This is a genomic window from Anaerovibrio sp. (assembly GCF_045637405.1).
In the GTDB taxonomy this organism is placed as follows: domain Bacteria; phylum Bacillota; class Negativicutes; order Selenomonadales; family Selenomonadaceae; genus Anaerovibrio.
Genome location: NZ_JAZTZI010000057.1, coordinates 1 through 45,151, shown reverse-complemented (window position 1 = coordinate 45,151; position 45,151 = coordinate 1). Strand labels below are relative to the sequence as shown.

Genomic DNA, 45,151 nt, shown 5'->3' with positions numbered 1-45,151 from the left:
AGCATGGCCATAGCCATGGCTTCATAGGTCAGGGTTTCATCCAATGAAGCGCCATAGTTATTTATTTCCTTTTTCATCATGGCAAGGGCCAATGGGGCTGCTCCGGCTATCTGCCTGGCTACAGCCAGGGTTCTTTCACGTAATTCCTCCGGAGGAAATACATCATTGACCAGTCCCAATGAATGGGCTTCATCAGCCAACAACGGACGCGCTGTAAACATCAATTCCTTTGCCTTGGCCAGTCCTACAGTTTTTGCCAGAAAATAATAGCCGCCGCAATCCGGTGCCAATCCAATATTGGCAAAGCTCTGGATAAATTTTACCCCCTGCGCCGCATAACACAAATCACAGGAAATGGCAATATTGAATCCAGCCCCTGCAGCTACACCGTTCACCATGGCAATAACAGGCTTCGACATACTGCTGATGAGCTTAACCACCATTCCCACATGAGCCATCCCTGTTGGGGCAGGTATAACTTTTTGTTACCCCATTTTCATCAGTATATGTGGGATTTAGAGCTATTGGCAATTTATATGTTTTTCCCATAACGGTTTAATTCTGCGTTTGAACGTACAGTTTCCAATATTATTACAAAGAAACGGAATGTAAACTAAAGGAACGAAACTGATTATAATTTAGCTCCGTTCTTTTTTGAACTATTACTCGCCTAATATATCTGTTACTTTTTTTGAAAGCTCCGCCACCTTATCAGAAATAGATTTATTGGTATCATTGATTTTCTCTTTAGGTGCTACAAGTCTTATTCCCTTCAATCTTTTAAGGATAGCCATTCTTCCATAGAAAAATCTCCACCTTTGCATATTAATCTGTCCCGCAAACCAAACTAGCTCAGAAAAAGTCATCTTGTATTTAGGGATCAATACCCTAACTGAACTTCCTCCATTTCCTCGAGCCATAAAACGCCATGGCTGAACACTTGCTCTACCAAAACACGTAACTGTAATAGCACCATCTTCAAATACTTCTCCATCTACATCTCCCACTAATCTGATAATGCTATTTAATGGGTCTCCCGATGAAACATATGGACATGAACCATCATTATAGTTGCTTTCTCCACTTGATTTTCCGACCTTAACATAGAAAAATTTCTCAATGCTATATTCTTTTCCATAAGGTAATTCTGGTAATTCTAGCAATTCTGGAAAATTTGGTATTACTTCATCTGCAATGTCATCAATGCTGACCGCTGTTCTTAGAATGCTTTTTACTACATCTTCTCGATATCTTTCCTGTTCTTCTTCTGGAAAGTCCGGTTGTGGAAGATATTGCTCTGGGCAAAACTCTGCCCCCACTTTCATAATGTCTTCAGCTTTGATGACTGTTACCAATCTAGATGAGGTCTTTTTTCCCGCTCTAAACTTCTTAAATTCTGCCAAGACCTCCGATAACTGAGAACCTGAAGCTTCAACACGTTTCCCCTTAAGCTTTTTATATCCATCATTCCATATTTTTGCCATAAACACTTTATCTGTTGATTCTTGCGGTCTTTTAGCCTGCGCTATCATTATTGTTGTATCTACAGCCGTTGGATAAAACAAATCTCCTGGCAAGCTTATCATTCCCAATAAAGTATGATTTTTTAGAAAAGTATTTCGCCATAAAGAATTATCATCATCCGCAAATATGCCTGATTTAACTACTACAGCCATCAATCCCAATGTTTGAAGGGTATCCATTGCTGCATCTATAAAATCTCTTTCTGGTTCATCTTCTTGAGAAAATGGTGGATTCAATAATGCCTTGGTAAATCTGTCAGATACCAATTTTCTACTACTTTCGTCAAAACAACTTGCGTTTTCTATATTGCTTTTTCCATCACCTCTAAAAAACATATTCAATGCCGCGAGTGCCCATACAGTAGGATTTGTATCAAATCCATATAAAGATTCTCTAATTACATTATGAGGTATTCCCATTTCTTTATAGGTAGACAGCATCCTATCAAAAGAAGCTACTAGGAACCCACCCGAACCACAAGCAATATCAATAACCTTGTCTTTCGCCGTTACATCTATCAAATCAGCACAATACTTAGTAATATGTCTAGGTGTAAAAACAATTCCTAATGAGTTATTATCATAGCCATATCTAATAAATGCCTCATACAATAATCCTAGAAAATCTGTATCCGTTTGAAGGATTGATTTAATATTAAGCATTTTTAATATATATATGATTTTCCCCATTTTAGGTGCCAATCTTGAGTAATCGGCCTCCGTCATTTTCAGGGTTTCAATCAACTGTTGTTTTTTTGCCTCTTCAAAATGGTCTGTCGAGTTAATAGCAGCTGCAACTAACTGATTTATTGAAGCTAATTCCTGCCCCTCTGTTAAATCTATTTCCCCTTGATACATGGCTGTAATTACAGAACCTAACACCTTTGGTCGCAAAGAAGCCTCAATTTTCGCTGATCTTAGAATAGATGAAAGGTCAATAGCAGTAACAATATAGTCTGATACATTCGGGATAGATACTTCTGTTGTTCCATTATTAGTTTGAATAGCATTTTCCACTTCTGCAACACTTGGAAAACTAGTAAGTACAAAGCCACGCGCAGTTAAGTCTATCCACTTCTTACCATCAAAAAACTTAGTAACAAATAAATATCCGTTATCTTCTTCTCCAGCTACCCCTACCGCTATATTAACATGATATTTTCCATGAGTATTAATAGCATCTGCATAATCGATAGCTTCATTAATAGCATTTTCAATTTTACTTTTTTCATTTTTGGCTTCTACAACCACAATCGGCTGAAAATTTTTACAAACCAAAAAATCGGGTTTCGTTTTCCCTAAACCGGAATTCTTAAAATAATCTTCAATTTCTTGTTCTTCCAGAAACTGGCCACCATTCTGAGGATGTCTAACATCCCATCCTTTTTTAGTAGCTACCGATCTCACAAGATATCTGCATCGAGCTTCTGCCCTTTTACTCTTTGCCATTTTGATTATCTCCTTTGTTATTATTTTCTATAAATCTAGAAGCTTCTAACAAAGCTGTTCTTCTAACGAATTCACTGTATTAAGCATACGCTTCTAGCTTTGCCGCTTATTTTAATTAATTTAATTCTTTTTCAGTTACATGAATACTCATAAAATAATTCTTATTCATTCCAAAGCCTTCCTACGTGATTATAACAATAACGTAAGATGATGTATAGCATTTATTACACGCAGATTTTAAAAAACAGAGTTATTATATGAAACTCCTGACTCTCTAAATGTGTTCTCCTATTTGGGGGATTAAATTGGTCGTAAATTCTGACCTTGTTAGGCTATAACTATTGATTTAGCCAATCATATTGACTGGAACTTTTGAGTGTTGTAAAGACATTTACCATAAAAACTTTTAAACACATACCTAGCCGCTTTTTAAACCAATGAAAATCTCACTCTCTCCTTTGTAATCGAACATCAATTCTACTATTATTATAACAAAACGCACATTCTAAATACAACCCTACAGGAAGGATATTTTCATCATGGTTCTCTACCGCCCCCTGGCTAAGGTTTATGCCCTAGCTATGCGTAATTTAAAGATCTACTTTTGTTGCCATTGCAATTACTCTCCTTTTGTTGCTTCTAATTTAATTGAGTTTCTTTGACTGTTCAATGAACAAATTGAGTGTATTAATTACTCATTTTGAATTTTTTAATACAAGTTAAACGATAAAATGTGTAAAAAGAGGTCAGCCGAATTGGGCTAACCTCTTTCAAATTGATTTTAGAACTATCTTTTATTCAGTTGAATCCTCTTTTATTTCCCCTTAAACACCGGAGCCCGTTTTTCCGAGAAGGCCTTTACGCCCTCCTGGAAATCCTCTGTTCCCAACAGCATGGCCATAGCCATGGCTTCATAGGTCAGGGTTTCATCCAATGAAGCGCCATAGTTATTTATTTCCTTTTTCATCATGGCAAGGGCCAATGGGGCTGCTCCGGCTATCTGCCTGGCTACAACCATGGTTTTTTCACGTAATTCCTCCGGAGAAAATACATCATTGACCAGTCCCAAAGAATGGGCTTCATCAGCCAACAACGGACGGGCTGTAAACATCAATTCCTTTGCCTTGGCCAGTCCTACGGTTTTTGCCAGAAAATAATACCCGCCGCAATCCGGTGCCAATCCAATATTGGCAAAGCTCTGGATAAATTTTACCCCCTGAGCCGCATAACACAAATCACAGGAAATGGCAATATTGAATCCAGCCCCTGCAGCTACACCGTTCACCATGGCAATAACAGGCTTGGACATACTGCTGATAAGCTTAACCACCATTCCTGCCTGAGCCACAAAATTACGCCGCTCCTCAGTGGTCTTTAAATTATCAAGGGAAGGCAAATCACCACCAGCACAGAAGCCTCGCCCTTCACCTGTAATTACCACCACCCGCACATCAGGATCATGCTCAGCAAAATGCAGCTTCGCCAACCAGCCGTTAATCAGTTCCAAGCTCATGGAGTTTAGGCTTTTGGGGCGATTTAAGGTTAAAATGGCAACCCCCTCACTCTTTTCATATTTTACAACTTCCTCTGACACAGATACCCCTCCCATTAAAAATTCCTCAATGCCGCGCCGTTGAGATAATCACAGCAATCTCCCTGCCTAAAGCCCTGCTCCTCCATTTGACGGATGATGCCGTCACGGATTTTGAACCAACCCGTGGACCAGTTGCTGAACAGGGTATTTTCTGCCGGTGCACGGCCTATTACACGCTGTAATACAATATTCGGGGATAGGTGGCGTAAAAAGAGAATCACCCGTTTTTGGTATTCATCCCTGCCAATAAGCTCAAGCTCACCTTTTTCGTACTGCTCCGCCATTACTGTACACTTTACAATATAAAGGGCATGGAGCTTCACCTGATCCACCTGTAGGGCTGACATTATATGTGCCGCCTCGATGGCATCCCGGTCCGTATCCCAGGGCAAATTTAATATTAAATGGGCACAGGTCTGTAGCCCATATTTTTTTACCCGTAAAATAGCGTCAATAAATTCCGCCAGACTGTGGCCCCGATTGATTTTATCCAAAGTATGATAATTCACTGTCTGAAGCCCCAGCTCCACACATATATCTATACTATATTTGCGGCTTATTTCCTGCATAATTTCCAAATAATCATCCCGCACGCAATCCGGTCTGGTGGCAATATATACCGCCACAACGCCTTCTGCACTGGCCGCTTCCACCAAAAAAGACCTGAAAGCTTCAATAGGCATATAAGTATTGGTGAAATTTTGCAGATAGGGAATAAATTTTGTAGCCTTGTATTTGGGCACAATATGGGCCTTGTTGGCCGCTATCTGCTCTGTAATGCTCATTTCCGCCGGGAGGTTTTCGTAGCCGGTACCAATTTCCCCGCAAAAAGTACAGCCCTTCACCCCACACGTTCCATCCCTGTTGGGGCAGGTATAACTTTTCGTTGCCCCATTTTCATCAGTATATGTGGGATTTAGAGCTATTGGCAATTTATATGTTTTTTCCCCATAACGGTTTATTAGATATTCTGAAAATGTGTTATAAACTGAGTCACTCATTATTTTCTCTCCAATGGGATTTTATATATAACCTCTGTGCCCTCACCCTTTTGAGAGTGAAGCTCCAAACAGCCCTGGCCGGCATAGAGGTTGGCTATACGTTGGCGGACATTGGACAAACCAATACCACCAGTCTTCTCCTGCATTAGCCTTTCACATTCATCTGCTGTCATACCGATACCATTATCAGCCACCCGTACCACCAGCTTATTTCCCTCTGCCTTAATGCTGATATCCAGCTGACAATCTGCCGGTTTGGAAAACAGACCATGAAGCAGGGCATTCTCCACTATTGGTTGCAGGGAAAAGGTTGGCAACAAATACGAGTCGAGGGCTGGATTCACGTCAAGATTTACCGATAAACGCGAGCCAAAACGAACCTTTAAAATTTCAATATAAGCGGCCACACTGGAAAATTCCTCCTCCACCGTCACCTTATCCTCATGCTTGGCAAAGCTGAAATGGAGCATTTCCGACAACTCCTCCAGAAGCATTCTGGCCGTATCTGGTGCAGTGCGGCAAAAAGACATAATATTGGACAAGGTATTAAACAAAAAATGAGGATTTATCTGGGCCCGCAAAGCCTTTAATTCAGCCCGCTCCGCCAGGGTCTGCTGCTGATCCAGCTCGTGAATGGCCAATTGACGTGACAGAAGCTGGGCCAGATCCTGTACCAGCTGTACCTCAGAAACTGACAGGCTTTTTTTGTGACTCCTATACAGTTTTAAGGTACCCACAGCCTTATCTTTTGGCATCAACGGTGCCACCACGCCACACACCAACGGGCAATGTGGCTCCGGGCATTGGGCCCCATCCTGAAATACTACAATTTCCCCTGTAGCAAGGGCTTCCGTGGTAGCCGGTGATAAAATTTCCCCTCCAGGCAGATGATGGTCACTGCCAGCACCTATAAAGGCCAAAATCTTCTTGTCATCTGTTATGGAAACTGCATCCACCTTGGTCAGCCGATATATCAGCTCCACCACTCTTTGGGCACTGTCAGTGGAAAGTCCCTTCCGCAACCACTTCAAGGTCTGTCCTGCTATGGACAGGGCCAAATGGGCTGAACGGGCTCCGCTTAATTCGGATTGAAGCTGCATATCCTTTAGAATCATCACAAACAAGGTAGTACCCACAATAGTTACTAAGGTGGTTGGAACCGCAGCAGTTTGTTCAAAGGCCAGAGCCGCCTCAAAGGGCTTGGCAAAGGCCAGGGTCAGTCCCTTTTGAATAAGCTCTGCTGTCAGAGCCATCCCCGCTGCCATACGCCAATCCAGCCGATGAAATCCTACCTTACGGCGCAGCAGTCCAGCCAGAATCCCCACCATAAAAGTAGCTACCGCACATGACGAAGCCGTAAAGCCCCCCAAGCTGTACCGATGCAGGGCACCAACCAGCCCCACACTGGCCCCTACCCATGGGCCACCGATAATTCCCCCCATAAGAGTTCCCACTATTCTGGTGCTGGCCAGAGCCCCTTCCAGACGGGTACCGTAATATGATGAAATAATGGATAACAGAGAAAACACTGTTGTGAACACAGCCCAGGACTTCCACGTCGCTAGCTCCATGGCCATGGTCATGGCCTTACGATTACGTCCCAACAAATAGGCAACTACCGTGGAAATGCACACATCACCCAGCAAGTCAAATAATAACTCCATTATATCACTTCCAATCCCCGGGTATTGCAAACTCACTTGATTCCCAATACCTGTCGTACCTCCGGTATATGCTTGCGGCTCACTGGTATTTCTGTACCAGCTTCATCCTTCATTTTCAAAACATAAGCGCCGTGAAACCACGGAATCACCTTGGCTATGGCCTCAGTATTAACTATATATTGCCGATGCACCCGCAAAAAAAGCTCCGGATCAAGTAGCTCCTCCAATTCCACCAAGGTCATGGACAGCTGAAAATCCCCTTCCTTGGTACGCAGAAAAACCAGCTTTTCTTTCACATAGGCCAATATAATATCCCGTTGCTGAACAGGAACCAATGCTTCACCCTTTTGTACACTTATTGGATGATAATGATGTATCTCGACCGTTGGCGCAGTCGGCACTATTGTTTCATTCCCTTCCACCAAAGAAAACAGTGAACGCACCTTTTTTAGAGCCTTTGTCAGTCTAGCCTGCCCCAGTGGCTTGGTAAGATAGGCCACTGCAGAGGTTTCAAAGGCCGGCAGGGCATATTCCTCATAAGCTGTAACAAAAATAATCATGATATTTAATTTTAAGGTGCTTAAACACTCGGCGAATTCAAGTCCGCTCATGCCCGGCATTTTTATATCCAAAAAAAGGAGATCACAGGGATTTTGCTGCAGATAGGCCAAGGCCTGCTGGCTTTGCTGAAAGGTGGCCACCACCTCCACATCGGGATGGGCCTCCAACAAATAGGCAATATCATCACAAATAGGCTGCTCGTCATCAACTATCACTGTACGTAGCATCTATCCTCACCCTTTCCTGTACAAAAAAACTACCTTCGTACCCACTTCCATTCTATCATTTGACACAGTGCAATTCAATTAACTAAAGGGAGAAAGCCTAGCTTCCTCCCCTTAATTGTTTCACTTATTTTTCTAATTTTTTGTTGTATAGCTGTCAGAAAATCCCCAAAACCTTCCAATAGGTCTGTGAGAATAACAGCAGCAACAGATAACCGATAATAGTAATTGGCAATCCTACCTTGATGCAATCCTTGGCCGTAAATGTCTCTGTAGCAAAGGCCAGAATACCCTGTGGCGAATTAACCGGCAAAATAAAGCCAAAGCTTACTACAAACTGCAAGATCATTGTAATGCCCACAATGTTCAGCAGAGGATTATCCAATCCCTGAAGCACTGCAATCATAATCGGAATCATGGAGGATGCTACGGCTGTGGCACTGGCAAAGCCTATATGTACAACAATAAGGAACAGGGCCAAAATAGCAAATACCATAAATACACTCATACCGGCCAGGCCAAAGCCCATAGATAGCTGATTGGCCAACCAGGAGGCCGCCTTAGTTGAAAGCAATGCAGATCCCATGCTGATACCAATACCGAACAATACCAATGTTCCCCAGGAAATACGGGACTGAGCTTCCTTCCAGGTCATAATACCGATTCCCGGCATAAACATCAATGTGATGGCTATTACTGTGGATGTGGTTGTATCCAAAGGATGAACAATCTTTTCTGTTACCCAGAGGAACAGCAAACCGATGGAAATCAGCATCAGCTTCTTCTCTGAGGTCTTCATTGGACCCAATTCTTTCCGTGCTTCCTTAACTGTGGCATCCCCGCCAGCCACCTCGTTCATCTCCGGTGGCAAAATCTTCCAGCAAAGGAAATACAGAACTACTGACATAATAGCAGCATAAGGAGCCGCTGCTATAAACCACTCAGTCCAGGTGATGTTGGCACCCAGCTGCTTATCAATAAAGCCAAGGGCTACCATGTTCTGGGCCGCTGCTGTCTTGATACCAATATTCCAGATACTGGCCGCATGCACCGTTGCAATCATCAAAAGAGCTGCAAAGCGACTGTTCCGCTCCATCTTAAATGCGGCAATAATACCAAGAACAATTGGTACTATGCAGCCTACACGAGCTGTGGTACTTGGAACAAAAAATGCCAGAACAAAGCCTACAAAAATCATGCCTGCCAAAATTCTGTTGGTTTTCGCTCCCACCTTGGACAAAACAAACAGGGCGATCCGCTTGTCAAGTCCCGTGTGCATCATACCAGCTGCCAAAAACAGGGCCGCACCTACCAGAACCGTTCCACTGGCACTAATTCCTGTAAAAGCTGTTTTGATCGCATTAGATGTACCCATAAGCGTTGCAGGATCCTGAGGATTTGGTGACAAACCCAGGCACAGGATCATTAAAGTGGCAATAATTGTAGCACTGACTGGATATGATACCGTTTCTGTAATCCAGATAATAACCGCAAAAACCAATATGCCCAGCATACGATGTCCTGCTGTGGTAAGATCCGCCGGGGTTGGCATCATAAATATACCGGCCATTGCCAGAAATCCAAGTAACAGACCATACTTTTTGAAAACTGATGACAGAGAAATCGGCTGAAATGCCATCCCTTTCATTTCATGGGATAATTCCATACTACACACCTCCTAAATAATAATTCATTGCTTCATTTCGTAAATAAATACACTTTCCTTATGGTTAGTATAATGTTCTGTTATAGCAGAAACGATAAATTTTCTCCCATTGGTGCAAATTAGCTCCTGAATGACAAAAAAGAGGTGCTGAATTTTCTTCAGCTACCTCTATAGATGTCGATGTCTTAAAGCTCGATATATATAGGAAGGTTATTATCCTGCAACAGCTGTCATTAAGTTTTGCTGTTAATAAAAAAGGATTAACATATAGATGTAAAATAATATTAATTAACTGTACTAATATTTGCAATAATTTAAATTATTATGTAGAATATTAATTGTCGTTTTACATTTAGGATGGATGTACCATCCATAGAAAGGTGGAGGAAGTATGGGTTTAAGACAAAAGTTCATAGCATTGTCAGGTGTTATGGGACTGTTAATGGCAGTAGTGGCCATTACAGGCTACATCGTGGCTAGCCGTGAACTTACTCAGAGTGTTGACAGTGAGCTTCGGGCGACTATTTCCCGAGAGGTTATGGAGCTTGATGGCTGGCTGCGGGAGAAAAAGGCTTTTGGCGTAGCAACAACCAACTACATGACCAGCCTTAATGGTAATTATGATATTATGCATAATAAGTCCACTCTGGGTACCACAATTTCCGATAAGGAAATTCTGGAGATGACCGGCGGTACAGAAGACGGCTGGTGGATGGGCTTTTACACTGGCGATAAAACAGGAAAGCGTGACCCGCGCCAGCGCCCATGGTATAAACAGGCCAAGGCACAGGACAAGGTGCTTTTCACCGAGGCTTACGTGGCTGCCAGCACTGGTAAGCTGGTAGTATCAGTAGCTGCCCCAGTAAAAGCTGATAACCAGTTTATAGGTGCTACCTGCGTAGATATCGCCCTGGATGCCATTACCGAGCAGGTGAACAAGATGAAATATCACGGTGAAGGTGCCGGAATTGTTATGGAGAAAAGCGGAAATATTCTTGCTACCTCCGGTGCTGGCGAACAGATGACCAACTTCACAGAAATTGATGGTCTGGGCAGTCATTTTGATGAAATGGTGAAAAATGGAGAAGGCTATTTCGAAGCCACCATTAACGGCGAGGACAAGGTCTTTGCTTACCAGACTGTACCTTCCACAGGCTGGATTATGGGTATTTCTGTACCTAGCTCCTTTGTATTTTCTGCTCTAAATCATTTAAAAATAATGTTTTCCCTGCTTACTGTTATAGGACTGGTTCTGACAGCTTTTGTTTGCCTCAACTTTGCCGGGCGCATTACAAAGCCTGTTTCTCTCCTGGAGGAGCATGCTACACAGCTGGCAAACGGTAATCTTACACTCAAAGCATTACCAGTGGAATCTACTGATGAAATTGGTGCCTTGACAGGGGCATTTAATACTATGAGTGCTAACCTGCGGAAGCTCATATCCAAGATGGCTTCTACCAGCGAACAGGTATCAGCTTCTTCAGAGGAGCTCACTGCCAACGCCCACCAGGCTGCTCAGGCTGCAACCAATGTAGCTGAAACTGTTACAGAGGTAGCTGAGGGCATGGAAAAGCAGCTGAAACACGTGGATGGTACCAGAGATAACGTTGATAACGTATCCACTGATATCGAGAACATGACCGCTGAGGCACAGGAGGTTGCTGCGGACACAGCTGCAACTGCCGATGCAGCACGTCAGGGTGAAGCACTTATGAAGACCGCTACTGAGCGTATGCAGGGGATTGAACAAGTGGTTCGTCAGCTAGAAAGCGTTGTCCGGAAGCTGGGGGATAATTCCCAGCAAATCGGCCAGATTGTAGAAACAATTGCAAGCATTGCAGACCAAACCAACCTATTGGCTCTTAATGCCGCTATCGAAGCAGCCCGGGCTGGTGATGCCGGACGTGGCTTCTCTGTAGTTGCAGAAGAGGTCAGAAAGCTGGCTGAACAGTCTTCTGTGGCTGCAGAAGAGATCAAAAACCGCATTGGCTCTGTGCAAGCAGACACCAATGCCGCCGTTAATGCAATGCAAAAGGGAACCATAGAGGTTCAGCAAGGTGCTGAGGCTGTAGAAAGCGTCGGTGTACAGTTTACCAATATCATGGAAATGGTAACCAGCATCGAGCAAAAGATGCACTCCATCAGCCAGTCTGCCAGCACTGTCGCCAGCGGAACCAGAAATATTGTAACGGCTGTAGATAATATTGATGATGTAAGCCGCGTTACCAGCGACCACACTCAGACCATCTCCGCCGCTGCTGAGGAACAGTCTGCTTCCAGTGAGGAAATAGCTGCAGCCTCCCAGGCCTTGGCTAATATGGCTACGGAAATGCAGAACGCTATTGGCAAATTTAAATTATAAATCGTTTTAGTAAATAAGGAGTAGCTCTTATAACCGAGCTACTCCTTTTAACTTTTAAAACTCATATTCAATTCCACTACCCGAGCAAACACCCCACTCTCATATATAAACAGCAGCGCCTGTTGATGACCTGAGAAGTTCATGCCGTTATCTACAGAGTCAACTACTATATCAAAGAACTCAATATGATATTTTCTATTAAGCTCACGCCAATTGGTGAATTTAAAGCCCTCGATGACAGCGGAGGCGCCTTGTCCTGATGGCAGTTTGTCCCGCCAGAAGGCCCCAGTGCGGTCCTGATACTTTTCTTTGTTCCAATTAAGAAACTCAGGTCTGTTCTGACCACTATCAGCAGTAAGGGCATCATAACGCATCAGATTATCCATAATAAGATGATGCTTCTCTGCCGACCTATCCACTACTTTAGTCCTTAGGTCATTGTCCAAATCGGCATTTAACACCATTCCAAAGTAATCCCACAAATATCCATAGAGTTTTTTGGCACTGATGGCCCGCCTGTGATTCCCCAGCTTCTCCCAATAATCAGTAAAGCTGGAATAAAACTCAAAGGCATTGCCACCAAAAAAGCTTTCTATCATATATTCCATGGACTTCAGACAGCGTCCTGCGTTGTGATAAAGCTCAAAAACCTGCTCAAAAATATGGAGACAGCGAATCTCGCCATAGTCCATCACATCATTGGACAATACCTCATAAGGGCCAATATCCATGTATTCATAATGATACTCCTCCACCATATCCATCATGGCAGAGCCTTTTAAAAACTTCAAAAAGCCCAGCTGCAGCATATCCGTATGGAGAGCGTACAAATCATTAAAGGACTGGCCAAAGGACGCCAAATCCTCTCCGGGGAGTCCGATAATCAGGTCCGTGTGAATATGCATATTATGATTTTTTTGTAGAGCCTTTATATTGCTGCAGATATCCTCCCAGTGATTTACCCGGGAAATTCGCTTCAAGACCTCTTTATTAGTAGTCTGAACCCCGATTTCCAGCTGAACCCTGCCCCTTGGCATGGATTGCAGTACCTTAATAGTTTCATCATCAAGATAATCCACTGCAACCTCAAAGTGGAAATTGGTGCGGCAAGTCGCTGGCAAATCCCTAATATATTCAATAATTGGCAAAAAATGGGACTTTTTTGCGTTAAATGTACGGTCCACGAATTTTACCTGCCGCACATCATGATAAACAAAGAAATCCAACTCCTTAAACACTTCCTCCAAGGGACGATAACGAACCCCGGCTGTAGCACAGGAAAGGCAATAAGCACAGGAAAAGGGACAGCCACGGGTGGTTTCATAATATAGAATCTTATCCTTAATTTCCGCCATTTCCTCATCTATATAAGGAAATGGCAGCTCCAATTTGGAAGGCACCAGCCTATCCATAACCGTTACAGCCTGACCTTCATGAATTATATCCTCAGCTGCAACCTCCGATCCGCCTTCCCGCCAGGCAATTCCAGGATTTATCGGCTTAACTGTGAGTTTTCTTTCATTATTAATCGCCCGCCGATTAATAATAAGGTCCAGAAGTTCCATAACGGCTTCCTCACCCTCACCCCGAACCACGAAATCCACAGCTGGATTGGCCCTCATAAAATCAGTCACCTCGTATGAAACCTCCGGGCCACCACAAATAATAAGGGTATCAGGCAAAACCTTCCTCACCAGTGGGAGAGTATGTTTTATTAACTCGATATTCCATATATAGCAGGAGACACCTATTATATCCGGTTTGTGCTCATATATTTCACTGAGAATATCCGGCACATAGTTATTTATAGTAAGCTCCAAAATATCCGACTTAATATTAAACCTGGCCACCGCCTGACGCAGATACCGAACTGTCAGGGATGTATGGGAAAATTTGGCATTAAATGCCAGCCAAAGAATTTTTTTCATAATCTTACTCCATTGGAAAAGCCCATCAGAAAAATTTTGCCTATAGCATATTTTCACCAGTTGGGTTATAATGTGAAAGGATGTGTACCGTTGTGAACGAATACATACGACGGAATATGATAAAAAGGAATGTGATTAATAATGATACCTGAAAAGTTTATGCAGATTGGCGCTGCAATTATGCAGAACCCTGATATGCTCCAGAAGCTCAGCGAAGCAAAGAGCCCTCAGGAGGCTTATGAAATTGTAAAGGGACTGTTGGACGGTATGACCATGGAAGAATTCATGGCTACCGCTGCTACTCTGGCTCCACTTATCCCTGCCGACCTCACCGATGAGCAACTGGCTGCTATGCCTGCCGGCAATATCATCAAGGCCTTCAAGGGCTGGGTAAAGGATCTGCCAACAGCATAATCAAGTTGTAATTTTACCTGTCTATACTAAAGGGACTGCCTAAGCAGTCCCTTTTACTTTTTATTCCTTACCAGTCCAGCAATAGGTGCAGACCTTGTCTTTATCAAAACCAATGGCTTCAAGGGTGCCATCCAGTGATTGATAGCCCAAAGAATCAAACTTGAACATTTCACAGATACGCTTCAGCATACACTGCCCCCGCTCTGTGTTGGCATCAGCATATTCATCAATGTGCTTAACACCCTCATCGCCCTCCAAATCCTGGATAACCCGGCGGGCCAGCAGCTCATGCTCCCCTTTACTGGAGGAGAAGTTCAGATACTTACAGCCGTACATAATTGGCGGACAGGCACTGCGCATGTGTACCTCCTTGGCTCCGCTCTTATATAGGAAATCTACAGTTTCCCGAAGCTGGGTTCCCCGCACAATGGAATCGTCCACAAAGAGCAGCTTCTTTCCTTTAATAAGCTCGGGAACAGGAATCTGCTTCATCTTGGCCACCTGATTGCGAATCTTCTGGGTGGTTGGCATAAAGGATCGGGACCAGGTAGGCGTGTACTTGATAAATGGACGGGCAAATTCATTGCCGCTTTCGTTGGCATAGCCAATGGCATGAGGAATACCGGAATCTGGAACGCCGGCCACATAATCAAGCTCCGGCAAGCTGCCCCGCTTTCTTTCCTCACGGGCCATAATTTTGCCGTTATTGACACGCATAACCTCAACATTCTTCCCCTCATAGGAGGAAGTAGGATAGCCATAATAAGTCCACAAAAAGGCGCAAACCTTCATATCCTTGGAGGCAGGAGAAATAGTACCAATACCGCAGGAATTCATGCGGACAATTTCCCGCGGGCCCAATTCATAGAACTTGTCATAACCCATTTTCTGGAAGGCAAAATCCTCAAAGGACACGCAATAGCCATCATTGTTCTTACCCAAAATAACCGGCAGACGTCCCACCTTGTCGCGGGCAGCAATAATCTCACCCTCCTCAGTGAGAATCAATATGGTTATTGAACCTTGAATAATATCCTGGGCGTGAAGAATACCTGATACAATATCATCCTTTTCGTTAATAAGGGCCGCCACCAGCTCAGTGGAATTAATCTTGCCGGAGCTCATGGCCATAAACTGATGCTTCTTGTCATTGAAATAATGCTTCAGAATATCGTCCGTATTATTAATAATACCCACCGTTGTAATGCCATAAAGGCCAATATGTGAGCGCACCAAAAGCGGCTGAGGATCCGTATCACTGATGCAGCCGATACCGCTGGTGCCATTAAAAGATGAAAGTTCCTTTTCAAATTTAGTTCTAAAAGGAGTCTTGTCAATGGAATGAATCTGACGCTGGAAGCCCTTAACGGCATCATGAATTACCATACCACCGCATTTTGTACCCAAATGTGAATGATAATCCAGACCAAAGAAAAGGTCCACCACACAATCCCTATGGGACACTACACCAAAAAATCCACCCATCGATAACTCTCCTTCCGATGTAAAAAGCTAGACTATTTAGCTCTGGTCAAAAACTTAATAAAAAATATCCAGAACCTGAGGTACAGTTTCTATTTTCAAAGGCAGCTTAGGCCCCACCTCTCCATCAATATCGCTGGTAAGCTCCTCAGAGCACTCCACCTCAAAGGTAGAGGCCTGACGATAAATAACCTCCTTGCGCTGGGAAATATCCTTTCCCGCCAAAAGCTCTGTGGTAACAATCATCAAATCCGCCACATTACACTGCTTCATAATGATAAGATCCAGCACACCATCCTGAACGCTGGCCTGTACAGCCGCATTTTTGAAGCTGGCCACCACGCTGGAATTAACCACCAAAAAGAGAAAAGCCTTCTCGCGAAATTCTTCCTTTTCCGTGCGTACAACAAGGTCAAATGCCCTAAACTGGGGCAGGGTTTTCAACCCATGTACGTAGTAGGCCATTTTTCCAAAGGCATTTTTTAGACGGGTATCCACCTCATGGGCAATGGAGGTAACCATACCCGCACTGGCTACATTAATAAAGTAAGTATCTCCAACCTTACCCAGATCTATTTTCATGGTCTTTCCGGAAGCAATACGGTCAAAGTATTCATCTGTGTCAAGGTGCAGGAATGTGGCAAAATCGTTGGAAGTACCTGTACCGATAATGCCCATAGGAATGTTCAGCTTTTCCCTCATTATGAGGTTCACAATCTCGTGAACAGTACCATCTCCGCCCGCAGCAATTATTCCATCTGGTGCCGCCAGCTTTATAAAATCAACCAAATCTGCATTTTCCGGGGTTGTTCTGTATGGTATCACCATGCAGTCACGACTCTGGAGCTTATATATTATTTCATCAAGGCGCTTCTTGAAAACGGCCTTGCCGGAAACCGGATTATATACCAAAACCAGTTTTTTCATTATCTTAAACTCGGCCTTTCTATTCAAAATAATAACTCAGCAAATTAATCAGCCCTTGTATACACCCAGCTTGTGCATAGCCTTAATACCAAAACGGCCAATCATAGGAATACGGGCCATATCCTCCTCCATCATACCGCCAATAAGGAGCAACACCGCCAAATAAACCACACATCCAAGCAAACAAGCGCCGAAGGTGGAAATCACATTGCTTCCCCAAGCCGCCAGAGTATAATCGTAGAAATACCAAACAGAACCCGCCATAACAACAGATGCTATAATGGTCTTTAAAAGCTGAGGAATTTCCATGCGATAGCCTATATATTTGTAAATAAAGAACAGATTAATAACAGCCGCCACACCCATGTCAGCAGCAGTTGCCCAGGCCGCACCCATAATTCCCAGCCAAGGCTTGGCAACCAGTGTCCAGTTTAGGATAACCTTGGCCACAGCCGCCACTATCATATTAACCATTGGGATAGATGGATGCCCCAGCCCCTGAAGCACAGCAGTGGAAACCTGATGAAGTCCCAACAAAACAATGCTTACAGCCGAAACCATAATGGCAGGTCCAGCATTTGGTGCATTGTATATTAATGAAGCAATTGGAGTAGCCAAAACAAATACCACCACAAAGGCAGGGAAACAAACCGCATTGGAAATACGAATACCAGATGCAGTCTGACTAAATACCAGCTTGGCATCCTGCAGGGCCCTTGCCTTGGAAATGGCCGGCACAAGACTTACTGCCAAGGATGCGGTAATAATAGTGGCTAAATTAACAAGGGGCACTGCCATACCCGTGAGATAACCAAACAGCTCCGTAGCCTCGTTAACACTGTAGCCTGCCACCTCAAGTCGCTGTGGCACAATGGCCAAATCCAGATTGGACACTACAGGCAGCATAATGCTGGCGGCAGATACTGGCAAGGACAGTGCGAAAATACGCTTGATGATACCCCAATTGGAGGTTTTTTCAGTATCCGGAAGAGGCTTCAGCTCATGGCCAAATTCATTTACAATATCTTTCTCCAGCTTCCAATGGAAATATACCAGCACGATAAGTCCCGTCACAGCACCAGCAAAGGCACCCAGGCTGGCACCAGCCGCTGCATAATCAAGACCGTAAGGCAGGAACAGGCTGGCAAACATTATCATGGTAACTACGCGGAATATCTGCTCCACAATCTGGGACACAGCTGTTGGCGTCATGCGCTGCCAACCCTGTAAATAACCGCGGGAGCTTGCCAACAGGGTTACGAAGAAAATAGCAGGCGCCAGTGCCACAACAGACCAGTAAGCACGGGCATCACGAATAAAATGGAAATCAATAAGCCACTGGGCACCAAAATACGTCAGCAACGAGAATAAAATACCCGTCACAAACATCAATGACATGGATACCTTAAATACACGCTTGGCTCCCAATATATCCTTTAGAGCCACCCGTTCAGCTGTAATAATTGAGATGGCCACCGGAACACCGGCGGTAGATACACTTAAGGCGAAAAAATAAATCGGGAAGGCCATCTGATAAAGTCCGATACCTTCACCACCCAAAATTCGGGAAACAAAAATCCAGTTAAGGGAGCCAATGATCTTTACCACAATACCGGCAACAGTCAAAATCAAGGTACCCTTAAGCAAGGATTCGCCTTTGCTGTTTTTATTATTTTCAGAAACTTCCTGATTACTAATCTTGCTCACACCCTCATAGGTTATAAAATAGTTGTATGCCACCCTAAAATTATGCTTTAATATTAGGTGTAGCTGTTTAATTCTTATGTTATGGCATAATAAGCCATGCTAAAAAATTATATCACTTACAGTCATAGACTGCAAGCACGCGAGGAATCTATAACATGGAGATAAACATAGTAAACTTCAACACAACCATAGGTGTTAAAAAACCGCGGACCATTCAGGGTATGGCCAACACCAGCGACTGCCCTTTTTGCGATGTAGAGCATCTGGTGGGTATTATCGAAACAGATGACAACATTATATTATTAAAGAATAAATACAATGTCATGGAACCATCAGACCAGCTGGTGCTTATTGAAACTGACCAATGTAAATCGGACATCCCTGATTACTCTAAGGAGCAGATGTACCGTGTAATCCATATGGGTGTAAAACACTGGATAAAAATGCTGAACTGTGGCAAATACCGCTCCGTCATCTTCTTTAAAAATTTTGGACCCATGTCGGGTGGCACAATTCAGCATCCCCACATGCAGCTGGTGGGTTATCCAGAGCTTGATCCGGACCTGATGTTTGACCCAGTGGAATTTGAGGGACTGAAAATCTTTGAATACAAGGGTGTGGAGCTGAACACCTCTACGAACCCGCGTATTGGCTTTTCAGAATACAATCTTGTGCTTCACGATGACGCCTACACCGATAAGGACACTGCCGATGCCGTGGCCCTTATGCCCAAGGATGACAGCCTTAATTTGTTAGCTGACTTAATAAAAGAAACCGTCACCTTTATGAAAGGATACTTTAACCGACCGAATTTCAGCTATAACCTTTTCTTTTATAATGTTGAAAAAAAGATGCGGGTTAAGATTATGCCAAGATTTGCCACCCCACCAACGTATGTGGGCTACAACATTCACCTACGTCCTACCTCTATTCCGGACTTTGCTGAAAACCTGAGAGCACATCTAGAGAGGCAAGGATACATGAAATAATTAAAGGCTAAATGTCTATCTGTATTAATCTAATGTCCACAATTCACAATATACATTAAGATGGAACATATACATTTTTGTTCCATCTTTTTTATTTTTTGCCTAACATAATTCATAAAAAGCTGATAAATACAAGCTCTTTTTAAATTGTTTGCTGTTTTAATTCATGTTACAAGTTTACACATTTTTATATCAAAATGTCTTTCCTTTTTATTTTTTATGTGTTATAATTACGCTCGTATACTAAAAAGAAAAGAGGTTTTCATTATGGAATCAAGAAAATCCTTTGGCGGATCCTTTGGTTTTGTTTTAGCCGCTGCCGGATCTGCTGTAGGCCTTGGAAATATCTGGAGATTCCCTTATCTCGCTGCCAAGGACGGTGGCGGACTGTTCTTGCTTATTTATCTTATTTTGCTGCTGACCTTCGGTTTTGCATTGCTGACCACAGAAATTGCCATTGGTCGTAAAACAAAGCAGGGGCCTCTCACAGCATACTCCCGTATCTGCAAGAAATGGCGCTGGCTTGGTCTCTTGGCCTGCTTAATTCCTGCCATCATCATGCCTTACTACAGCGCTATTGGTGGCTGGGTAATCAAGTATTTCCTGGCGTTTACCACCGGAAGCTACGTGGAAGCAGCTCAGGACGGTTATTTTGTAGGCTTCATTACAGCCCAGCATGAGCCACTGGTTTATATGTTCCTGTTTTTGATGGCTTGTACAGCAATTATTCTTTTAGGCGTAAACAAGGGTATTGAGGCATCCTCAAAGATTATTATGCCAGCCTTGATTATACTTATTATTGCCATCGCTATTTATTCTCTTACCATCACCCATACTGACGCCAACGGCGTTACCAGAAGCGGTATGGATGGTCTGCTAATCTATCTTATTCCAAACTTTGAAGGTCTCACCTTCAGTCACTTTATGAGTGTATTGGTGGATGCCATGGGCCAGCTGTTCTTCTCCCTGTCTGTTGCAATGGGTATTATGGTTGCTTATGGCTCCTACGTTAGTGATAAGGCTGATGCCGTTGCTTCCGTAAACCGCATTGAATTCTTTGATACATTGGTATCCTTCCTTGCAGGTCTGTTGATTATCCCTGCTGTATTCACCTTCATGGGTAGTGAAGGCTTATCTGCCTCCGGCCCAGGCCTCATGTTCATATCCCTTCCAAAGGTTTTTGAAAGCATGGGCACCGCCGGTATTATCGTGGGCATCATGTTCTTCCTGATGGTTCTTTTCGCTGCTGTAACCTCAGCCGTATCCATTATGGAAGCAGTTGTTTCGAGCTTTATGGACTACTTCCACATCACCCGTGTAAAGGCTGCACTTGCTGAATTCGCCATTGCATTGGTATTTGGTACCATCGTATGTCTGGGCTACAATGTATTCTACTTTGAGCTTCCATTGCCAACCGGCAGCACCGGTCAGGTTCTGGATGTTATGGATTACATTTCCAACAGCATCTTCATGCCAATAATTTCCATCGGAACCTGTATCATGATTGGTTGGGTTGTTGGTCCACAGGTTATTATTGACGAAATGGAAAAGAATGGTGAAACCTTCAGCCGTAAGTACATCTATATTGCAATGATTAAGTTCATCGCCCCTGTACTGCTGTTCATTCTGTTCCTGAAATCCTCCGGCATTATCAGCTTCTAAGCTAAATAATACCGCAAAGTAAAACACCGTCTGTCGCAAATGACAGGCGGTGTTTTTGCATTCACAGAATCCACATAGGCCGCTTATTATTCTTCCTTCAAAATTTCCGATACCTTCTCAAAATCAAAACTGTCTATAGCCTGGGCCAGAGCTGATAATTTCTCCTGTTCCTCATCAGGCAGCTGATAGTCTTTAATTTCTCCAAGGACTGCTTCAATGCCAAGGCTATCACAACCAATGGCATATTTCTCAATTTTTTCATAAGCCTCAGCAAGCACTGCCTCATCTATCATAGTTTTCTCCTCACCGACAGCCTCAGCGGTATCTTCCAGCAACGGACGAAGCTGATTCCCCAATTTTCTACAGCGTTCCAATAGCCCATCCACTTCTTTATCCAGCGTTTCCATATCTCCGGCCTTACCGGCAGTTTCCAGGGCCAACGCCTTTTCGCCAATGCTTTCCGCCCCAATAATACGGGAGGTACTCTTAAGGGCATGAATTTTGATAGTGGCATTTTCAATATCCCTGTCCTGCATATATTGGGTGATTTCATCTATATATGTGCCCACCATAGAGGCATATACCTTCAGAGCTTCCAGATAGGATTCCTCATCGCCATTATTCTTAATGCCGGCTTCCACATTAACCTCCGGTAATTCATAAATGAAAAGAGGCAGGTGAATATCGTCATCTGCAACAGCAGGTGCAGCTCTATCACCTATTTCGCCTATAGGTGCCCAGTCTATCACCTGTTGCTCCAGTGCAAAGTAGAAATTTGAGCCCAATTTATAGACACTTTCCACTTCAAGGTTTGAGCCCATTAGGCCCAGCAAACGCTGAGTAATGGTCACACCCAAGCCCGTGCCTCCAACAGTAGGACTCCTACCCTCCTCAATTCTTTCAAATTCCACAAAAAGCCGTGATTTATCCTCGTCCTTTATGCCCTGACCTGTATCCTTTACCGAAACATGCAGACCTATATGCTCATCATCCAGCTTCTCTGCACTTATTGCCAATATTACCCTTCCCTTTACAGTATATTTCACTGCATTTGTTAATAAGTTAATGAATATTTGCTTTATGCGGGTATCATCTCCCACCAGAATTTTAGGTATATTGCTATCAATATCCAACACCAATGACAGCTTTTTCTCCTCTGTCATCGGCCTTATCATTGCCACCAACTCATTCAGCAATTCGCGAAAATCGTAGTCCCTTGGTATTATTTCTATTTTTCCAGCTTCTATATTGGAAAAATCAAGTATATCGTTGATTCTTCCTAAAAGGTCAACACTGGCATCCCGTATGCTTTCTGAATAACGTACCGTTTGTGGTTCATGGGTTTCCGCCAAAATCATGGAGTTGATGCCCAGAACAGCATCAATCGGTGCCCGCAATTCATTGGAAATTGTGGATAAAAAGGCAGTTTTCGCATTGTTGGCCGCCGCCACTCTGTTGGAAACATCAATCAAAGCATCCCTTTGCTGTCTTTCCTCCGAAATATCCTCCAATATCCACAGGAATGTAGCTACCTTTCCCGCCGGAGTCTGCTGACACCGTACCACACGGGCCCGCAGCCACTTCCCCTGCTTGGTCATAAAGGTGGTAGTAGCAGCCACCCGATATTCCAGCATAAGCCCTAATATGGAAAAATCAACGAATTCCTTCATCTGAAGCGTGAAGTGTTCCTCCACCTCTTCATTTACATAATCCCAAAAATGCTGCTGGGCCTCAGCCCCATCATCAACCTTTAACTCCCCGTCATCATCCTCCCGGTCTATAACGGATCTGATGGTATTATTGATGATATCGACTTCCTTAAATTCATAGTATATCTGTGCCGCAGCCGCCATACGTTCATTGAGGCTTCGGGATTTCATCTCCTTTATTTCATACTTATCAAGTAGTTTTAATAATATAAAAAATATGAACATTATAATAAAAAAGCACAAAGCAAGGTTAAGGACAATTATCTTGGTATTATCCGTAAGTGCTGCATTTAAGCCAAATACAGAAATCAGGGCAACCAGCACAATACAAAGGATAGCCCCGGTAAATGATGTTCTGTTATTACCCATTAAATGCATAACAATCCCCTATCCCTTCGACCTTAATCTATTCGATGGATTTTTTCAGACGGGAGGTATTTCATCACCATTTGTTCCAGCTTTACAAAGTCTATAGGCTTTGTAAGGTAGTCATCAAAGCCTTCATTTTTATACAGGTCCCAAGCCCCTGATACTGCATTGGCTGTGAAGCAAATAACCGGTGTATCCCTGTTAATGCCCCTTTCCTGTTCTTTCATTTCATGGAGAGTTGCAATACCATCCTTTTTCGGCATCATGTGATCAAGAAAAATCAAATCGTACTTTTTCTTATCTGTCATAGCAAGAGCTTCATCCCCACTTTCAGCCGTATCAATCATTACCCTGGTTTTTTTTAGCAGATTCTTAAATACCACCAAATTCATGGCTGTATCATCCACCACCAGCACCTCAGCCTCCGGTGCCGTAAACTGTTCATGATACTGGTGCACAGCCGAAGTTTTGGCGACAAGCACGTCATCCATATTCCCCAACGGCTCCCAGGCCACGACTTCCTGCTCCAGGGTAAAGTAAAAGCGGGAACCCACGCCATAAATACTGCCAACCTCCAGCTTTGAGCCCATCATACCCAGCAGGCGGGTGGTGATAGAAAGGCCAAGGCCCGTACCCTCAATATGACGATTCTTCTCCTCACCGATTCTGTCAAACTTGGAAAAGAGCTTGTCCATGTCCTCCTTCTTTATACCGCTCCCCGTATCCTTGACAGCTACAGTAAGCAGGACATGCTTTTCATCCTTTTTTTCAAATTCAATACTAAATACCACACTACCCTCTTTGGTATATTTCACCGCATTGGTAAGCAAATTGGTAATAATCTGTTTTAAGCGAATATCATCCCCCCAGAGGCGTTTAGGTGTCTCCGGATCCACCTCCAATGAAAACTCCAGCCCCTTGCCTTCAGCACGATACGAAATCATGTGGACTAAATCATTTATCACTGAAGACAAATCATATTCTGCAGGAATAATTTCCATCTTTCCCGCCTCAATCTTGGAAAAATCCAAAATATCATTTACCAGAGCCAAAAGGGTATGACCTGCCGCATCAATATTTTCCGCATAGGAAAGAATCGGGCTATCCTTGCCGCATTCCCGCAAAATCATTTCATTCATTCCCAAAATGGCATTTATTGGCGTTCTTATCTCATGGGACATATTTGATAAAAAGGCAGACTTGGCCTCACTTGCCGCCATTGCCCTATCGGAAATATCCCGCAGTGCTTCTCTAGCTTTTCTTTCCTCGTCGATTTCCTCCACCAGCCACAAAACTCGGGAAACCTTCCCTAATGAAGTACGCTGGGAAACAATAAATCGGCAGCGGCACCAGATACCATCATTATTTAAAAATTCCATGGTGATGGCATTGCGATCCCCCAAACGTTCAGCCAGAGTGGAAAAATTCAAAAAATCCATTACCTGATTTTCCCAAGTTGGGTCCAGATGCTCCTTCATACGAAAAATCAGGGCTGCCTGGGCCCCACTATGCTCAGTGACCTTCGTGTCACTGGCATTTTCTTCATCCACTTCAATATCGATGTAGGTATCGTTGATAATATCAAATTCCTGCACGAAAACATACAGCTTGGTGGTGGCACTAAGCTGATGATATAGCTGTCTTGAAACCTGATCCTTGCGTTTACTATGCCTTATAGCTAAATAGGATACGGCAATTATAGCCGCAATAACCAGCAAATACACTGCAATGGTCAAATATGGCATAATATCACCCCATATCACGCCTGAGAAGGATTCGCCCTTAATACATCGTCAATTTTACTTATTAAAGCCTCTTTGGTGGCCGACTTCAGAATATATCCCTGAGGTTTAAGGGCAAGCACTTGGCTAATGGATTCCTTGTTGTCAATTCCGGTTAGGAAGGCCACTGGAATTTTTTTGGTTTCCTCATTGGAGCGCAGTGCCTTTAAAACCTCAGGCCCCGGCATCTCCGGCATATTATAATCCAACAGTACCAGATCCACTTTATTATGTTGCAAAAAAGTAATTGCCTGCTTTCCCGAGGTCACTACACTCACCTGGAATATTTCCATCAAATGGCTGCGAATCATCTTGCAAAATGCCGGGTCATCATCCACTACCAGTATTTTTTCCTTAATATTTTTTTGTTCTTCAAAGGTATCTACAACCCTTTCAAATTTATCCATATTAACCGGCTTATCAAACCATGGATAGAAGCCCAGCTCAGGCAGTAATTCCACCATGTCATGATGAAAGGTTATTTCACCTACAACAATAATTTTGCGTCGCTTCGCCCGCAGGTTTTTAACGATGTTTATCAATTCCTCCTGTTTACGTTCGCTGAACAGCACTCCCTCACCCAAATGGAGCACAAACACCGACGAGTCATTTATATACTGATACATATTCCAAGAGCCGGCTACTGCCGAATTTACAGTATAGCCCATATTCTCCAGCCCCTGAATAATGGCCTGCACAGTGATGGTTTGACCAAAATCGAATAATACTATTTCCTTTTTAACTGCAGGTTGTACTTTTTTCATCATACTACACCTCCCAATGGGACCACTGCGCCAAGGCCCCATATTATTCAGCTATTTATGGTAATATTCCACGTTTGCTGTGTCATTCCTGCTTTAAGAGAATAATTATGCCCAACTTAAAAGCTGCCCCCTGATAATAAAATCAGAGGACAGCTTCAATTCTTTTATGGCTCAATTATTGGGAAGAACGGTGTAAAGATAACCACCTTATCTGTCAGCTTGCCCAAAAGCTCCTTATTACCATCTTGGCGGAATTTCTGTTGCATTTCCTTGTTCTTTGACAGAATAGTAAACAGTCCTTCCTTGGGCATAGTCCATGTTGCGTCAGCCTCAGGGGATTGGACTCCCTTCTGATAAACCAGAATACCGGATTTTACTGTAAGGAGATACTTTTCACCGGTATCTGTCAAATTCAGATTTGCTGTGAAATTCAGATCCTGGGCCTCATCGCTGTTAAGGCTGATACCAATATAATCCAGCATAAGCTCAGAGCCCATCTTCTTACGAACATCCTCACCGCCACCACTGTTAATAAATGGAACGGAACCATTTCTCAGCTCCTTGGCAGCGCAAAGATATGCATTACGCCAGGTTCCGGATTCTGCCTGATATGCCAGCTGATCCATGGCATCTGCACAGAGATTACGGGCCTCCTGATTCTTAGGCTCAGCAAAGACAATCTGATTGGTAACCTCGGCTACCCACTGGTACTTGCCTGCTTCATAATCCTTCTTTGCCTTTTCTAAAATGGCCTTACTGCCTCCCATGTATTCTACAGTCTTCTTGGCAGTATCCTCAGGTGGCAATTTGTTCAGGTTGATAGGATTTGCATCATACCAGCCCATAAACTTTTCATATACAGCCTTGGAATTGTGTGACACGGTGCCATAATACTGACGGGTATACCATACCTTTTGCAAAGCATCCGGCAATTTAATTTTGTAGGCTATTTCATTCTGAGTCAGGCCCTGATTCATATAGAATAAAGTCTGGTCATTAATATACTTGTATGCCAATGCGGTATTAGTCATATATTCCTTGACAACCTTATTTCCCCAATGTGGCCAGTTATGGGCCTGGAAGGTTACTTCGGCATCCTTTCCATAACGGGACTGGGCCTCCATAATATAATATGCCCATTTGTTGCCGTCTCTTACCTGTGCTCCGCGCAGGGTATAAAGATTATGAAGGGTTCCGGTGCAGTTCTCAGCCACCCAAAGGGCTTTTTTATCTGGGAACCATGTGTTCATCTCCGATGGTGCCTCAGTGCCAGGCGTCATCTGGAATTCCATTGTCACACCATCAATAACACGTTTTTCACCAGTGGTGGTAATAATGTCTGTTGGTGAAATATAAGATGTATGGCCTGTGGACTGTCCCATACCAATACCGATGGAAAGACGTCCCTTCTCTCCTGGCTCCAACAATACACCGTACTGATAAGCCGCACGACGGGCCATAGCAGGACCTGCATACACATTTTCTGAAACTACATTTTCCTCAAAGCCCTCCGGGGCAATAACAGAAATGCCATTATCCTTTATAAACTGTTCAGGATTCTCCATGTCCAGAATACCACGAACACCGCCATAATGGTCAATATGAGAATGACTGTAAATTATAGCCTTAACCGGGAATACTCCCAGCTGCTCATCCACGAGCTGTTTAGCTGCCTTACTGCATTCCACTGACATCAATGGATCGAAGATAATCCATCCGGTGTTGCCCTTTACAAAGGTAATATTTGACATATCATAGCCACGAACCTGATAAATGTCATCAGTAACTTTGAAAAGTCCATAATAGTGATTCAGCTGGGCATTACGCCAAAGGCTTGGATTGGCGGTATCCGGAGCCTTCTTATCGAGAAAAGCATAGGCTGCTTGGCTCCATACAACCTTACCCTGGGCATTTTTTATTTCCAGCTTTTCAGGGGCAGCAATCAAGCCACGGGATGCAAATTCCCGTTCCTGCTCATCATTAAAATCCAGCTTGTTATAAACCTCATTATTCGCTTGAATCGTATAGCTGGATGCTTCCTTTGGTCCCTCAGCCGCCTCACCCACAACTGATGTCATGAAGGTTCCCGAAACAGCCAAGGCTACGGCCAAAGCCAAGGCACGACCATATTTTGCCCTTTTTTTCATAGACGCACTCCCTTTCACATTAATAATTTATTATCCTATTCATCACCACATATATGTGGAGTATATACGACAAATGCGCCTTTTTTTCCTGCCATACAAAAAAGTATACACAAAAAACTGCCGACCCTTCAGCCGACAGCTTTACTTACTCATCGTTTCCTGCTTCAAAAACATCTATACAATCATGATAATCACAGGCTGCTCCCTTCACGGACACGCGGTTGCCGTCCTCAAAAAAATGCTCCAGCCATACATAGAACATTTCTGTGGAGCCAAACTCCCAGGACTTTGATTCCAGCCATTCACGAAGTCTGTGATTGCTGGTAAAGCTCTTCTCTATGCGCATCCTCATCACCTCCAGATAAATGCTTCACTTTCGTTGTTTATGTTTTCTACCATTTTACCAAAAATCCTGCCTAAAATGCAAAAACTAATACCATTTCACGTTATTTTAATCCTTGCACTAAGGGCATCTGCTTGTTAATATTAGTTTATCTAATATTAAAGGAGTCACTATTTATGAATAAAGAAAGGGTTATCTCCATAGATGTTTTTCGTGGACTGACCATTTTTATAATGATTCTGGGAAATTTATCACCAGATTCCCAGTACACCTATCCAACCCTGCTTCACAGTGGCTGGACTGGGGTTAATATCATTGATTTTGCCTTCCCTGGCTTTATCTTTATCATGGGTGTATCCACTTTTTTCGCCCATTCTCTAAAATATACTGACTGGTTAGGAAAAGTTATAAAGCGCACCATTATTTTGTTTGTATTGGGGCTGCTGGTAAACCATCTGCCATTACTGTTTACTGCCTTTTTTTCTCCGGATTATACCTTTGCCCAGGCCGGCAATGACTTTATAACTTACTTCCGTCCCTTTGGAGTATTACAGCGCATTGCATTAGTATATTTGGTGGGAACAATTATTTTTCAGGGTATATCCCGGCCTTGGTCTCTTTTTATCCTTTCCTTGCTGCTTATGGGTATTTCTTCACTGGGATACCACCTTTATAACCCGGCGGAACCTTTTAGTGAGGTAAATAATATCAGCCTTTACATTGACCAGCATCTACAGGGAGCTTCCCACAATTATATGCAGGCACAATACGACCCAGATGGGCTTTATGGCACCATCAATGCCACCGCCACCATGCTGCTGGGCTGCTTTGCTGGAGTAATGCTTAAAACCCGTCAAGGATTCACTCTTACCACCAACAATAATACAAAAAAGCTGTTCTCCATGGGCATTGTACTGCTTCTTGCCGCCTGGGGCTGGTCCCAGTGGGAAATCATCAGCAAACCCCTTTGGACTGCCCCTTATGTTCTTTCCATGGTAGGTCTTGGTATGATATTGCTCTCCTTACTGGAAGGGCTGTCCCATAGTGTTTTTTTCCGATTTATCCTCCATCCATTAACAGCTCTGGGACGAAACCCTATTTTCGCCTATCTGTTATCAGAGTGGGGCCTTGCATTGCTATTTGCTATCCCCCATAACGGAGAGCCACTATATCTTTGGCTATACCACACCTATTTCTTCACCAGTGCTTCCCCATTTACCTCAACCTTTGCCTATACACTGCTATGGGACCTGACCTTTGTAATACTGGCAGAGGTAATGAATTGGAAGAATATTGTTATAAAGATATAAAATATTGGTCAATTAGGCGAAAAAATCCCCGCTAGAAATTTTCCATTGAATGCTTGATAGCCTGATTGAGTTCATTATAACTATCTCTGGCCTCTTTAGAAATTTTAGTTTTAGCATTATAACGCCATTATTCAAATTTTTCTTCTTTAGAAGAAAAATCTTCCAATTAGCGTTTCAACGAGCATGGAGATATGCTCACCAGCTGTTGTAGTTTGTTTTCCCCCACCTAAAGAGGTGGGGGACATCTTAAAGCTCGTTATAGTCAAATACTATGCGTAATGCGTCAAAAAGGACATCGACTATCTTTTGTGGTTCCAACCCGGTTTTATCCTCAAACTCAGCCTCTGTAATATTCATAATTACATTATGAGCTACAGTATTTCTCAGGTTATTTAATCGTTCAACACTCATTTTTTAAGTAGTTATGATGTTCTCAACACATAACGAAGATCTCCAAACTATAGCTTCGCACAATATCCATGGTGTTTTGATACCACAACCTCTGAGCGTACTCTCTCATAAGTTTCGCCTTATTCTCTTTGCGCTTCAGCTACGAAAAAATGTCAGTTGCGACAATACTCTTGCCAACACCAGCACCACCGTAAACATTTGGCACCTTTAGTTCGCTCCTAAAATTACACTTCAATATCATACTCCACTGATGAAGGCTTCTCTACCATTACCGAACAAAACATCCCCTTTAATGCCCCCAGTAATCGTTTAAAAGGGATATATCGTTAATAGAATATGCCTCAATGCCGCTCCCTCGCCCCATTTTTCCAAGAAAAACAAAAAACCACCATAGGCCGCCATCGTCCCCTCCATATACCAAGCGTTTTCGAGCCTGTTGACCTATCGCTAATTCATATCAATTCGTATTGTGAAACATCAAAAACATCGGTATTTGCAGGAACTTTCTACCTAAATATCGAAAATAAAGACTTGTTATAAAGAGTACAATACTCATTACTTATACATCATTTATCATTGGAGGCACAACGAATGAGCAGCACAAGCGCAAAATACGATGTAAGTCAATACTCTGTAGATACATTACTGGGATATATCAAGGGAGGTAGCATAGCCATCCCAGACATTCAGCGCCCTTTTGTATGGAAAGCAAAAAAAGTACGTGACCTTATCGATTCCCTCTATAACGGCTATCCTATTGGATATCTTATTATATGGCATAATGAAACGGTAAAGCTAAAAGATGGTTCCAGTGCCGTAGGAAAAAAAATTCTCATTGACGGCCAGCAACGTGTAACGGCCCTTATGACCGCTATTGTAGGACAAAAAATCCTCACTGAAAACTATGAAGAGAAGATTATCAGGATTGCATTTAATCCCATTGCTGAAAAGGATGATGAGCGTTTTGCCGTCCAAACACCTGCGCATGTAAATAGCCCCATGTGGATTTCAGATATTTCCGAGGTATTTAAGCCTGACTTTGACAGCTTTGAATTTGTGAACAAGTATGTTGAAAAGAATCCTTCAGTTTCTGCCAAAATTGTAAATCAGGCAATTACGCATTTATCTGGCATAGCCAACTGCCAAATAGGTGCTATCACCCTCGTACCACAGCTTGACATCAGCGAAGTCACTGAAATTTTCGTGCGCATCAATTCTCAGGGTAAACGGCTTAACGAAGCAGATTTTGCCATGTCGAAAATTGCCGCTGACGAAAGCTATGGTGGCAATCTGCTCCGTAAGGCCATTGATTATTTCTGCCATCTGGCGGTAGACCCAGCCTTTTATCATCATCTGGAACTAGTGGATAAGGATTTTATGCTCTCTCCCTATGGTACGAAAATGAAATGGCTGAAAGACATAAATGATGACATTTATGACCCGGAGTACAATGATATGCTCCGTGTTTCCTTCATGCACCAGTTCAGCCGAGACAAATTAGGTGATTTGGTAAGCCTACTCTCCGGCAGAGATTTTATCGAGCGCACCTACAAGGAAGAGATTATCGAGGACAGCTTCAAAAAACTGAACAGCGGCATCCTAAATTTCATGAATGAGTATAGCTTCAAACAATTTGTGCTGGCCATACAATCCGCTGGATTCATTTCCACTAAACTCATCAACTCCATGATGACCATGGATTTTGCTTATACTCTATTCCTAATTCTGCAAAACTCAGACCATGTGCCAAAAACCGAGATCAAGAGATATATACAGAAATGGTTTGTCCTGTCCACTCTGACAGGCCGATATATATCCTCACCAGAATCGCAGATGGACAGAGATCTGCGCAGCATCAATACCAAGGGCTTTTTAGAATTCTTCCTCGAAAACGAAGCAGCCCTGCTATCCGATACATTTTGGAGTGTGCGTCTAGTGCAAAACATGGAAACCTCATCCATCAACAGCCCCTATTTCAATACATATCTTGCAGCGCAGATTTTCTTTAGTGACCACTCTTTGCTATCCAATTCTTCCAAGGTAGAGCATTTGATTACAGTTGCTGGAGATGTTCACCATATCTTCCCAAAGGAATATCTGAAAAAGAATGGCTTTGACGATAAATCCTTGTATAATCAAGTGGCCAACTATACCTATCTGGACACCACAGTAAATATTGCCGTAGGCAAGAAAGCACCAAATGACTATTTCAATCAGGCATTAGCGGCGTGCAATTCCACCGGCCAAAGTGGCTGGATAATCAAGGACGAAACTTCTTTCTGGCAAAATTTAGGCGAAAATTGCCTTCCTAACCGTATTGTTACAATGACTGCAACAGATTATCCCGATTTCTTGAGGGAGCGGCGTATGCTGATGGCTAAGAAGATAAGAGCTTATTACGAAAAACTGTGAGTTAAAATCAGACTTGACATCACACATTGTGATGTCAAGTTTACCTGCAATACAAGCCCCTATGTGCTCTATTCTCCCACCTGCCCCGGCCTTTCGCCAGTTGAAACAGCCGACAATAATTGATAAAATGAGCACAGCAATGAAAAAATAAGATTCCAATTTATCACCCCATGAGAAAGGAACTATCATCTTTATGAAAGATATTCAGAGCCCCATTTCTACTGTTGACTTGGTAGAAACACCAAACATCAGTGGGCTTATATACACGGTAAGAGGCCAACAGATAATGCTGGCCAGCGATCTTGCTGCACTCTACCAGGTAGAAACACGTGTACTCAATCAGGCAGTAAAAAGAAATCAAAAACGCTTTCCTGAAAGATACTGCTTCCAGCTGACCAGGGATGAAGCGGAAAACTTGACATCACAACTTGTGATGTCAAGTTCTGGCCATGGTGGGCGTCGGGTTCCACCATACGCCTTTACCGAGCAGGGCATAGCCATGTTATCGGCTGTTCTCCGCAGTGATGTTGCCATAGAAGTCAGCATACGCATTATGGATGCCTTCGTGGAGATGAGGCGTTTTATCGCCAGCAATGCCCAGCTTTTCGAGCGAATTGAGCGTGTGGAGCTAAAGCAACTGACCTATCAAAAGGAAACCAATGAGAAACTAGAGCAGGTTTTCGATTTTATCAACGCCCATGCTGAATCCAACCAGAAGATATTCTTTGACGGGCAAATCTACGATGCTTTCAGCCTTTTGGCCAGTCTGATACAAAAGGCAACGCAGAACATCATCCTCATCGACGGCTATGTGGACATCGGCACGCTCAACCTGCTAGCAAAAAAGCAGAAAAATGTGTCGGTAGAAATCCATACATTCAGCAACACCAAATTGACAGCGACAGATATAAACAAGTTTAATAGCCAGTATCCTATGCTAACTGTCAAACACACCAGTGCTTTCCATGACCGCTTTCTTATCCTTGACCATAAGGAAGCCTACCATATCGGTGCCTCCCTTAAGGATGCGGGGAAGAAGTGCTTTGCCATCACACTATTGCAGGAGGACAGTTTACTGAAAGAGTTGCTGGGAAAACTACAATGAGCAATATGCAATGATTCACACTAGAAATCTTTACGCCATGAATTGCATCCCCCACTGAGTAGTCTCGTTTCAACTATGCAAAGTTTTAATTATTAATCCCAATTACCATCTTTACGAACTTTTAGATATCGATGTCCACAATTTCATATTCGGAATCAATAGAAAAATCCGTAGTTTTTAGTTCATCAGTACTGAAGCCAGTACACACCACAGCTTCGCGCAACATATCTACCTGTTGTATACCTATCTGCATAACATGAGCATATTCCCTATGCTTTGCCGATAACTTCAGCGAAATCGTTACATAATCCAGTGGAAACGAATTTACATACTTGATTTTGATATCCGGAAAGCTATCTACAAACTGGACGGTGAGGTCTTCTCCGCTTTTCATGAACTTCCACTCACCGATATCATCTGGGAATGAGTCAACCACCTTCACCCTGCCACATAGTTTGATGCCTTTATAGTAGCCATCCTGCACACCCTGCAAACGGTGCTCTGTCTAATAACCACACCCTACAAAAACGGGTCCTTTCAACCCTGCAACCCCCTCGGAGCGAAATGCGGTCAAATTCATCATCCCTAGCCATGACCTGAATTCGAGCCAAACTCCCACAACGCAAAACCACCTCGAAGCCCCCTATTACATAGGGTTTCGAGGTGTTTCGCTCTCTGTGTGCTTGTATCAATTCGGCTATGATTTTGTCTCATTCTTGTATTGGCTTCAATTACTAATAAAACCAATGACCATGATTTAGAAAATAAACCAGATTACAAAATCTCCACCAATTCTATCTGGAAATTCAGCTCCTTGCCGGCCAATTCGTGGTTGGCATCAAAGGTAATTTCCTTATCTGTCTTTTCAGTAACAGTTACCGGGAATGGCTGTCCCATTGGGTTGGTAAGATATACACGTTGGCCCTTTTCCAAATTCTCAGCCCCCGGAACCTGGTCAATTTCCACGGTCATAATGGCATTAGGGTCCAACTCCCCATAGGCATCCTTGGGCTCCATATGAGCGTCCTTTATCTCTCCCACCTTCATATCAGCCACGGCCACATCAAAGCCGCGAATCATCATACCGGCACCACATACGAATTCCAATGGTTCACCGCGATCATAGGAAGAATCAAACTGAGTACCATCATTAAGAGTACCCTTGTAATGAACCCGAACCTTCTTACCCACATTTGGGCCCTCAATCCCTGGAACAGTATGGGAACCACAGCCACCGCAACCCGCATGCGCACCACAACCGTCTTCCTCATGATGGCCGCAGTCATGGTCCCCACCGTGATGATGGTTACAATTAACCCCGGAGTTTACCAGCTCACCAGCCAGATATGCCTCCACAGCTGCATCAACGTCCCCGGAAGCTCCGGCACAAAGATCAATACCAGCATTGGCCAATGCCTGCTGGGCACCGCCACCAATACCACCACAAATAAGCACATCAATGGATTTATCTGCCAAAAGGCCAGCCAGAGCACCATGGCCGCTGCCATTTGACCCAATAATTTCACTGGATACTACCTTATTATCCTCAACCTCAAAAACCTTAAAATTCTCCGTTTTGCCAAAATGCTGGAAAACGTTGCCATTATCATATGTTACAGCAATTTTCATCTATTGCACCTCTCTCAAAATAGTAGTTTGAATCAATCACATCTTTTCCTATGATAATATAGCCTCTATAAAAAGTCAATAAGTCAAATTTCTGAGTATTCTGATAATAATTGTATCTACAGCCCCTCTTAAATTTAAGAAAAGAATTAACATTTTCTAACGCCATCATTCAATTTTTCAAGCATCCAATTGGAACAATATATATTCCATCCTTACGCCGATATGCGTAATCTCCCAATCCAACAACTATCGCCAAAAATGAGGCAGACTTCATCTTTGTTGTATCTATTTTGTCTGCCAATTTTTTTAGATTTTTGGCACCTTCTTCTATAAGCTTATCTCCGCCCAGCTTGATTTCCACCAAACCATAGCTGCCATTTCTCAAATGTATTACAGCATCGCACTCTAAACCGGTTTTATCCCTATAATGGTAAACACTTCCACCGAGGCTTTCAGCATAAACCCGCAAATCCCGTACACACATTGTTTCAAACAACAATCCCATTGTATTAAGATCATTAAGCAAATCTTTTGGCCCTATTCCCAAAGCAGCTACCGCTATAGATGGGTCTGTATAATATCTTGTATCTGATGTTCGAATTGCAGCCTTTGAACGCAAATTAGGATTCCAGGCTGGCATATCCTCCACTACGAATATTTTTTTTAATGCGTCAATATATGAAGCCACAGTATATTCATTTACAGTTTCTGTATCATTAGCAATTATGTCATTTTTAATCGTAGTATAGGCAAGTTGCGCCCCTTGATTCCTGGCAAAAGAACGCATCAACCTTTTTACTCTTTCAGAATTTTTACTAACGCCATCTGCCCGATTAATATCCGACTTAACTACAGCATCATAATAATCAAACGCCTGAGAAAGAGCAGCTTTTTCTTTCATTCTAATGGCAGCTGGCCACCCCCCTCGGCATATACAAAAGGCAAGTTTCTCAAGGTCCAATTTATTTATACCCTCTATATGGTTAGGAGAATCAAATAACTTTTCAAGGCTCACCGTTCCAGTGGATTCCCCCGATTCATAAAGAGACATCGGCCTCATTGTCAGCCAAGTAAATCTCCCGGTTCCAGAATGCTTTATCTCTTCTGATTCTACCGGCACAGCGGAGCCTGTCAAAATAAATTGTCCCTCCTCCCCTCTGATATCTACTTCATAACGAACCGCATCCCATAACTTTGGAGCAATTTGCCATTCATCAATAAGTCGAGGCGTATCACCACCCAAAAGCTGACTTGGTTCAATATCAGCCATTTGAATATTTGTATTTCTTTTATTAGGTTCATCCATTCGTAATATGCTCTTGGCAACCTGCGTAGCTGTTGTGGTCTTTCCACACCATTTAGGCCCCTCTATCACGACAGCACCTTTGGCTTCAAGTTTATCTGCAAGCAATAAATCGACTACACGAGCTCTATAATTGTCCATATTCTGCCACCTCTACTATGATGATATACATTTTATGGCGAGTTGGCAATAATTTTTATGGTGAATTGGCCAATTATTTTATGGCGAGTTGGCTGATTATTTTTTAGCGAGTTGGCAAGAAATTTTATGGCGAGTTGGCACTGTCCATATATCTTCTATAGCAATTTCCATTTTTTGAATCTCCTATTTCAACATTCTTCACCTTCATTCCACCGTCTTCACAACCACCATTTTTGCATATCCCTCGGCGCTGATAGTGCCATCCTCCAGAATAATCTCCGACTTCATTTCCACCACGTTGCGCTTGCGGTTTTCCACCCAGCCACGGATAGTGATAGGCATTCCCACGGGAGTAGGCTTGCGATAACGGACTTCCAGCTTTCCCGTAAAGGCCGGCTCACCAGTCCTAAAAAGATAACCACCCATGGCCTCATCCAGCATAGTGGAAATAATACCGCCATGGACTACCCCACCAAAGCTCTGGTAATTCTTATTCACCGTGGTTTTGGCAATATATTGATTGGAAATAATCTTAAAATCCAGCTTCAGCCCAATAGGGTTATTCTGGCCACAGGCAAAGCAGTTTCCTGTGTCCTCCATCTTTCTAAGTTCATCATCTGTTGGCATTATAGTACCTCCATAAATTTTAAATCGATTTTATCTCACTCCTATAAACTATAGAGTATACAAGACTTTGTCAACTTTTTTCAGAGAGTTGCATAACGAAAAAACCGACGGGCAAATGGAACCCGACGGTTTTTCGATGTGTGTATGAATGGGGAGTTATGTTTTTTTAAGGAGATTTACAGATGGGTAAACCTTGATGTATTAATAATGATTTAAACTGCAGCAAAGGCCTGCTCCAGGTCTGCAATGATATCATCAATATGCTCAGTACCAATGGAGAGGCGAATGGTGCTGCGGCTGATACCTACATCAGCCAGTTCCTCATCGGTGAGCTGGGAATGGGTGGTAGTAGCTGGGTGAATAACCAGTGATTTCACATCAGCCACATTGGCAAGAAGGGAGAAAATCTTCAGATTATCGATAAACTTGAAGGCTTCTTCCTGGCCGCCCTTAATCTCAAATGTAAAGATAGAGCCACCGCCATTAGGGAAATACTTCTGATAAAGAGCATGGTCTGAATGCTCTGGCAGACTTGGATGATTAACCTTAGTTACCTTAGGGTTCTTTACGAGGTAATCAATAACCTTCTTGGTATTTTCTGCATGACGCTCCAAGCGGAGGGACAGAGTCTCAGTGCCCTGCAACAGCAAGAATGCTGCAAAAGGAGAAATTGTTGCGCCCTGATCACGAAGCAAAATAGCGCGGATATAAATTGCAAACGCAGCCTTGCCGGCAGCCTCAGTAAACTTTACACCATGATAGCTAGGATTTGCCTCGGAAATCCAAGGATACTTGCCACTCTTTGCCCAGTCAAAGTTACCGCTGTCTACGATAACACCACCAAGAGTAGTACCATGACCGCCAATAAACTTAGTAGCAGAATGAACAACTATATCTGCACCGTGCTCAATAGGGCGGATGAGATATGGTGTACCAAAGGTGTTGTCAATTACCAGAGGCAGTCCATGCTTGTGAGCCAACTTGGCAATAGCATCAATATCCGGAATATCGGAGTTTGGATTGCCCAAAGTTTCAATGTAGATAGCCTTGGTGTTCTCCTGGATAGCCCCTTCAATTTCCTTCAAGTTGTGAGCATCCACAAAGGTGGTCTCAATACCGTACAGTGGCAAAGTGTGGGCCAACAGATTGGCAGACCCGCCATAAATGGTCTTCTGGGCCACAATATGCTCACCGGCCTTTGCCAGTGCCTGAATAGTATAAGTAATAGCTGCTGCGCCGGAGGCCAGAGCCAAGCCTGCTACACCACCCTCCAATGCAGCTATTCTTTCCTCAAAAACACCCTGGGTGGAGTTGGTGAGACGGCCATATATATTTCCTGCATCTGCAAGACCAAAGCGGTCAGCTGCATGCTGGGAATTGCGGAATACATACGAGGTAGTTGCGTAAATTGGCACTGCTCTTGCATCAGATGCTGGATCTGGGTTCTCCTGACCTACGTGAAGCTGAAGTGTCTCAAATTTGTAGTTGCTCATAATAATTTCTCCTTTTGCTATAAAATATTGAAATAATTTTTGTTTAATTTAATGAAGCGAAATCTGAGCCAGAAATAAAAAACCGGGGCTTTATCCAAGCTCCCGGGCAAATGGCAACACAATCAGCCGCAACTTAAAGAAGACGAATGCAGCTGGCCATAATTACATGCCCGGGAGTTACACATTCGACAAACCCATGCTGCTGTCTTACAAGTGTTGTTTTCTCCATACATAGCATTCATCTCCTTTCTTGAATCCTTAACTTTGTTTGCTCAATTTCGATGTCTATATATTAAACCTATATGCCTACTATGTCAATAGGCAAAATAAAAAATATATGTTTTTTATTTTAATATTTGATAATTCCATTTACCTTGGGGTAAAATAGGTTTAAAGGAGGTTATCTTATGATTTCGACAAAAGGAAGATATGCCGTTCGCTTTATGATAGACATGGCCCAACAGCCTGATGACAAACCGGTTACCCTTGATGATGTTGCCCAGCGCCAGGAGATTTCCAAGAAATATATGGAACGCGTGGTAAAAATGCTGGTCAGTGCCGGACTAGTGAAAGGAACCAGCGGCAAGGGTGGTGGTTATCGCCTTCTGCGCAAGCCCGAAGAATATAACGTAATGGAAATTCTTCAGGTCACCGAAGGCCGTCTCACCTCTGTGGCCTGCCTGCAGGAAGGAGCTGAGGAGTGCCCACGGGAAGCGAAATGTCTCACCTTGCCAATGTGGAAGCTCTTTGATGAAATGGTAAAGGACTTCTTCACCAACATCACCATTGCTGACCTTATCAAGGGTCACGAGCAAAACTCATAAGCAAAAGAAAAGCAGAAACCGCAATCAAGCGATTTCTGCTTTTTATATTTATACAAGATCAAAAGCTAGCTGTTTTCACGTCGGTGCCGGTGCTAAAACTTTTTATTTCTTTCATATAGTGAAAAAAATCATAACTCGCTTCGCTCAAACAAATGATTTTTTCCACTAATATTAAGGTATAGAAATAAAAATTTTCTTAACGCTCCGGACCTAAGTGTTCAACCAGCCAGCTTCTGACCTTCGTATAACAGTAACATCCTCGTTATTACTTTTTCTTTGAAGCCTGGTACTCTGGGATAATCCTGTTCTTGGCGATCTTGCCGGTGGAAGTTCTAGGCAGTGCCTCCACCTCATGGAACTCACGAGGAATCTTGTAAAGGGCCAGATTTTTCTGGAGGTACTTCTTTAATTCCCTCATATTAACATTTTCCCCTTCACCTACCGCATAGAAGCAAGCCCCCGCATTACCACGAAGCTTATCAGGAACACCTACTACTGCACATTCAGTGATACCGGGATAATGATAAACAAGCTCCTCTATCTCACGAGGGTAAACATTTTCACCCATGGAAATAATAATATCCTTTATGCGGTCCACTACATAGAGGAAGCCCTCCTTATCTTCACGGACCACATCACCGGTATGGAACCAGCCATCCTGCAGGGCAGCCTCAGTAGCCTCAGGAAGATTCCAATAGCCCAGCATTACGTTGTCGCCCTTGACCACCAGCTCCCCGGCTTCACCCTTGGCTACCTCCTGTTTTTCTCCGTTTATTATCTTATATTCAATGCCCTGAACCACAGGACCAATGGAGCCGATCTTGGCTGTTGCCGGAGAATTCATGGTTACCACTGGAGATGTTTCAGAAAGGCCATAACCCTCACAAAGGGTAATGCCAAAATTATTCTTGAAATCCTCGGCGATCTTTAATGGCAATGTGGTACCACCGCTGACCACCATACGCAGGGTCTTCATATCCTCAGGCTTGGCCAGCTTATTTAAAAGGGCACAAATACTTGGAACCACATGGGTATCAGTAATGCCATATTCACGAATGGTTTCAATGGTTTCCTTTGGTGTAAACTTATCCAGAATAACCATTTTGCCGCCCACATACAGCGGGTACATAACAGACAGGGTCCAGCCAAAGCAATGATACATAGGCAATACGCAAAGCTCCACCAACTCGCTGGTACCATGAGCTACCTCGTGGTACTGCTCATCATTGGCAATAATATTTCTGTGGCAAAGGACCGCCCCCTTTGGATTGCCCGTGGTACCGGAGGTGTAAATAATTACACAAGGTTCAGTATCCTTAAAGTCCTCAGGCAGCTTGGGAGCAGTCGGACAGCTCTGATTCTGATAGCAATATCTAAGATCATGCTGCTGCACATTTTCCTTAAAATGCAGTTCATCAAGAGCCTCTGCAATATCCAACTCCTTATATGTAAGTAAATGGATAATACCTGCATCCTTAACAATATAAGCTATTTCCCGATTGCTGAGCTGGAAGTTGATAGGCACCGCCAAGGCCCCTAAAGAAACAATAGCCATATAGGCAAGGAGGATATCTGAGTTATTCCGTGAAAAAATACCTACCCGGTCTCCCTGGCGAACACCTATATTATAAAGGTAGTTACGGTATTCATTTACAGAATTCTGCAAATCCTTATATGTAAACGTACGCTCTTTATCAATAACAGCAATTGCATCGTCTTTACCACGATAAACCAAATCATGTATTAACATATAGCTTTTACACGCATCCTTCTACTTTAATCTCTCTTTTTGTCTAACTGATTAAGTATAACAGAATTTCATCATATTGCCAATTAATTCATTCTAACCGCCTCGACAAGGATAACACAAATCCAATAATATAAAACTGTTTTGTGCATTTAAAAAAGGCCTGGCTCAATGAGAGCCAAAGCCTTTTAAGTATATCATTGTTATTTCTTTCTACAATCAGTCGCTGGCAACAGTATTTTCAATGGCCACATATTTCAGCATAATATGACCGCTGGTTCTGTTGGTAGCCAATGGTACATTGTGAACATCACAAAGTCTGAGCAGTGCATTAATATCAGGCTCGTGAGGCTGTGAGGTAAGTGGATCGCGAAGGAAGATTACATAATCAACCTCGCCAGTTGCAACCTTTGCACCAATCTGCTGATCACCGCCAAGAGGACCGGACATCATGGTTTCAACTTCTATACCAAACTTTTCCTTGATTCTGGTACCAGTAGTATTGGTAGCAATCAAGTGGCAGCCCTTCAACAAATCAATATGCTGCTCTACAAATTCCAGCATTTCTTCCTTCTTCTTATCATGAGCAATCAGCGCAATAGTCTGCATTAAAATCGACCTCTTTTCTTTTCCTATTATCGTACACGATGAAATATACCATCAACGAGTGAAAAAAACCTGTAAAAGTCAGATCTTATTCCCACCTTTGATTATACATCAGTTACAGCCTATTTAACACTGTTTTTTAACTTAATTCATCTTGAAATTCTCAACAGACTTTAACATATCCTTGGCCATTTCTGCCAATACACCACTGGAGCTTTCGATCTCGCTCATGGTAGCTGTCAACTCCTCACTGGCAGCAGATACGCTCTCTGCCTCGGAGGAAACCGAGGAGCTCTTAACAGCCACTGTCTGAATAGCTTCGCCAATAGTCTTGGTATTTTCATTCAGGGCATTAACGATATTGTTCATTTCCTGAGACTCTTCCACTACCTTACGAACCATTTCTGCAATATCATTAAAGCTGGTACCAGAATCCTGTACCACCTTGGTCCCAGATTCTACCCGTTTTACACCCTCCTGCATTACAGCAACAGCCTTCTGACTCTTATCCTGAATAGAGGTAATAAGGCCAGCAATTTCACCAGCGGACTCACTGGACTGCTCAGCCAGCTTTCTTACTTCATCAGCAACAACGGCAAAGCCACGGCCATGCTCCCCTGCACGGGCTGCCTCAATAGCCGCATTAAGTGCCAACAAATTTGTCTGAGCAGCAATAGAGGAAATAGTATCAACAATCTTACCAATACGATCAGATTCCTCACCCAATTCCGTGATTACATCTGCAGACTGCATTACAGAGGTCTGAATCAGCTTCATTTGCTCCACTGCCCCATCAACAGTCTTCGCCTCAGCTACAGCCTTGTCCTGGGTAACCTTGACTACTTCACTGGAATGCTGAATGGTATTTACAAAGTTCATCATATGTCTTCCCAAGGTCTCCACCTGGCCGTTGGCAGTCTCAATTTCAGTAAACTGCTCAGAACAGTTGCCTGCCACATTTACCATGGAATTGGCCACGGAATTGGAGACCTCTGCGGATTGGCTGGCATTGGTATTGAGTTGCCCGGCGGAATCAGTAACCTGCTGGGCAGTGTCCATAACCTTTTTCATCATATTGCTGATGTTAGACTGCAAAGTACGCATGGCCTGACGCATTTCGCCGATTTCGTCATTGGAATCATATCGCGCATCATCACTGCTATCAGTGCGGAAATCACCGGTCGCAAAAACCTTCAGCCGCTCAGTAACGTTAATGATAGGCTGAGTAATCTTATTTGCAAATACATAACCTATAAAGATGAACAAAATCTGCAATACAAGTACGAAGGCACCCATCTTAATAAGGCCGGACCATAATGCAGCATTGGCTTCTTCTTCCTGATGAGCCACCATGGAATCGATATAATCAATCCATACACCAGTACCCAAAACCCACTGATAAGGAGCAAAGGCTACAGTATAGTTACGCTTTGGAAGCGGAGTGTCCTCACCTGGCTTGGCAAACATCAGGTCAGTAAAGCCGCCGCCCTCCTTGCGACCATTTTTAATCATTTCCTCGATAAAGCGGGTACCATTTGGATCTACAGAATTTATGCGGCTCTTGCCTTCTGCCGGACGCCCCAAAAGAACAACATTAACGCCTTCATAGGTATCGATCCAGAAGTAGCCTGCACCATTATCATAGCGCATAGCTCTCACCCGATCAGCAGCCTCCTTTTTGGCCTGCTCTTCAGTAAGGGTACCGTTCTGCTGAAGACTATATACATAATTAATAACAGAAACTGCACTTTCAGTCTGATCCTTGAGCTGTTTCTCAATATCCTGAGTCAAGGTAGCCCTATAGTTTTCCACCTGTCGCTTGGATTCATCCACCATACTGTAGACCATCATAACGCCAATACATAAAGTAGTCAGCAATGATATGGCCACTACTACAAAAATCACCTTGTTTTTTAGTGAAAACCTCATAAGACTTCCCCCTCTTGCTTTTCCATAGGAATACTCATCCTACGCCACATAATAATTACGCTCATAATATAATGACTTATGATTTCTACATTGCACGTGAAAATCCTTCTTTTCCGTTTATAAATTCACACTTTTCTCATAATTAAAATTAATTACCCAATAATATCATATCCTGTCCGTTGTTTGACAAATTATCACAATTTTTTCTATTAGTCAAATAATCCATCAGAAACAGATACTTTGTATTAGCCTATAAAATCAGCAAATTGACGATAATATTTGCAAAATTGTGTAGATTTATTGTATCAAATTTTATATAATGGTCTTATAAATTTAACGAATTTTTGCAGACGACCAAATTTAACAGCAAGGAGAATTAGTGTTATGGATGATATAAAGGAGGACAGCGGAAAAACGCTGGTCGAACTCACAACGGACAAGATTATTGACTATATCACTTCCAGACAGCTGAAGCCTGGTGACAAGGTTCCCACCGAAGCAGAATTTCTTGACAGGTTTGCTGTGAGCCGTGGCACTTTGCGGGAAGCATTTAAGGTTTTGATTGCCCGCAATATTTTGGAAAGCCGTCAGGGTGCCGGCACCTTTATTTCCGAAAAGCAAGGTATTCCAGATGATCCACTGGGTCTCACCTTCATCTATGATGATCAGATGCTGGCGCTGGATATGATAGACCTCCGATTGATGATTGAGCCAAAAGCAGCTCAGCTGGCTGCCGTCAATGCTACCGAGGAGCAAAAGCAGGCTCTTATCGACATGATGACAGTTCTCGAGGACCGCATCAGCAAGGGTGAATCTTATGTGGCCGAGGATGGCAAATTTCACCAGCTTATTGCTGAATCCACTGGAAATCGGATTATTGGCAACCTTACCTATATTCTCTTTTCTTCCATTGAAAAGAATATTGCACTGACTCTTAATAATCTCAGTGTATCCAATACCCTCTATTATCATCGTCGCATTTTAAAGGCTATTCTGGAAGGTAAAATTTTTGACGCCTACAATGCCATGACCAACCACCTTAGCCTTATTCGTGAATATATGATAAAGGCTCACGAGGAATCACAAAACGAAACAGAGGAGCAGAGCTAGGCTCAATTTATATGACTTTTCAAATCCCATTTAATTTTAACAATGCTATATTTGCACAAAATATTATCACCGGCATAGGTTTTATGCCGGTGAATTTCCACTTTCCAGGAATAAATCCCCACACGGACAGTTGTATCAGCTTTGGTGTAAAAAAATTCAACAATTTCTCCGCCCTAGAAGAACAGGTTATCCTTTTCTATGACGATGGAGATATGAAAGCCCCTAACAAGGGTTTTCT

The 45,151-nt window shown here is 43.1% G+C and carries 35 protein-coding genes; 10 read left to right on the top strand and 25 right to left on the bottom strand.

All coding sequences use genetic code 11. The annotated features are described in order from the left end of the window. From ACKI5G_RS04265 to ACKI5G_RS04235, 7 genes are all read right to left on the bottom strand, one after another. On the bottom strand, positions 1-443 hold a 443-nt coding region (locus tag ACKI5G_RS04265; protein ID WP_407397967.1), incomplete at its 3' end, for an enoyl-CoA hydratase/isomerase family protein. Positions 444-662: 219 nt separating this feature from the next. Beyond that, positions 663-2,972: a class I SAM-dependent DNA methyltransferase gene (locus tag ACKI5G_RS04260; protein WP_039206129.1), complete on the bottom strand. Its 2,310-nt coding sequence runs from the start codon at positions 2,970-2,972 to the stop codon at positions 663-665. 814 nt (positions 2,973-3,786) lie between these two features. Beyond that, on the bottom strand, positions 3,787-4,566 hold the full coding sequence (locus ACKI5G_RS04255; RefSeq protein ID WP_407397965.1) for an enoyl-CoA hydratase/isomerase family protein: 780 nt from the start codon (positions 4,564-4,566) through the stop codon (positions 3,787-3,789). 14 nt (positions 4,567-4,580) lie between these two features. Beyond that, a complete protein-coding gene (locus tag ACKI5G_RS04250; protein ID WP_407397963.1) occupies positions 4,581-5,567 on the bottom strand; it encodes a TIGR01212 family radical SAM protein in 987 nt (328 codons plus the stop codon). Then, complete coding sequence (locus tag ACKI5G_RS04245) at positions 5,567-7,231, bottom strand: LytS/YhcK type 5TM receptor domain-containing protein (RefSeq protein ID WP_407397961.1); 1,665 nt, start codon at positions 7,229-7,231, stop codon at positions 5,567-5,569. Before ACKI5G_RS04245 ends, ACKI5G_RS04250 begins: the two co-directional genes overlap by 1 nt. Before the next feature lie 32 nt (positions 7,232-7,263). Further along, positions 7,264-8,019: a LytR/AlgR family response regulator transcription factor gene (locus ACKI5G_RS04240; RefSeq protein WP_407397959.1), complete on the bottom strand. Its 756-nt coding sequence runs from the start codon at positions 8,017-8,019 to the stop codon at positions 7,264-7,266. A gap of 154 nt (positions 8,020-8,173) precedes the next feature. After that, positions 8,174-9,682 carry a DASS family sodium-coupled anion symporter gene (locus ACKI5G_RS04235; protein ID WP_407397957.1) on the bottom strand — a complete coding sequence of 503 codons (1,509 nt, stop codon included), beginning with the start codon at positions 9,680-9,682 and terminating at the stop codon, positions 8,174-8,176. A gap of 391 nt (positions 9,683-10,073) precedes the next feature. Between ACKI5G_RS04235 and ACKI5G_RS04230 the strand changes: the two genes are divergently transcribed. Then, positions 10,074-12,044: a methyl-accepting chemotaxis protein gene (locus tag ACKI5G_RS04230; RefSeq protein ID WP_407397955.1), complete on the top strand. Its 1,971-nt coding sequence runs from the start codon at positions 10,074-10,076 to the stop codon at positions 12,042-12,044. A gap of 47 nt (positions 12,045-12,091) precedes the next feature. Here ACKI5G_RS04230 and ACKI5G_RS04225 read toward each other — a convergent pair whose 3' ends face one another. Continuing rightward, a complete protein-coding gene (locus tag ACKI5G_RS04225; protein ID WP_407397953.1) occupies positions 12,092-13,972 on the bottom strand; it encodes a DUF4080 domain-containing protein in 1,881 nt (626 codons plus the stop codon). A 141-nt stretch (positions 13,973-14,113) separates the two neighbouring features. Here ACKI5G_RS04225 and ACKI5G_RS04220 point away from each other — a divergent pair, with 141 nt between their 5' ends. Beyond that, complete coding sequence (locus ACKI5G_RS04220; protein WP_407397951.1) at positions 14,114-14,386, top strand: hypothetical protein; 273 nt, start codon at positions 14,114-14,116, stop codon at positions 14,384-14,386. 60 nt (positions 14,387-14,446) lie between these two features. Here the strand turns inward: ACKI5G_RS04220 and ACKI5G_RS04215 are convergent, their stop codons facing one another. From ACKI5G_RS04215 to ACKI5G_RS04205, 3 genes are read right to left on the bottom strand one after another with little or no spacing between them, the layout of a single operon-like run. Continuing rightward, positions 14,447-15,871: an amidophosphoribosyltransferase gene (locus tag ACKI5G_RS04215; protein WP_407397949.1), complete on the bottom strand. Its 1,425-nt coding sequence runs from the start codon at positions 15,869-15,871 to the stop codon at positions 14,447-14,449. A gap of 54 nt (positions 15,872-15,925) precedes the next feature. After that, positions 15,926-16,795 (bottom strand): diacylglycerol/lipid kinase family protein, encoded by an 870-nt coding sequence (locus tag ACKI5G_RS04210; protein ID WP_407397947.1) that lies wholly within the window; start codon positions 16,793-16,795, stop codon positions 15,926-15,928. A gap of 48 nt (positions 16,796-16,843) precedes the next feature. Next, entirely contained in the window at positions 16,844-18,502 is a 1,659-nt protein-coding gene (locus ACKI5G_RS04205; RefSeq protein ID WP_407397945.1) for an oligosaccharide flippase family protein, read from the bottom strand. 155 nt (positions 18,503-18,657) lie between these two features. Here ACKI5G_RS04205 and ACKI5G_RS04200 point away from each other — a divergent pair, with 155 nt between their 5' ends. Continuing rightward, positions 18,658-19,491: a DUF4931 domain-containing protein gene (locus ACKI5G_RS04200; RefSeq protein WP_407397943.1), complete on the top strand. Its 834-nt coding sequence runs from the start codon at positions 18,658-18,660 to the stop codon at positions 19,489-19,491. A gap of 267 nt (positions 19,492-19,758) precedes the next feature. After that, on the top strand, positions 19,759-21,153 hold the full coding sequence (locus ACKI5G_RS04195) for a sodium-dependent transporter (protein ID WP_407397941.1): 1,395 nt from the start codon (positions 19,759-19,761) through the stop codon (positions 21,151-21,153). 86 nt (positions 21,154-21,239) lie between these two features. Here the strand turns inward: ACKI5G_RS04195 and ACKI5G_RS04190 are convergent, their stop codons facing one another. The 5 genes from ACKI5G_RS04190 to ACKI5G_RS04170 all read right to left on the bottom strand — a co-directional run bounded on the left by ACKI5G_RS04190 (position 21,240) and on the right by ACKI5G_RS04170 (position 28,269). Next, a complete protein-coding gene (locus ACKI5G_RS04190) occupies positions 21,240-23,240 on the bottom strand; it encodes an ATP-binding protein (RefSeq protein ID WP_407397939.1) in 2,001 nt (666 codons plus the stop codon). A gap of 23 nt (positions 23,241-23,263) precedes the next feature. After that, positions 23,264-24,976 carry an ATP-binding protein gene (locus ACKI5G_RS04185; RefSeq protein WP_407397937.1) on the bottom strand — a complete coding sequence of 571 codons (1,713 nt, stop codon included), beginning with the start codon at positions 24,974-24,976 and terminating at the stop codon, positions 23,264-23,266. A gap of 14 nt (positions 24,977-24,990) precedes the next feature. Next, positions 24,991-25,779: a PleD family two-component system response regulator gene (locus ACKI5G_RS04180; RefSeq protein WP_407397935.1), complete on the bottom strand. Its 789-nt coding sequence runs from the start codon at positions 25,777-25,779 to the stop codon at positions 24,991-24,993. A gap of 161 nt (positions 25,780-25,940) precedes the next feature. Then, positions 25,941-27,923, bottom strand: a complete 1,983-nt coding sequence (locus tag ACKI5G_RS04175; protein WP_407397933.1) for an alkyl/aryl-sulfatase — start codon at positions 27,921-27,923, stop codon at positions 25,941-25,943. A 145-nt stretch (positions 27,924-28,068) separates the two neighbouring features. After that, positions 28,069-28,269, bottom strand: coding sequence for a hypothetical protein (locus tag ACKI5G_RS04170; protein WP_027396556.1), 201 nt, complete (start codon positions 28,267-28,269; stop codon positions 28,069-28,071). Positions 28,270-28,442: 173 nt separating this feature from the next. On the opposite strand from ACKI5G_RS04170, the gene ACKI5G_RS04165 reads away from it, so the two are divergent. After that, the gene (locus ACKI5G_RS04165; protein ID WP_407397931.1) at positions 28,443-29,576 is read left to right on the top strand and encodes an acyltransferase family protein; all 1,134 of its coding nucleotides are present in this window, start codon (positions 28,443-28,445) and stop codon (positions 29,574-29,576) included. 246 nt (positions 29,577-29,822) lie between these two features. On the opposite strand, the gene ACKI5G_RS04160 is transcribed toward ACKI5G_RS04165, so the two are convergent. Then, positions 29,823-29,987 (bottom strand): hypothetical protein, encoded by a 165-nt coding sequence (locus tag ACKI5G_RS04160; protein ID WP_407397929.1) that lies wholly within the window; start codon positions 29,985-29,987, stop codon positions 29,823-29,825. 591 nt (positions 29,988-30,578) lie between these two features. Between ACKI5G_RS04160 and ACKI5G_RS04155 the strand changes: the two genes are divergently transcribed. Together ACKI5G_RS04155 and ACKI5G_RS04150 are read left to right on the top strand one after the other, a co-directional pair. Continuing rightward, positions 30,579-32,399 (top strand): DUF262 domain-containing protein, encoded by a 1,821-nt coding sequence (locus ACKI5G_RS04155; protein WP_407397927.1) that lies wholly within the window; start codon positions 30,579-30,581, stop codon positions 32,397-32,399. A gap of 193 nt (positions 32,400-32,592) precedes the next feature. Continuing rightward, a complete protein-coding gene (locus tag ACKI5G_RS04150; RefSeq protein WP_407397925.1) occupies positions 32,593-33,504 on the top strand; it encodes an ORF6N domain-containing protein in 912 nt (303 codons plus the stop codon). A 121-nt stretch (positions 33,505-33,625) separates the two neighbouring features. Here the strand turns inward: ACKI5G_RS04150 and ACKI5G_RS04145 are convergent, their stop codons facing one another. The 5 genes from ACKI5G_RS04145 to ACKI5G_RS04125 all read right to left on the bottom strand — a co-directional run bounded on the left by ACKI5G_RS04145 (position 33,626) and on the right by ACKI5G_RS04125 (position 38,697). Further along, on the bottom strand, positions 33,626-33,997 hold the full coding sequence (locus tag ACKI5G_RS04145; protein ID WP_407397923.1) for a hypothetical protein: 372 nt from the start codon (positions 33,995-33,997) through the stop codon (positions 33,626-33,628). A gap of 281 nt (positions 33,998-34,278) precedes the next feature. After that, on the bottom strand, positions 34,279-35,133 hold the full coding sequence (locus ACKI5G_RS04140; protein ID WP_407397921.1) for an FKBP-type peptidyl-prolyl cis-trans isomerase: 855 nt from the start codon (positions 35,131-35,133) through the stop codon (positions 34,279-34,281). Positions 35,134-35,302: 169 nt separating this feature from the next. After that, entirely contained in the window at positions 35,303-36,577 is a 1,275-nt protein-coding gene (locus ACKI5G_RS04135; protein ID WP_407397919.1) for an ATP-binding protein, read from the bottom strand. A gap of 204 nt (positions 36,578-36,781) precedes the next feature. Continuing rightward, a complete protein-coding gene (locus ACKI5G_RS04130; RefSeq protein ID WP_407397917.1) occupies positions 36,782-37,204 on the bottom strand; it encodes a PaaI family thioesterase in 423 nt (140 codons plus the stop codon). Positions 37,205-37,416: 212 nt separating this feature from the next. Continuing rightward, complete coding sequence (locus tag ACKI5G_RS04125; RefSeq protein WP_407397915.1) at positions 37,417-38,697, bottom strand: O-acetylhomoserine aminocarboxypropyltransferase/cysteine synthase family protein; 1,281 nt, start codon at positions 38,695-38,697, stop codon at positions 37,417-37,419. Between the two features lie 407 nt (positions 38,698-39,104). Here ACKI5G_RS04125 and ACKI5G_RS04120 point away from each other — a divergent pair, with 407 nt between their 5' ends. After that, a complete protein-coding gene (locus ACKI5G_RS04120) occupies positions 39,105-39,521 on the top strand; it encodes an RrF2 family transcriptional regulator (RefSeq protein WP_407397913.1) in 417 nt (138 codons plus the stop codon). 265 nt (positions 39,522-39,786) lie between these two features. On the opposite strand, the gene ACKI5G_RS04115 is transcribed toward ACKI5G_RS04120, so the two are convergent. From ACKI5G_RS04115 to ACKI5G_RS04105, 3 genes are all read right to left on the bottom strand, one after another. Next, complete coding sequence (locus tag ACKI5G_RS04115; RefSeq protein ID WP_407397911.1) at positions 39,787-41,271, bottom strand: class I adenylate-forming enzyme family protein; 1,485 nt, start codon at positions 41,269-41,271, stop codon at positions 39,787-39,789. Between the two features lie 216 nt (positions 41,272-41,487). Then, complete coding sequence (locus tag ACKI5G_RS04110; protein ID WP_407397909.1) at positions 41,488-41,877, bottom strand: methylglyoxal synthase; 390 nt, start codon at positions 41,875-41,877, stop codon at positions 41,488-41,490. A gap of 141 nt (positions 41,878-42,018) precedes the next feature. Next, a complete protein-coding gene (locus ACKI5G_RS04105) occupies positions 42,019-43,803 on the bottom strand; it encodes a methyl-accepting chemotaxis protein (RefSeq protein WP_407397907.1) in 1,785 nt (594 codons plus the stop codon). 384 nt (positions 43,804-44,187) lie between these two features. Between ACKI5G_RS04105 and ACKI5G_RS04100 the strand changes: the two genes are divergently transcribed. Together ACKI5G_RS04100 and ACKI5G_RS04095 are read left to right on the top strand one after the other, a co-directional pair. After that, positions 44,188-44,913, top strand: coding sequence for a FadR/GntR family transcriptional regulator (locus ACKI5G_RS04100; protein ID WP_407397905.1), 726 nt, complete (start codon positions 44,188-44,190; stop codon positions 44,911-44,913). An 11-nt stretch (positions 44,914-44,924) separates the two neighbouring features. After that, a partial coding sequence (locus tag ACKI5G_RS04095; protein ID WP_407397903.1) for a hypothetical protein occupies positions 44,925-45,151 on the top strand: 227 nt, incomplete at its 3' end.

Bases quoted from the DNA above. Each gene is read 5' to 3' on its own strand.
- ACKI5G_RS04260 (WP_039206129.1), bottom strand. From the start codon at position 2,972: ATGGCAAAGAGTAAAAGGGCAGAAGCTCGATGCAGATATCTTGTGAGA.
- ACKI5G_RS04250 (WP_407397963.1), bottom strand. From the start codon at position 5,567: ATGAGTGACTCAGTTTATAACACATTTTCAGAATATCTAATAAACCGT.
- ACKI5G_RS04245 (WP_407397961.1), bottom strand. From the start codon at position 7,231: ATGGAGTTATTATTTGACTTGCTGGGTGATGTGTGCATTTCCACGGTA.
- ACKI5G_RS04240 (WP_407397959.1), bottom strand. From the start codon at position 8,019: ATGCTACGTACAGTGATAGTTGATGACGAGCAGCCTATTTGTGATGAT.
- ACKI5G_RS04235 (WP_407397957.1), bottom strand. From the start codon at position 9,682: ATGGAATTATCCCATGAAATGAAAGGGATGGCATTTCAGCCGATTTCT.
- ACKI5G_RS04230 (WP_407397955.1), top strand. From the start codon at position 10,074: ATGGGTTTAAGACAAAAGTTCATAGCATTGTCAGGTGTTATGGGACTG.
- ACKI5G_RS04225 (WP_407397953.1), bottom strand. From the start codon at position 13,972: ATGAAAAAAATTCTTTGGCTGGCATTTAATGCCAAATTTTCCCATACA.
- ACKI5G_RS04220 (WP_407397951.1), top strand. From the start codon at position 14,114: ATGATACCTGAAAAGTTTATGCAGATTGGCGCTGCAATTATGCAGAAC.
- ACKI5G_RS04215 (WP_407397949.1), bottom strand. From the start codon at position 15,871: ATGGGTGGATTTTTTGGTGTAGTGTCCCATAGGGATTGTGTGGTGGAC.
- ACKI5G_RS04210 (WP_407397947.1), bottom strand. From the start codon at position 16,795: ATGAAAAAACTGGTTTTGGTATATAATCCGGTTTCCGGCAAGGCCGTT.
- ACKI5G_RS04200 (WP_407397943.1), top strand. From the start codon at position 18,658: ATGGAGATAAACATAGTAAACTTCAACACAACCATAGGTGTTAAAAAA.
- ACKI5G_RS04195 (WP_407397941.1), top strand. From the start codon at position 19,759: ATGGAATCAAGAAAATCCTTTGGCGGATCCTTTGGTTTTGTTTTAGCC.
- ACKI5G_RS04190 (WP_407397939.1), bottom strand. From the start codon at position 23,240: ATGCATTTAATGGGTAATAACAGAACATCATTTACCGGGGCTATCCTT.
- ACKI5G_RS04185 (WP_407397937.1), bottom strand. From the start codon at position 24,976: ATGCCATATTTGACCATTGCAGTGTATTTGCTGGTTATTGCGGCTATA.
- ACKI5G_RS04180 (WP_407397935.1), bottom strand. From the start codon at position 25,779: ATGATGAAAAAAGTACAACCTGCAGTTAAAAAGGAAATAGTATTATTC.
- ACKI5G_RS04175 (WP_407397933.1), bottom strand. From the start codon at position 27,923: ATGAAAAAAAGGGCAAAATATGGTCGTGCCTTGGCTTTGGCCGTAGCC.
- ACKI5G_RS04170 (WP_027396556.1), bottom strand. From the start codon at position 28,269: ATGCGCATAGAGAAGAGCTTTACCAGCAATCACAGACTTCGTGAATGG.
- ACKI5G_RS04165 (WP_407397931.1), top strand. From the start codon at position 28,443: ATGAATAAAGAAAGGGTTATCTCCATAGATGTTTTTCGTGGACTGACC.
- ACKI5G_RS04160 (WP_407397929.1), bottom strand. From the start codon at position 29,987: ATGAGTGTTGAACGATTAAATAACCTGAGAAATACTGTAGCTCATAAT.
- ACKI5G_RS04155 (WP_407397927.1), top strand. From the start codon at position 30,579: ATGAGCAGCACAAGCGCAAAATACGATGTAAGTCAATACTCTGTAGAT.
- ACKI5G_RS04150 (WP_407397925.1), top strand. From the start codon at position 32,593: ATGAAAGATATTCAGAGCCCCATTTCTACTGTTGACTTGGTAGAAACA.
- ACKI5G_RS04140 (WP_407397921.1), bottom strand. From the start codon at position 35,133: ATGAAAATTGCTGTAACATATGATAATGGCAACGTTTTCCAGCATTTT.
- ACKI5G_RS04135 (WP_407397919.1), bottom strand. From the start codon at position 36,577: ATGGACAATTATAGAGCTCGTGTAGTCGATTTATTGCTTGCAGATAAA.
- ACKI5G_RS04130 (WP_407397917.1), bottom strand. From the start codon at position 37,204: ATGCCAACAGATGATGAACTTAGAAAGATGGAGGACACAGGAAACTGC.
- ACKI5G_RS04125 (WP_407397915.1), bottom strand. From the start codon at position 38,697: ATGAGCAACTACAAATTTGAGACACTTCAGCTTCACGTAGGTCAGGAG.
- ACKI5G_RS04120 (WP_407397913.1), top strand. From the start codon at position 39,105: ATGATTTCGACAAAAGGAAGATATGCCGTTCGCTTTATGATAGACATG.
- ACKI5G_RS04115 (WP_407397911.1), bottom strand. From the start codon at position 41,271: ATGTTAATACATGATTTGGTTTATCGTGGTAAAGACGATGCAATTGCT.
- ACKI5G_RS04110 (WP_407397909.1), bottom strand. From the start codon at position 41,877: ATGCAGACTATTGCGCTGATTGCTCATGATAAGAAGAAGGAAGAAATG.
- ACKI5G_RS04105 (WP_407397907.1), bottom strand. From the start codon at position 43,803: ATGAGGTTTTCACTAAAAAACAAGGTGATTTTTGTAGTAGTGGCCATA.
- ACKI5G_RS04100 (WP_407397905.1), top strand. From the start codon at position 44,188: ATGGATGATATAAAGGAGGACAGCGGAAAAACGCTGGTCGAACTCACA.